Below are 57,671 nucleotides of genomic sequence, written 5' to 3' on the forward strand. Positions count from 1 at the left end.
TTATTATCTGAATTCCCGTAGTGCCAAACATCAAGTCCGGCCAGTCTTCCCTTATTTCACTCGGTCAAAGAACGGGATCTCCTGCTTGATCTGTCGCTACATTTCGTTTACATAGACAAAATGCGAACTAGATCACGGAAATCATCATGAGCCCCACCACTTACCGCTGGCTGTTTATCGCCGTCATTGCCCTGGTCGCCTGGCGTCAGCTCCCGCTCTCCACCGAGCAGGAGCTGGCGGCGGCCAACCGCGCCTGGCGGGTGGGTCACTTCGAGCAGGCGACCGGTATCTGGCAGCCGCTGGCCGAGCAGGGCCAGCCCAGGGCGCAGGCCCTGATGGGATGGAGCCATGAGCTAGGGCAGGGGAGCGAGCAGGATCTGGTGCAGGCCATCCGCCTCTATCGCCAGTCCGCCGAGGCGGGAGATGCATTTGGCCAGTACCGGCTGGCGGAGCTCTATCTGCGCGGGGTAGGGGTGCCACGGGATCTGCGTATCGCCTTTCACTGGATGGAGCGGGCGGCCCGCAACGGGGACGTGCCCGCCATGCTCAAGGTGGGGGTGCTCCATCTGATGGGGGCCAACGGTCGGGTCGACATGGCCGAGGCCAAGCAGTGGCTCTATCAGGCCTCACAAAAAGGTAACAAGTTGGCGTTGACGGTATTGCAGGAGTTGGCGCTGGCCGAAGAGGGTCGCAGCGCCTTCGATTTCAATGGCCAGTCACTGCTGGGGGAGGGTTAACCCCTCAGCGGCTGGCGGTGATCTTGCCCGGTGTCACGTCGGTGACATAGAGGGTGCTGCGATCGGCGCTGTGCACTATGCTGCATACCTCGCGCTTGCTGCCATCGCTCAGGATCACCAACTCCCCGAGATGGACGGGGCAGTGTGTCGTCAACAGGTGATCCGGGTGGATAATCTTCTCCGCATGCTCCGGAAACGAAATGTCATAGGTGTACATCATGTTCTCCTTGTTCAGGCAGACGCCTCACTGGAACCCTAGCACACAGAGGGCGAGGTGGGACCCACATCGCATGTGCATCGTTCCGGTGCCTCTGTTGACGCCTCTCCTCGCTTCCACTTTCCATGGTATACAAAATCGGCAAGGCAACTTGTCTGAGTCGTGACGTCTGATACAATCCTCCGCTGTACCTGTCCATTGATGGCCTTGCACACCCAAGAGGGTGTGTACCACTTCTGCGTACCAACCGTATTGTGAACGGTGAAACTCAGGGGTGAACTGCTTGAAATGAAAGGTTTTCTCCAACCTGCATGTGCCCTTTGGTAGGGGGCACCACTGTATAAGGAAACACCGAATGCCAATCATTACTCTGCCTGACGGCAGCCAACGTCAATTTCCCCACGCCGTTTCCGTCATGGACGTCGCCGCTGACATAGGTCCGGGCCTCGCCAAGGCGTGCATTGCCGGCCGTGTGAACGGTGAACTGGTGGATGCTTGCGAGCTGATCGAAGCCGATGCCTCCCTGGCCATCATCACCGCCAAAGACGAAGACGGTCTGGACATCCTGCGCCACTCCTGTGCTCACCTGTTGGGTCATGCCATCAAGCAACTCTGGCCCCAGACCAAGATGGCCATCGGTCCTGTCATCGACAATGGTTTCTACTACGACGTTGATCTCGACCGCACCCTGACCGATGAAGATCTGGCTGCTCTGGAAGAGCGCATGCTGGCGCTGGCCGCCAAGGATTACGACGTCGTCAAGAAGAAGGTCTCCTGGCAGGAGGCGCGCGACGTGTTCGAGGCCCGCGGCGAGACCTACAAGGTCGAGATCCTGGATCAGAACATCGCCCGTGATGATCAGCCCGGTCTGTATCATCACGAAGAGTACGTCGACATGTGCCGCGGCCCTCACGTGCCGAACATGCGTCACTGCCACCACTTCAAGTTGCAGAAGATGTCTGGCGCCTACTGGCGTGGCGACTCCAACAACAAGATGCTGCAGCGCATCTACGGTACCGCCTGGGCCGACAAGAAGCAGCTCAAGGCCTACCTGCAGCGTCTCGAGGAGGCCGCCAAGCGCGACCACCGCAAGATTGGCAAGCAGCTCGACCTGTACCACATGCAGGAAGAAGCCCCCGGCATGGTGTTCTGGCACAACGATGGCTGGACCATCTTCCGCGAGCTGGAAACCTTCATCCGCGGCAAGCTCAAGGAGTACGATTATCAGGAGGTGAAAGGCCCCTTCATGATGGATCGCGTGCTGTGGGAGCGTTCCGGTCACTGGGAAAAATATGCCCAGGCCATGTTCACCACCCAGTCCGAGAATCGCGAGTACGCCATCAAGCCGATGAACTGCCCGGGTCACGTGCAGATCTTCAACCAGGGCCTGAAGTCCTATCGGGACCTGCCTCTGCGCATGGCCGAGTTCGGCTCCTGCCACCGCAACGAGCCCTCAGGCTCCCTGCACGGTCTGATGCGGGTGCGCGGCTTCACTCAGGATGACGCCCACATCTTCTGTACCGAAGATCAGATCATGGAAGAGGTCTCGGCCTGTATTCGTATGGTCTATGACGTCTACGGCACCTTTGGCTTCGAAAACATCGTGGTCAAGCTATCCACCCGTCCCGAGCAGCGCATTGGTTCCGATGAAGCCTGGGATCGCGCGGAAGCCGCCCTGGCGGAAGCCCTGGTGCTCAACGGCCTGAAGTACGATCTGCAGCCGGGGGAGGGTGCTTTCTACGGTCCCAAGATCGAATTCACCCTGCACGATTGTCTTGATCGTGCCTGGCAGTGTGGTACCGTGCAGCTCGATTTTGCCTTGCCGGGCCGTCTTGGCGCTACTTATGTGGGCGAAGACAACGAACGTCACGTACCCGTGATGATCCACCGGGCCATCCTCGGGTCCCTCGAGCGTTTCATCGGTATCCTGACCGAAGAGTACGCCGGACTGTTCCCGACCTGGCTGGCACCGACTCAGGCCGTGGTCATGAATATCACGGATAATCAGGCCGATTATGCGGTGAAAGTTGCCAAGGCATTGAATGATGCGGGCCTTCGCGCAAAAGCGGACTTGAGAAATGAGAAGATTGGCTTTAAAATCCGCGAGCATACTTTGAAGCGAGTGCCTTTCATGCTGGTCTGCGGTGATAAAGAAGTAGAAGCCGGCAAGATTGCACTACGGACTCGTAAAGGGGCTGACCTGGGTTCTTATCCTGTTGAAGAGCTGATAGCTCTGTTAACCCAGGAAGTTCAGACCCGCGGACAAAAGAAAGTGGAGGAATAAGCTATAAAAGGCGGAAAAAAACTGGGCAAGCAACCGCAAGCCCGCGCTCACCGGATCAATGAAGAGATCCGTCTGAAAGAAGTTCGTCTGACTGGTTTGGACGGTGAAGCCATTGGTATCACCACCATCCAGGATGCCCTGAACTTGGCCCTTGAAGCCGGAGTGGATCTGGTCGAGATCAGTCCTAACGCTGAGCCGCCCGTTTGCCGAATCATGGATTACGGCAAATTCCTCTACGAAAAGAGCAAGACCACCAAAGAACAGAAGAAAAAGCAGAAAGTCGTCCAGGTAAAGGAAATCAAATTCCGTCCTGGCACTGACGAAGGCGACTATCAGGTAAAACTACGCAACCTGGTTCGCTTTCTGGAAGACGGGGACAAGGCGAAGGTCACCCTGCGCTTCCGTGGTCGTGAAATGGCCCACCAGGATCTTGGTATCAAGGTTCTGGAGCGAGTCAAGAACGATCTGGAAGAGTTGGCCGTAGTCGAGTCGTTCCCGAAAGTCGAAGGCCGTCAAGCTGTGATGGTCCTCGCACCCAAGAAGAAATCTTAAGGCCCACAAGAAATTGACTCATGGGCTCGCCCCATGAGTCGGTTCGCCTTGCGATTTTGTTGTCACTCACAATGCGGAGTATGAAATGCCGAAGATGAAAACCAACCGGGGTGCTGCAAAGCGCTTCAAGAAGACTGGCTCAGGTCGCTTCAAGTGCAAGCACAACCACCTGCGTCACATCCTGACCAAGAAGAGCAGTAAGCGTAAGCGTAAGCTGGGGCCGAAGTTCATGGTTTCTGCTGCCGACCACAAACGTGTTGTCGCTTGTCTGCCGTACGCATAAGGGGGATGTGAAAAATGCCAAGAGTTAAACGTGGTGTGACTGCTCGCGCTCGTCACAAGAAAGTAATGAAAGCCGCCAAGGGTTACTACGGCGCCCGTTCCCGTGTCTACCGCGTAGCGGTACAAGCGGTAACCAAAGCTGGTCAGTATGCCTACCGTGACCGTCGCCAGAAGAAGCGTCAGTTCCGTCAGCTGTGGATTGCGCGTATCAACGCTGCAGCCCGTCAGAACGGTCTGTCCTACAGCCGTCTGATCGACGGTCTGAAGAAAGCTTCTATCGAGATCGATCGCAAGATCCTGTCCGATATCGCCGTTCACGACAAGCTGGCTTTCACCGCCCTGGTTGAAAAGGCCAAAGCAGCTCTGGTTTAATCCGGTTCTGTTATGAAAGATAAAAGGAGGCTAAGGCCTCCTTTTTTGTTGCCCGTTTTTTACTTTCGACCCTGTTTGCCACACAGCGCATCAGCTGTGGTTGCTGACGTGAAAATGTCTGATATGCCAACAAACTGCTACAGGTATTCAATATTTTAAGCGAGTGAGAAGAACGACTTGAGACTCACTTGATATAACAAAATGATTTATAGGGAGAAAAGCCCGCCGTAACTATGGTCAGCGAAGGGGCTTTTTTTGTATTATTCCCCTCTTGACCTTATTTAGCCTACAGGCTCCTGTTTCGGGAGTGGTGACGAGGAAGACATGCAACAGCTTGAAGAAGTAGTCGGCCAGGCCAAGGCCGAAATTGAGGGCGTAAGCGACATCGCCGCCCTCGACGAAATCCGGGTCAAATATCTGGGTAAAAAGGGCTTTTTCACCGAGCAGATGAAGGGCCTGGGCGCCCTTTCGCCTGAGGAGCGTCCCGCCGCAGGCGCGGTGATCAACCAGGCCAAGCAGCAGGTTCAGGATGCCCTGAACGCGCGTCGTGACGCCCTCGAAGTTGCCGTGCTGAACCAGAAGCTGGCCGCCGAGACCATCGACATCAGCCTGCCGGGTCGTCGCATCGAGAACGGTGGCCTGCACCCGGTGACCCGCACCATTGAACGCATCGAGCGCCTGTTTGGCGAGATGGGTTTCAAGGTCGAGCGCGGTCCCGAGATTGAAGATGGCTTCCACAACTTCGATGCGCTGAACATTCCGGCTCATCATCCGGCGCGTACCGATCACGATACCTTCTACTTCAATCCTGATCTGATGCTGCGTACCCACACCTCCGGTGTGCAGATCCGCACCATGCAGCAGCAACAGCCGCCGATCCGCATCATAGCGCCGGGCCGTGTCTATCGTAACGACTACGACATGACCCACACCCCGATGTTCCACCAGGTCGAAGGCCTGCTGGTCGACGAGCATGCCAGCTTTACCGAGCTGAAGGGCATCCTGCACGACTTCCTGCGCAACTACTTCGAGGAAGACCTGACCATTCGCTTCCGTCCTTCCTACTTCCCGTTCACCGAGCCGAGCGCCGAAGTAGACGTGATGGGCAAGAACGGCAAGTGGCTGGAAGTGTTGGGCTGCGGCATGGTGCACCCGAACGTGCTGCGTTCGGTCGGTATCGATCCGGAAAAATACTCCGGCTTTGCCTTCGGCATGGGCGTTGAGCGCCTGACCATGCTGCGTTACGGGGTCAACGACCTGCGTGCCTTCTTCGAAAACGACCTGCGCTTCCTCAAGCAGTTCAAGTAAGGGCGAGAGAACATGAAATTCAGTAAATCCTGGGTGATGGAGTGGGTCCGCACCGAGTTGAGTGACAACGCGCTGGCCGAGCAGATCACCATGGCCGGTCTTGAAGTGGACGCCATGGAAGCGGTGGCTGGCCAGTTCAACAATGTGGTCGTGGGTGAAGTGGTCGAGTGTGCCCAGCATCCGGACGCCGACAAGCTGCGGGTGACCAAGGTCAACGTGGGCGAAGCTGAGCTGCTGGACATCGTCTGCGGTGCGCCGAACTGCCGCGCCGGCCTGAAAGTGTGTGTGGCCAAGGTCGGGGCGACCCTGCCGGGTGATTTCACCATCAAGAAGGCCAAGCTGCGTGGCCAGCCGTCTCACGGCATGCTCTGCTCCTTCAGCGAGCTGGGTATCGACGTCGAAGCCGATGGCATCATCGAGCTGCCGCTTGATGCGCCCATCGGGACCGATATCCGCGAATACCTCGCGCTCAACGACGTCAGCATCGACGTGGATCTGACCCCGAACCGTGCCGATTGCCTCGGTATCGCGGGGCTCGCCCGTGAAATCGGCGTGCTCAACAGCGTTGACGTGGTCGAGCCGACCTGGGCGCCGGCTGTTGCCACTATTGATGCGACCTTCCCGATCCGGGTTGAAGCAACCGCCGATTGCCCCCGTTATCTGGGCCGCGTCATCAAGGGGCTGAACCTGCAAGCCATGAGCCCGCTCTGGATGCAAGAGAAGCTGCGTCGTGGCGGTATCCGCTCCATCGATGCTATCGTCGACATCACCAACTACCTGCTGCTGGAATACGGTCAGCCGATGCACGCCTTCGATCTGGCTCGGCTTGACGGGGAACTGGTGGTACGTCGCGCCCGTAGCGATGAGCCGATGACTCTGCTCGATGGCAACGAAGTGAAGCTCAAAGAGACCACCCTGGTGATTGCCGATGCCAAAGGCCCTGCCTGCATGGCCGGCATCTTCGGCGGCGATCGCACCGGTGTGTCCGAGACCACCACCGACATCCTGCTGGAGTGTGCCTTCTTCGCGCCGCTCTCCATCACAGGCCGTGCCCGTGCCTACGGTCTGCACACCGACTCCTCCCACCGCTTCGAGCGCGGGGTGGATCCCGAGTTGCAGGCCAAGGTGATGGACCGTGCTACCCGTCTGCTGCTGGATATCTGCGGTGGTGAAGCGGGTCCTGTCATCGAGGTCAAATCCGATGCCCATCTGCCCAAGGCTGCCCCCATCAAGCTGCGTCGCGCCAAGCTCGACAAGGTGATCGGCATCAGCGTGGCGGATGCGCAGGTGGTCGAGATCCTGACCCGTCTCGGCATGCAGGTCACAGTGGATGCTGACGGTTGGACCGCGCTGGCGCCCTCCTGGCGTTTCGACATTGCCATCGAGGAAGACCTCATCGAGGAAGTGGCCCGCATCTACGGCTATAACAACATCCCGAACCTGAAACCGGCGGCCTCTCTGGCCATGGTTGAGCAGGCAGAAGGGCAGGTGACCTTGAAGCGGGTGCGCGACCTGCTGGTCGATCGCGGTTTCCAGGAAGCGATCACCTACAGCTTCGTGGATCCCAAGGCTCAGCAGACCCTGTTCCCCCAGAGCGACGCCATCGTGCTGCCGAACCCCATCTCGGTCGAGATGTCCGCCATGCGCGTGTCTCTGTTCCCGGGTCTGGTGCAGGCTGTGGTCTACAACCAGAACCGTCAGCAGGGCCGTGTGCGTCTGTTCGAGCAGGGCCTGCGTTTCATCAAAGACGCGAACGCCGAAAACGGCATCCGTCAGGAGCCCATGCTGGCCGGCATCATCACCGGCAACCAGAGCGACGAGCACTGGGACGTCAAGAGCCGTGGCAGCGACTTCTTTGATTTGAAAGGGGATCTGGAAGCGGTATTGGATCTCACCGCCGAAGGGGCCACCTTCAGCTTCGAGCGTACCGAGCACAGCGCCCTGCACCCGGGTCAGAGTGCCGCTATTCTGCGCAATGGCGCCGTCATCGGCCATATCGGCGTGATCCACCCGAGCCTCGAGAAGAAGCTGGGACTCAAGAGCCGCGCCGTGATGTTCGAGCTGGAGCTGGACAAGCTGACCCCTGCCAAGGTGCCGGTTGCAGCCGAAGTATCCCGCTTCCCGGCCAACCGTCGTGATATCGCCGTGGTGGTAGATCGTCAAGTTCTGGCAGGCGACGTACTGGCAGTAATTAAAAAAGTTGGCGGAAATCAGTTAGTTGGAATAAACTTGTTCGACGTATACCAGGGTGCTGGTATGGCAGAGGACAAGAAGAGCCTGGCCATCAGTCTAGTGTTGCAAGACACCCAGCGCACCCTGGAGGAGAAAGAGATTGCCGAGACCGTAGACAATGTCGTGCGGGCCCTTGGTGAAGAGTTGAATGCATCCTTGAGGGATTGATCTATGGCGCTTACCAAAGCCGACATTGCAGAGCACCTGTTCACCCAGCTCGGGATGAGCAAGCGTGAAGCCAAAGACATGGTGGAAGCCTTCTTTGAGGAAATCAGACAGGCGCTCGAGCGCGGTGAACAAGTCAAAATTTCAGGCTTCGGTAACTTTGATCTTCGTGAGAAGAACCAGCGTCCTGGACGTAACCCAAAGACGGGTGAGGATATTCCCATCAGCGCCCGTCGTGTGGTGACCTTCCGGCCTGGCCAGAAGCTCAAGGCCAGGGTAGAAAATGTTGAACCCAACGAGTAAAAGAAAGCCAGGCAAATGCCTGGCTTTTGCGTTTCTATGATAAAGACCCTATTTCTGCTCGGTGCGCTGCTGGCCCTGCCGCTGCGTGCCGCCATGCTCCCCCTGTCAGCCGAGACCCAGGCGTATGTCGATACGCTCACCGAGCTGACTTTTTGTTACCCGGTCCTGCAGCGTCCTCCCTATCTGGAGGAGCAGGGGGGGTTGCTCATCGATCAGATGAAACGACTGGCCCTGCAACTGCCGGTGCCGCTGCGCTTCGAAAAATTGCCAAACTGGACTGCAACTCTGCAGGGCTTGCAGCACGGACAGTGTGATCTCATCCCCCATGTGGGACCTGCCAGGGAGACCCTGCCCGGTACGGCCTTGAGCCGTGCCATGCTGGAGGCGGAGTCCGCCATCCTTTATCGAGGGGAGCTCGAGCAGGCGACCTTCCTGGTCTCGCCCATCTGGCAGGCAGAAGAGACCCTGCAGCGGCTCTATCCCCACTCCTCCCAGTTGCGCCTGACGGATGCGGAGAACTGGTATGGGGCTCTGGTGGCGGGCAGAGGCAGCGCCTACCTCGGCGACTATCTGCAACTGCGCTATCTGATGCGCGAGTTCCCGGATGAGGGGCTGCGCCTGCGGCGGTTGCGCAGCGACGATCTGGTGATCAGCTACCGGCTGATGATGGGCGACAGGCCGCAATTGCACGAGCTGATAGACACGGCGATCCGCTTCCTGCCACCGGGTAACCTCTACCGGGATCTGGGGCGCTATCTGCCCCAGAGCGAGCAGGACATCAATCCCTTGCACTTCACCGACAAGGAGCAGGCCTGGCTGGTTGGTCGCGCGCGCACCATCAAGCTGGTGGCGGATCCCGGCTTCATGCCCTATAGCGGCGTCAATCAGCAGGGTGAGCTCGTCGGCTGGAGCGGCGATGTGCTGCGGGAAGTGAGCCGCCAGACGGGGCTGAATTTCGAGCTCATCCCCGTGACAAGCAAGGAGGAGGCGCTGGCCAGGTTGCGCAGCGGGGAGGCCGCCATGATGGCCGGTCTGCTGGAGTCTCCGACCCTGCACGAGGAGTTCGAGTTCACCCGTGCGGTGGCAACCAGTCGCTATGCACTGGTCAGCCGCAAGCGGGGGGCTTATAACGCCCTTGCCGAGGTCAAGGGCAAGGTGGTCGTGCCTCGTATGCTCTACGACACCAGCCTGCTGGCCCGGTTTGGGCAACACGACTGGGCGGTGACCGACAACCTGCAGCAAGGGTTGGCTGCGGTGCAGAGCGGTGAGGCCGATGCCATGCTTGCCGAGCTCTATCAACTGCAATATCCGCTGCGCAACAACCAGCTGAGTGAGCTGAGCATCACGGAGCTGCCGGAGGTGTTTGGCCTCGGCTTTGCCATCAGGCGGGATCAGCCAAGGCTCGCCGGGGTGCTGGAGCAGAGCCTGATGACGATTAACGACAGGCAGGTGAGCGAGCTGGTACAACGTTGGCGGCGCCTCGTCCTGAACCAGCAAGAGGGGGTCAGTTACGGATTCTGGCTTGGCTCTGTCCTGTTGGCGCTCTTGATCAGCGCGGCAGTGATCTGGTCAGTCTGGCGCTCCCGTCAGCAGCTGGCCCAGGAGGCGCGCGAGCGTCATAAGGCCGAGCAGGCGTTGGCGCTGGAGAGCAAGTTCAGGGAGTCCCTGTTCCAGGCGTTGCCCGTGCCTGTGTTTTTGCGCAATGACAAGGGGGAGGTGATCAAGCGCAACAAGCGGGCCAAACGGATGGAGGCGCGTTACGCCACCGATCTCGTCCTGCCGTCTCCCCAGTTGCAAGGGGCTGAAGGGGAGATCGCCTTGCGGGATCAGGTTTACTCCTATGCCCAGATCCCGCTGCGCCTGGGACCCCAGGCGCCCGCCGGGGATCTCATCGCCCTGTCCGACATCAGCGCCCTGCGCGAGCGCACCCGTTTGCTGCGTCAGGCGGAGCGACGCCTGCGGGCCCTTACCAATACGGTGCCCGGAGTGGTGCTGCAGTTCACCCTGCTCGGAGGGGCCATCACCCGGGTGGAGTTTGTCAGTCGCGGCAGCCATGAGCTGCTGGGGCTGGCCAGTCAGCAGATCCGCCTCAATCCCAACGAGGCGCTCACCCGCATCTCGCACCAGGACAGGCGGGAGATGCGGGCTCCCATGCTGGCCATGTTGCAGGCCGGGCGCCCTTTCTCCCACCTGCTGTGCTACCAGCATCCCGGCAAGGGCACGCGCTGGCTGCAGTTCTCCGGCAGAGGGCGCCGGCAGGGGGAGGGGTGGCGTGTCTTTGGGGTAGTGCAGGATGTGACCAACCGGGTCGAGCAGGAGCACTCCCTGCAACTTTCCCACGAGCAGGCCCAGCAGGCTGTGCTCGCCAAGGGACGCTTCCTCGCTGCCGTGAGCCACGAGATCCGCACCCCCATGAACGCCATCCTGGGTCTGCTGGAATGGCTGGATCAGACCGAGCTCTCTGCGGAGCAGGCCTCGGTGCTGGCGCACGTCAGGCAGGCGGGCAACGAATTGCTGGGGCTGCTCAACGACGTGCTCGACTTCAGCCGCAACGAGAGTCGCCAGCTGCGGCTCTCCCTGCAGCCGACCGATCTGGTGGAGCTGTGCGAGCATGTGGCGGCGGTGCACTGGTCCAAGGCGCGTTCCAAACGCCTGCAACTGCGTCTCAACCTGGACCCGACGCTGCCCGCCCTGATGGCGCTGGATCCTCACCGGGTGCAGCAGGTGCTGCACAACCTGCTCTCCAACGCCATCAAGTTCAGCGAGCGGGGCGAGGTGGTGCTGTGGGCCCGCCGGCACGGGGAGTGGATCTGGTGCGGGGTAGATGACGAGGGGCCCGGCATCAGTGCCGAGTTGTTGCCTCGGCTGTTCCTGCCCTTCGAGCAGGGGGAGGAATTGGGACAGCTCAGGGCCCAGGGTACTGGTCTCGGGCTGGCCATCTGTCGTCAGTTGATGGAGCAGATGGGAGGGAACATCCGGTTCGAGCCGGTGGCCACCGGCGGCAGCCGCTTCATTTGCGCCTGGCCACTCAGGCAGGTGCAGGAGAAGGCGCCCTGGCAGCCACGGTTCAAACAGATTTCTCTGCAGCTCCCCCCCGAGGCGCTGGCATACATGCGGGCCTGGCTCGCCGAGTTTGGCGTGACCGAGGAGGCGATGGCGCCCGTTCTTGCCGTCACCCTGGATGAGCAGGGGTTGAGTGCCTGGTCCTGGCAGGGAGAGCCCTGGATCCCGGGCTCTGTGGTGAGCCTGCTGCAACCCAGGTTGGCTCAGGGGGGCGGGGAGGTCGCGGATCTGCCGGGAGCCGGTATGCGTGTCCTCTTGGTGGAAGATCACGAGGTGAACCGGGTGTTGATCAGCATGCAGCTGAGTCAGCTGGGAGCCCGGGTACTGAGCGCCGCCAATGGCCGTCTGGCGCTGGACATCCTGCAATCGGAATCGGTGGATCTGGTGCTGACCGACCTGCAGATGCCGGTGATGGACGGTGCCGAGCTGTGCCGGCAGTTGCGGGCTTCGGCGCGCTGGCAGCAGTTGCCCGTCTATGTGATCACCGCCGATCTCAGCGAGCAGGCGGCCCAACGTCTGGCCGATTGTGGTTGCCAGGGCCATCTGGACAAACCCGTCCTGTTGAAGGAGCTGGCCATCTTGCTGCGCACCGTCTCGGGTCGCAGCAGTGGGCCTCTGGCGGAGGACGCGGCTGTCAATGCCACGCCCATGACGACCCTGCTCAATCCGGCACTCATCAACCTCTACCTGGTGTCGGCTCGCCAGGATCTGGCTGATATTGAGGGGTGCGTCACGACAGGGGATGAAGGTGCCCTCAATACGGCTTTACACAAGATGAAGGGGGCCGCCAAAATGGTGGGGGCCGCCGCCTTGGTTCAGGTGATCGAACGCTGGCAGCGAGCCCCCGGGCAACCCCTGGTGGAAGAATTGAAGCAGGCCGTGGAAGAAGTCTGCCGGCAACTGGGCGAGAGAGCATGAGATGATCATCACAGATGAAGAGTTATTGGCGTTGCTGGAGTCTGACGTCAGCCAGGAACCCGTATTTCACCCCGTCAGCGTCTATGCCCTGGACGCTGTCTCACACCGGGCGGCAAAGGAGGCGGGCTTGCCGGCCTATGCCAGCCTGCACCGTACTCGACCCGACGCGAGCTGGCAGTGGGAGGGGTTGTTCGCCGCCGGGGCCATCGCTCTGTTCGATCCCGCCTCCCATGCGGGAACCGACTATCTGCCGCGGCTGCAGACTCCAGGGGTGGGGATCTATCGCCTGTCGGATCCCTGGCTTGAGGGGGTGGAGGCTCGGGAGCAGGGGTGGCGGGATTGGCTCGCCCAGCTCCAGATCCTGCTGCTCGAGGATCATCCCTTCCAGGGAGCCTGCATCCAGCAGGAGATCCAGGCGCTGGGACTACCCTGCCACTGGGTGCAGGACGGCGAGGGTTGCCTGCAGGTGCTGGAAGAGGGGGACGTGGGACTGCTGGTCTGCGATCTCAGTCTGGCGGAGCAGGATGCCATCAGTCTCTTGATGAACCACCCCCAGTACCGTCGTTTGCCCATCATATTGCTGTCCGCCCACGATCAGACCCTGATTGACGGGGCCAGACGCCTGCTGCACGACGCCGGCTTCAACGTGCTGGCCGCGCTGGCCAAACCGCTGCAGAGCGACGATCTGCTGCGTCTGCTCAAGACGCTCTATCTGGGGCCGCAGCGTCAACGCAGACTGGGTGGCTTGAAGCGTACCATTCGCAGCTGGCAGGGAGAGGCGCGGGGTCAGCTTGGTTTGCTGGCGGATGCGGCCTCTTGCCCTCTGCCGGTCTGGCTGGCCGTGAGCAGCCTGCCCCCGCACTGGGAGCCCCTCAAGGCATGGCTGGAGCAGCATGGCCGGCAGGCGAGCGAGCTGACCCTGGTCATCCACCGGCGGGATCACCTGCTGAGCCAGGCGGATCGCTTCGCCCTGGTGTTGCAGGCGAGTCTGGCGGGGGCCAGGCTCGCCCTGCTGCTCGACAGTGCCCAACATCTGCCTTTCGATCAACTGGAGCGATTGCCGCTCCAGAGCCTGCTGCTGGGGCAGCATCTGTTGCCGGAGCTGGAGGCCATAGCCGCGGACTCCCTGCTGGCCCGTTTCATCCAGCGGGCCCGCGAACTGGGCATGGCCCTCTATCTCGACGATCCCTTCAACCTGCAGGATGCCGCCCAGTGGCAGGATCGCGGCATGGCGGGGCGCTGGTAGCCCGTGCCGCGCTATCTTTGCTGGCCTCCCGATGAGGCGCGCCTGCACCGGGCACTGGCGGGTTGGGTGCATCCCGGCTCACGGGCATCCTTGCCCTTGATGATGGACGTGGGCGGCATCCCCTGCCGGTTGCAGGAGCTGGCAGGGGCCGATCCCGAACGCTTGAAGGCGGCCTATGAGGCGCTGAGCGAACAGAGTGTCTACCTGCGTTTCATGCGCGCCAAACAGCCAGTCACCGCCGAGCAGCTCGCCTTCTTTCTCGATTATCCCAGAGCGCCCCAGATAGGGCTGCTGCTCACCGACGAACAGGGGCGGCCGCTGGCCATGGCCCAGTCCATCCGACGGCGCCTGCATCCCGACAGGGCGGAGTTCTCCTGCATTGTTGCGGATCATTTTCAGCATCGGGGCGCCGGGCGCCGCCTCTTGCTGGCGCTGGCCCTGCTGGCGCGCGGGGAGGGGATCCGCGAGTGGACCGCCGAGGTGCTCGGACAGAATCGTCCCATGCTGGCCCTGCTGAAGGGGTTGGGGCTCCCGCTCACCCTGGTGACGGGCCGGGAGATGGTGTTTGTCCGGCTGGACTTGAGCGTCCTCGATACCCTGATGCCCCGGCATGCATAAGACCAAGGGCGAATGTGCCGGGCCGACCTGCTGTGCTAAGGTCAGCCTGTCACCCGTTGGAGGAAATCAACCATGGTGCAGTCAGCCAAACATATCGTGATCCTCACCGGCGCCGGCATCTCGGCCGAATCCGGCATCAAGACCTTTCGGGCTTGCGACGGCCTGTGGGAGGAGCACAGGGTGGAAGACGTGGCCACCCCGGAGGGCTACGCCCGGGATCCTGAGCTGGTACAACGCTTTTACAACGCACGGCGCCATCAGTTGCAACGAGTCGAGATCCACCCCAATCCCGCCCATTATGCCCTCGCACGCCTCGAGCGCCTGCTGCCGGGTCGCGTGACCCTGGTCACCCAGAACATCGACAACCTGCACGAGAGCGCCGGCAGCAAGCACCTCATTCACATGCACGGAGAGCTGCTCAAGGCCCGTTGCCCGGTTTCCGGGCAGGTGATCGAGTGGCGCGGGGAGCTCCATCAGGAGGAGCTCTGCTCCTGCTGCCAGTTGCCCCAGCCGTTGCGGCCTCATGTGGTCTGGTTTGGCGAAATGCCGCTCGGACTGGATCGCATCTACTCGGCGCTGGCGCAATGCGATCTCTTCATCTCCATCGGCACCTCGGGAGCCGTCTATCCAGCGGCAGGGTTTGTGCACGAGGCGGGCCTCAACGGTGCTCACACGGTCGAGCTCAACCTGGAGCCGAGCGAGGTTGGCAGCCAGTTTGACGAGAAGCGCTATGGCCCTGCCTCCCTACTGGTGCCGGCTTTCGTGGACGAATTGTTGCAAAGCTGCGGCATACACCAGCCCAAACAGATCGACGGTCATAACTGGATGGAGATGCGTGGACCATAGCCTATTGAGTCACAACATAGTTGCATTGGCTCAATGAAGCCGCCACACTGACCCGTAAAATAGAGGATGCAGCTGGCGCAAGGTATATGGACATTTTCAAGCGTGGGACCGTTTTTCTTCTGCTGGTGCTGACAACGTTCAGCACTCAGGCCACCGCTTCCTCACCTCTGTTGCTGCTGATCCTGCCAGACAAGCGGGAGATCCCTCTGGATGAGGCGACACTGGCCGCCTTGCCGCAGACAGAGTTCGAGACGGCGACCCCCTGGACCGTCGGGGTTCACCGTTATCGTGGCCCGACCCTGAAGGCGATGCTGATGGCTCAGGGGCTCAAGGATGTCACTCAAGTCCGGGTGACCGGCCTCAATGACTATCAACAACAGTTCAATCTTGCCCGGTTTGCCCAGGTGCCGCTGACTCTGGTGCGCTATCAGGATGACAAGCCGTTGACCCGTCGCAACAAGGGGCCAGTCTGGCTGCTGATGCCCTTCTCGGAATATCCTGAACTCGATGTCTCCTCCATCCACAGCTACATGGTGTGGCAACTGGTGCGCATCGAGGTCATCCCGTGACTCGTCGACAGCGCCACAATCTGCTGCTCGCGGCCATCTCTCTGCTGTTTCTCTTCTCTTCCGTCTGGGGGCTGTTGCTGCAGAATCGGCACGAGCAACTGGTCGATATGTTCTATCGCAACACCCACTGGAACATCAGCCAGGTCATGCTGGAATCCCAGCGTTTCCTTTACGATTTGCGCCTCTATCGGGCGGGAGCCCTCGAGATGGAGACCCTGAGCCTGGATTACGATCTGCTGTGGAATCGGCTGGATGTGTTTCTGGTCAGCAGCGAAACTGCCGATGCGCGCACTCGTCATGGATTGGGAAGCGTGTTGGCCAGGTTGTTTGAGGAGGTCAAGGCACTCGAACCCCAGATGCAGGCCGGTAAGCTGCAAGAGGGCGAGGCCCTTGTCCGTTCGCAGGCCCGGATTGCAGCACTGACCCGCCAGGTGGAGCAGATAGGGGATCATATTCTCTCCGGGCAGGAGCGGGAAGCCTCGCTCAATCAACTGCGCCAGAGCCTGTTCTGGATCCAGATCTGGCAATTGATCCTGCTGGTGATGGGAGGCGTGCTGGTGTTTGCCCTGATCCGCACCAATCTGCAGAATCGCCGCCTCTCCCTGCTCGACCCCATGACCCGGCTTGGCAATCGCCGCGCCTTGCAGGGACAGCTCAGACAATCCCTGCAGCGCAATCATGCCCAGGCCCTGGTGGTGCTGGATCTGAAACGGTTCAAGCAGGTCAATGATCTGCTCGGTTACCAGGTCGGCGATCGCCTGCTGCAGGCGGTCTCCGCCCGGCTGCGGCAAGCCTATCCCGGTCGGGCTTACCGGCTGGGGGGGGACGAATTTGCGGTGGTCCTGGCCGGCGAGCAGCCCGGCCTCGAATCCCAGATGGACGCCATGGTGAGCCTGTTGCAGTTCGAGTTCGTGACCCGGGAGAGCAGCTTCGATCTTGCCTGTCGTTTCGGGGTAGCCAGGGCTATGGAAGGGGAGGACGCGGATCAGCTGCTGGAGCAGGCCATACTGGCACTGAATCAGGCCAAGCGGGACAATGCGACCCTGATCTGGTTCCAGCCAGCGATGAAGGCCTCTCTGAGCATGAGTCAGCGTCAGCTGCATCAGTTGCGGGAGTGGTTGGCAGGGACGGCACCCTCGCCGCTGGAGACGATATCACAGACCCTGGAGGATGAGCGGGGGCAGCGGGTGCTGAACATCAGCCTGCGCTGGCGGGTGGGACAGCAGGGGTGCGACATGGACTGGATGCAGGAGCGCGGTGTGCTGGGACAAGTGGTGGCCCGATTGCTGACGGACGCCGAGCACCAGCAGCCGTTGCTGCTGGTGCTCCATCAGCAGTCTCAGCTGGCTCATGTCCTGGCCTACCTGCCCCCCTTGGAAGAGAAAGTGCTCATCCTGGCGCTGCCGACCCTGACGGAGGATGCCGCCCTGCTGGAAAAAGTCAGCCAGCGCGGCTGCGTACTGGCATTGCGTGAGCTGGGCAGTCGCGCCCCCGCACTGTTGCGCGCGGGCTGGCCGGTGCGCTACTGGCTGCCCGACCCCTCGGATCACGATGTCTTGTTGCAGCCCCTGGCGCGGCAATTGGGGCTGTTGCGTCTGGGTCGCCCGGCAGAAGAGCAAGAAGGGGAGACGAGGAGACAGCGGGAGCCCTGTTGACTCGGTGGCGATGAAGGAAAACGACAAGGGCGGCCCGAGGCCGCCCTTGTCGTTTTGAGCAAATCACTGCGGGTGGAGGGCCGCGGGGGGCGGGAAGGGGGCGCAGGAGTCTCTGATCACCAGATCTGGGTCCACGGTGATCATGCGATTATCTATCCGTTCACCGTTGATCCGCGCCAGCAAGCGGGTGACGGCGAGGCGACCCAGCTCCTCTTTCGGTTGATTGACCGTGGTCAGCGGGGGGGACATAAACTCGGCCAGTGCCACGTTGTCATACCCGACGAGGGAGAGATCCCGCGGTATGACGAGCCCGGCTCGATGGGCGGCACTGATGACCCCCATGGCCATCATGTCATTGCAGACGAAGAGGGCGGTGGGGCGTGCAGGCAGGGCAAGCAGGCGGGTCATGGCGGCAAAGCCGCTGGCGCAGTCGAAATCTCCCTCCTGGATCCAGGCCGGATTGATGGCCCGTCCGGCCTCCTGCATGGCCTGCTCGAAGCCAGCCAGGCGCTGGTTGGCTGGGGCGCGGCGGTGGGGGCCGGTGATGCAGCCGATGTCGGTATGACCGAGTGAAAGGAGATGGCGGGTGGCGAGATAGCCGCCGCGATGGGAGTTGTCGGCGATGAGATCCACCTCCTTGCTCTCCATGCCCCAGTCCATCACCACCACCGGCAGGCTCTTGAGCCAGTCGAGCTGGTTGAACACCTCCTGCTGTCCTTCGCTGCACATGATGAGCAGACCGTCGACCCGTTTGCGCAACATCATTTTCAGGTAGGAGAGGGCCGTCTCGGCCTGCCCCTCGGTGTTGCCCAGCATCAGGTTGTAGCCCTGCTCGAAGCAGTAGCGCTCCACCCCGCGCACCACCTCGGCGAAGAAGGGGTTGCTGGAGGTGGTGACCAGCATGCCGATGCTGTTGGTCTCCTTCACCTTGAGGCTGCGGGCCACCAGGCTGGGGGCGTAGTTGAGATCGCGCATGGCACTGAAGACCCGCTCCCGGGTCTCCTCGGCCACGAAACGGGTCTCGTTGATGACGTGAGAGACGGTGGTGGTGGAGACGCCCGCTCGCGCCGCCACCTCCTTGATATTGGCCATCAGTGCCCCTGCGCCGCTTGCGCCAGCAGGAAGGTGTCGACCTCCTGCTTGCTCGGAATGGAGCTTTGGGCGCCGAACCGGGTGACAGAAAGCGCCGCCGCGCCGTGAGCGAAGCGCACCGCGTCATGGAAGTCAGCGCCGGCCAGCTCGGCCGCCAGCAGGGCGCCGTTGAAGGTATCTCCAGCGGCCGTGGTGTCCACCGCCTCGACCCGAAAGCCCGGAATGAGCGCCTGCTGTCGGCCGTTGCTGCAATAAACGCCCTGAGAGCCCAGGGTGATCATCACCTCCCCAATGCCCATCTGGTGGAAGCGGGCGGCCGCCTGTGCCGCACTCGCCTCGTCACTCACCTTGACCCCGGTCAGCAGCTCGGCTTCGGTCTGGTTGGGGGTGATGAGATCCACCAGCGCCAACAGCTCGGCCGAGAGCGGCCGGGCGGGCGCCGGATTGAGCACCACCCGGGTGCCGTGGGTGCGGGCCAGACGGGCAGCCTCGAAGACGCTCTCCAGCGGTACTTCCAGTTGCAGCAGCAGGGTGTGGGCGTCCGCAATCAAGGCTTCGTGGCATTTCACCACGGCAGGAGTGAGGGCGCCGTTGGCCTCGGCGGAGATGCCGATGCTGTTCTCCCCCTCGTCGCTCACATAGATGATGGCGATGCCGGTGGGGAGGTGCTCGTCCTGCGCCACTGCGCTCACGTCGATGCCATCGTTGGCGAAGCCCGCCTTCATCTGGCGGCCGATGGCGTCGTCGCCGATGCGGGCGATAAAGGAGACGGCAGCACCGAGGCGAGCGGCGGCCACCGCCTGATTGGCCCCCTTGCCGCCGGGCACCACCTGATAGCTGTGACCGGTCAGGGTTTCACCCGGGCGAGGAAAGTGGGGAACGCGCAGCACATGGTCTGCATTGACACTGCCCAGAACGACGAGACGATTCATGTTGACTACTCCTGATGCATCTTGGCTTGGACGCTCGGGTTGGAGCACCCAGGCCGGGAGGCATGGTAAGAGAGCGGGGGAGGCGAGCCTCCCCCGTCATGCTTACTTGCTGACGATTTGCAGCGGTACCGGGATGGACTGCTCCACCGGCTGGCCCTTGAGCACCTTGTCGGCGGTTTCCACGCCGATGGCACCGATCAGCGCCGGCTGCTGGGCCACGGTGGCGGCCAGTTTACCCTTGGCCACGGCGGCCTTGCCATCATCGGTGCCATCGAAGCCGACGATCATCACCTCTTTGCCGGCGGCTTGCACGGCGCGGATGGCACCCAGCGCCATCTCGTCGTTCTGGGCGAACACCGCCTGTACGGTCGGGTGGGCCGCCAGCAGGTTCTCCATGACGTTCAGACCCTTGGTGCGATCGAAGTCGGCGGGCTGGGATGCCAGCACCTGCAACTTGTTGGCGGCCACGGCCAGGGCGAAGCCCTCGCCACGGTCACGGGCGGCAGAGGTGCCGGCGATCCCTTCGAGCTGGATCACCTTGGTGCCGGCACCCAGCTTCTCGGTGATGAAGTCACCGGCCAGCTTGCCACCGGCCACGTTGTCGGAGGCGATGTGGGCCTTGACCTCCCCCTGGGCCGCGCCGCGGTCCAGGGTCAGCACCGGGATGTTGGCCTTGTTGGCCAGGCGGATGGCGTTGCCCACCGCTTCTGAGTCGGTCGGGTTGATCAGGATGGCGTTGACCTTGCGCACGGTGAGATCTTCCACGTTGGAGAGCTCCTTGGCCGGGTCATTCTGGGAGTCCAGCACCACCAGCTCGTAACCAAGCTCCTTGGCCTTGGCTTCGGCACCCTCCTTCATGGTGACGAAGAAGGGGTTGTTGAGGGTGGAGACCACCATGGCCAGCGTCTGATCGGCGGCCTGGGCGGTACCCAGCACGGACATGATGGCGGCAGCGAGCAGGGTATTGAGCTTTTTCATCATTTCATTCCTTGTGTGTGCTTACTTGCTTTTGTTATCGATCATCACGGCGAGCAAAATGACGCTGGCCTTGGCGATCATCTGGTAATAGGAGGATACGTCGAGCAGGTTGAGGGCGTTGTTGAGGAAGCCGATGATCAAGGCACCGATCAGGGTACCCATGATGCGGCCCTTGCCGCCCATCAGACTGGTGCCACCCAGCACCACGGCGGCGATGGCATCCAGCTCGTAACCCATGCCGGCAGTCGGCTGGGCCGAGGAGAGGCGGGAGGTGACGATGAGCCCCGCCAGCGCCGACAACATGCCGCACAAACCATAGACCGCGAGCTTGACCCTGGCCACGTTGATGCCGGAGAGGCGGGTGGCCGATTCGTTGCCGCCGAGGGCATAGATGTAGCGACCGAGGCGGGTGTGGTTGAGCAGGTACCAGGCCAGCAGGAAGACGATGGCCATCAGCCAGATGGGCACCGGCAGGCCGAACAGGTAACCGGTCCCCAGCCAGGCGAAGTGATCGGCGCCGTCACTGAAACCGGTGGAGATGGGACGCCCCTCGGTGTAAACCATGGTCACGCCGCGCAGGGCGGTCATGGTGACCAGGGTGGCGATGAAGGCCTGCACCTTGCCCTTGGCGATGATGAGGCCGCTGACGCCGCCGAGCAGGGCACCGGCCCCCAGGGTGAGGGGTACTACCAGCCAGATGGGCAGCTCCATGGCCACCATGGTGGCGGCCAGGGCGCCGCACAGGGCCAGCACAGAGCCGACCGACAGGTCGATGCCGGCGGTGAGGATGACCAGCGTCATGCCGACCGCCATGATGGCGTTGACCGAGGTCTGGCGCAGGATGTTGAGCAGGTTGTCGGCGGTGAAGAAGTTGGGACTCAGGAAGGAGACCACGCCTATCAGCACCAGCAGCGCCACCAGGGATTTGTTCTCGATCCACCAGGCCTTGCTCATGACGCCACGGCGGGGAAGGGTTTGGGTTGTCATTGTGCTGCCTCTTGCTCTGCTTGCCACTGTTTGCCGACTGCCGCCGCCATCAGTTTCTCCTGATTGGCCTCGCGGGTGTTGAACTCTGCGCTGATGCGCCCTTCGTGCATCACCAGGATGCGATCACTCATGCCGAGCACTTCCGGCATCTCGGAGGAGACCAGGATGATGCTCATCCCCTCCTTCTTGAACTGGTTGATGAGCTGATAGATCTCCTTCTTGGCGCCCACGTCGACGCCACGGGTCGGCTCGTCGAGGATCAGCACCTTGGGCCTTGTCAGCAGCCCCTTGGCGATGGCCACCTTCTGCTGGTTGCCGCCGGAGAGGAGTTTGATGAGCTGATCCTGACTCGGTGTCTTGATGTTGAACAGCCGCACATAGTCGCCCACCGCCTGGCGCTCGGCCTGGCCGTCAATCTTGCCGTGGCTGATGAACTCGCCGAGGGCGCAGAGGCTCATGTTTTCGCGCACCGAGAGCTCCAGCACCAGGCCATCCCCCTTGCGATCCTCGGAGATGTAGGCGATGCCGGCGGCCAGACCGTCGGCGGGGGTGCGTGGCACCAGCACCTTGCCATCGACTTCGACCGCGCCACTGCTGATGGGGCTGGCGCCGTAGATGAGCTTCATCAGCTCGGTGCGCCCGGACCCCATCAGGCCACTGAAGCCCAGAATTTCCCCCTGGCGCAGGGAGAAACTCACCCCGTGCACGCCGGGGCCGGCCAGATCCTTCACTTGCAGGCTGACGGGGCCGAGCTCGCGGGCGAGGCGCGGGTATTGCTCCTCCAGCCGGCGACCCACCATCATCTCGATGATCCTGTCTTCGTCGAGCTCGCTCACCGCCTGCTCGCCTATCCATTTGCCATCGCGCAGCACGGTGACCCGGTCGCAGATCTGGAAGATCTCTTTCAGGCGGTGGGAGATGTAGACGATGCCGCAACCCTGCTCGCGCAGCTCGCGGATGACCACGAACAGCTGCTCTGTCTCGGTGTCGGTCAGCGCGTCGGTGGGCTCGTCCATGATGATGACGCTGGCATCGAATGACAGCGCCTTGGCGATCTCCACCATCTGCTGCTCGCCGATGGAGAGATCCCCGAGCCGGGTGTCCGGCCCGTGCTTGACGCCGAGGCGGGCCAGGAGGGTGCTGGCCCGCTCGCGCAGTTGCTTGTGGTCAATGCTGCCAAAGCGGGTGCGCGGCTCGCGGCCGAGGAAGATATTGGCGGCAATCGACAACTCCGGCAGCAGGTTCAGCTCCTGGTGGATGATGCTGATCCCCTGATCCTGGGAGTCGCGCGGTCCCTTGAAGTGGACCGGTTGGCCACGATAGCTGACGCTGCCGGCATCGGCCTGGTAGATGCCGGTCAGTACCTTCATCAGGGTGGACTTGCCAGCGCCATTCTCGCCGAGCAAGGCCATCACCTGACCCGGGTAGACCCGCAGACCCGCTTCGTCGAGAGCGCGCACCCCGGGGAAGGTCTTGACGATCCCGGTGAGCTCAAGAATGGGCGAGGGGGGCGTGTTAACGCTCCCGGTGAGCCCAACAAGGGGGGAGAGGGGGGAGGTTGTGCTCATTTGCAGCTTCCTTGAAGAGGCTTAAAACGCCACACCGGCGCAGAGAATAATATTGGCGTAGGGGGTGACCTCGCCGCTGCGCACGATGGCCTTGCTCTGGTGGGAGCGGGCTTTGAACGCCTCGTGCAGGCAATATTCTACGGCGATGGGTTTGCCCTGGGCCAGGGCGTGAGCCTCGATCTGCGCAACCAGCGCCTGATGGGCATCCGGGCTGATCAATTTTATTTCGCTCGCCATGATCACCTTCTCCACCACCAGATCGGTGAGCAGAGCGCTCAGCACGGTGTCCAGGCTGGGAGTGCCCGCCATCAGTGCCAGATCGATGCGCTCAGGCCCCGCCGCAATGGGCAGGCCTGCATCGCAGACGGTGATTTCGTCGGTGTGACCCATTCGTGCCACCAGAGCACTCAGGGGAGCATTGAGCAGCTTGCCTCGTTTCATACAACACCTCGGCGGCCTGTGACCGCATCGTCAATATTTATCTGGGCAACCGGTTACGCAACCGGTTGCGTCGTTGAGGTGAAAGATAGGCGCTAACCGTTAACGGGTCTAGGAACAGATGACGAAAATGTGAAAACGATCTCAATGAAGTGGCTGACAGCAGGAAAACGGGTGCCAGAAGAGCACCCGTACAACCAGAGGAGGGGATCAGAGAATCAGGGCCTCCTGCACGGCGGGGCGTGCCAGCATGCGTCGGGTATGGGCCGCCACCTTGGGAAACTCGTCGATGGCGACCCCGTCGCTCGCGAGCCAGCTGGCCACCACGAACAGGTAGATATCGGCCAGGCTGAAACGTTCCCCCAATACCCAGGGACCGGCCAGATAGTGGTGCTCTATCTCGGCGAAACCGTCGCGCATGTTTTGCGGCATCCTGGCCTTCATGGCAGCGATGGCGTGTTCGTCATCCGCCCAGCGGCTACCGCGACGGCCATGGGCATGGGCGACGTGCACCGTCGAGGCGAGGAAGCTATGCACCTCCTGCATTCTGGCCAGCAGGAAGGGGTCATCCAGGGGCGCCAGCCCGGCATCCGGGAAGCGCTGGGCCACGTACAGCAGCAAGGCCGGGGTTTCGGTCAGTACGCCGCACTCGGTCACCAGGGCCGGCACCCGCCCCTTGGGGTTGATGGCAAGATAGGCGGGGGTGCGTTGCTCCCCGGCGGCGAGATCGAGGCGCTTGATCCGGTGCGGGGCACCGGCTTCCACCAGGGCGATACGCACCGCCATGGCACAGGTACCGGGGGCGAGATAGAGCGTCAGTTCGGACATTGCAGCTTTCCTTGTGTAGGTTATCCGGGATGGACTGCGCGAGAGTGCGAGTCTGTCGAGTCTTGGTCATCCATCCTACGCCCATGCCGGGCCAGGGCCAAGCCAGGCGACCGGGGGGCTGACAGCGGGCAGGGCGAGCGCACCCATGTCAGTGAAATCAATGGCTTTCTGAACGGAAGATAACAGGAAAAACGACTACGCATGCCCGGTCAAACCGCTATAATGTGCCACCTTGGAACAGTCGTTTTTGAATGTTGGATAGTCAATTGAGTAATAGAATGCGGATCGGTGGAACCCTCGAACAGTCCCTCAGCCAGGGATACCGTCTGGACCTGCAAGGGGTGTTGAAAGAGGCCTGGCAACAGACTCGCCGCACCGGTTTCGGTCTGGCGCTGGCCATCGCCGGGGTCATGGCAATCTGGATCCTGCTGAGCAACACCCTGCTGGCCCCCTATGTCAGCCAGGAAGGGGGTGACATGGACATGGCCCTGATATTGAGCCTGCTCATCACCGTCATCATGTCCCCCATGACCTCTTCCCTCGACATGCTGGGACTGCAGCAGTCGGTGGGCGTGCGGGCCCGCCCTAACCAGGTGTTCGACTTCTTCCGTCACTTTCTGCGTCTGGGCTCCCTGAGCCTGCTCGGCAGCCTCATCACCAGCCTGTTTGGTCCCCTGTTCGAGCTGCTGGGGCTGCCGGTAATGCTGGCTTTTGTTCCTTCTGCCCTGGTGGGCATGGGGCTGGTGTTCACCGTGCCCCTGGTGCTGGAGCGCGGCCTGTCGCCGGCCCAGGCCATCCTGGTCTCCCTCAAGTTGTTCGCCCGTGGCTGGCCCAGCATAGTGCTGCTGCATGGCGTCATGCTGGCGCTGTTCTTCCTGGCCCTCATTCCCATGGGCATAGGCCTCATCTGGGTGGCCCCCCTCTATTTCAACCTCAAGGGGATCCTCTATCGGGATCTGTGCGGGGTTGCCGTGGAGGTGACCGAAGTGGCGGACAATGCCGCCTCCGGGCAGGGGCCCGATCATTTCAACGCGTGATGCAAAAGGATGGCATATGAAGCTGGTTCGACATGGCATGGCGGCAAGTCTGCTGATAGTGCCGGCGCTGTGCGTGGCGGCGCCCTCGCTGGATCTGCAATACAGCACCTTCTACAGCCAGATGAAGACCTTTGCCAAGGGCGAGTTTGGTGATGCCAGGCTGGGGTTTTATCTGACCGATCCGCAAAGTGGCCAGCGCTGCGGGCTCGTCTCGGCAAGGGTCTCGACCCTGGATCGGGATGTTGCCGCCGAGGTGACTATCGACAGCGAGCTGCGTCTGCCCTATGACGACGATCTCAATCTCGACAAGGCGACCGTGGTGGTGACGCTGACCGAACCACATGCCACCTGTGACATGTCGGTGCAGGTGATGGCCGATGCGCCCCCAGCGTCGGATAGCCAGGGGTTCAGGGTGAGCGAGGTGGTGACACGCCAGCAGGAGATGCAGTCGCTGCTGGACAAGCTGGCAGGCATGGTGGGCAAGTACTTCCTGCCGGAGATGGCGGGGGTGCGGGTGACCCTGGTGCAGCCGAGCGGCACCGCCTACCTCATCGATGGAGCCCGTCAGCAACCACTCCCCTGGCAGGATGGCCAGCTGCTGCTTCGCAATGAGCAACTCGCCGATTTCGCGGCGGGCAGGTTGCAGCTTGCGGGAGAGATACTGCGACTGACCCCCTGGTTGCACAAGGGCTGAAAAAGCCGGGTGAAAGACAGATAAAGAAAAGGAGCGCATGGCGCTCCTTTTTCGTGGTGGCTGGCAGGGCGCTCAGCGCACCTCGATCACATCCAGCACGTCCATCTCGTCGATGTTGAGCAGGGGCGCGGTCGGCAGCTCGGGGGGATCGAATGCCTTGTCGCCGCCGTCGATGATGCCGGAGTCGCGGTTGATGCTCTTGAAGTCAAACAGCTTGTGATCGAGCAGGTGGCTCGGGATCACGTCCTGAATGGCGGTGAACATGGTCTCTATCCGGCCGGGGAATCGGCGATCCCAGTCCTGCATCATCTGCTTGATGGCCTTGCGCTGCAGGTTCTCCTGCGAGCCGCACAGGTTACACGGGATGATGGGGAAGGCCTTGACCTCCGCATAGCGCACCAGATCCTTCTCCTTGCAGTAGGCCAGGGGGCGGATCACCACGTTCTTGCCATCGTCGCTCACCAGCTTGGGGGGCATGGACTTGAGCTTGCCGCCGTAGAACATGTTGAGGAACAGGGTCTCGAGGATGTCATCCCTGTGGTGGCCGAGGGCAATCTTGGTGCAACCCAGCTCTTGGGCGGTGCGGTAGAGAATGCCGCGGCGCAGGCGGGAGCAGAGGGCGCAGGTGGTCTTGCCTTCCGGCACCTTGTCCTTGACGATGGAGTAGGTGTCTTCCTCGACGATCTTGAAGTCGACGCCGAGGGTGGCCAGGTATTCCGGCAGCACGTGTTCGGGGAAGCCGGGTTGCTTCTGATCCAGGTTGACGGCCACGAGATCGAAATGGATGGGGGCGCTGGCCTTCAGGCTCATCAGGATGTCGAGCATGGCGAAGCTGTCTTTGCCGCCAGACAGGCACACCATGATCTTGTCACCCTCTTCAATCATGTTGAAGTCGGCGATGGCCTGACCCACGTTGCGCCGCAGGCGTTTCTGCAGCTTGTTGAAACTGTATTTCTCTTTGGCGTTAAGCTCTTCTAGCATGGCCTCAAACCCGGGACAAAAATAAGCGGCTTATTATAGCCATGTCCCGGGGGAGGGCAAGAAACGCTTATGCAGGATGACGCTTGTCATCCACCGGGCAGCTGTAATCGTCCGGTTTGAGGATCAGGATGTCGCAGTCGAGCCGATCGACCACATGCTCTGCCGTGTTGCCGAGCAGGGCGGCGGAGAGGCCGGTACGGCCGACGCAACCCATGATCATCAAAGTGGCCTTGAGCTCGTCCGCCATGTCAGGCAGCACCTCCTCCGGTAATCCTTCCGCCACCTTGGTCCACATGTGATTGATGCCGAAGTGATCGGCATGTTCTCGCAGCAGATCTTCGTGATGCTTGCGGATGGCATCGTTGTAAGCGTTGGGATCGAACTCGGGCAGCTCGATGGCCACATTCACCGGTGTGCCGGGGTAGGTGTTGACCAGATAGAGGTTGGATCCAAGCAGATCGGCGATGGCGACGCCTTCGCGGGTGATGCGCTCATTGAGGACTTTCTGCTCCAGGTCATCGCTCGAGCAGTTGATGGCGGCGATGATGTTGCCGCCCCGCTGCCAGTGACCCTCTTTGACCAGCAGGACGGGACAGGGGCACTTGCGCAGCAGGTGCCAGTCGGTCGGGGTGAAGATGAAGGTTTGCAGGAAGGAATGCTTGTGGGTCGCCTTGACCACCAGATCGTGGCGATGCTCCAGCACTTCCTGGATAACACACTCGAAGGGACGATTGTGCCACAACACCTTGATCTCGCACTCCAGGCCTCTGGCGCGATAGGGTTGGAGTATCTCGTCCAGCCACTCCCGACGCTGGGCAATGACGCCGTGGCGCATCTCTTCCCGCTCATCCACCGACAGCATGGCTGTCATCTCGTACGAGAAATCGTAAATCGTCAGGAGCAGGGTCAGCTGGGCACCCTCGTCCAGCTCGGCGACCTTGACCGCGCGCTCGAGCGCGATCTGGCGCTCCTCCTCCGGGTTGATCACCACCAGAATATTTCGGTACTTGACCATGTTCTCCTCCTTGGCAAAAACGCCAATGATGGCAACTCTTTAGCCATTACAGCTTAGCCCAAGGGGGGAGACGGGAAGGTGTGCCGGATCAAATTTCAGGGTGAACCGATCCGGCAATACAGTGGGAAAGGGCGTGATCAGCCGCAGGGAGGGCGAGTGGCACCGGCCATGACGCCGAGGGCCACGTGATCCAGCACGGTAATGTATTTGCCCTTGACACTGATGAGGCCGGACTTCTGGAAACGACCGAGCAGACGGCTGATGGTCTCGACGGTGAGGCCGAGATAGTTGCCGATGTCGCCACGGGTCATGGAGAGACGGAACTCCTTGGCGGAGAAGCCGCGCTCGGAGAAACGTACCGACAGGTTGTGCAGGAAGGCGGCGAGGCGCTCTTCCGCATTCTTCTTGGAGAGCAGCAAGATCATCTCCTGATCCCCCATGATCTCGTTGCTCATCAGTCGCATGATCTGCTGGCGAAGCTTGGGCATCTTGCCGGAGAGATCGTCGAGTACATCGAACGGGATCTCGCACACCATGGCGGTTTCCAACGCCTGGGCGAAGGAGGGGTGCGCCTGCTTGTGGATGGCATCGAAACCGACCAGATCCCCTGCAAGGTGGAAGGCGGTGATCTGCTCATCGCCCTGCTCGGTGATGGTGTATGACTTGATGGTCCCGGAGCGGATGGCGTAGAGCGATTTCAGTTCATCGCCAGCCTTGAACAGTTCCTCACCCTTCTGGAACGGCTTCTTGCGCTCGATGATGCTGTCCAACTGATCGAGCTCACTGTCGTTCAGGGTGAAGGGGATGCAGAGCTGGCTGATGCTGCAATCCTGGCAATGAATTGCACAGCCACCGCTCTGAACACGTCTGCCAGGTTTCTTGTCCGGGATCATAGGCTCATATGAATAATTGATTTATATCAAACAAGTTTACCACCAACTCATCCGTTTTGGATAGGGTTTCAAAAGGACGCCAGCCCGATCCAGAGGGTATGCAGCCCATAGGCAATGAGCAGCAAGGCTCCACCCAGACGCAGGCTGCGCAGGGTCAGCCAGTAACGCAATTTGTCTGCCAGCCCGCCCAGGGCAAACAGGGTCGGCAGGGTCCCAAAACCAAAACTCAGCATGATGAGCGCCCCGTCGCCAGCGGAGCCCGCTGCCGCGCTCCAGGTCAGCATGGAGTAGACTAGGCCGCAGGGCAGCCAGCCCCACACCATGCCAAAGGGGAGCGCCTGCCAGGCCGACGTAAAGGGAATGAACTTGCCCGCCAGCGGCTTGATGAAGGGCCACATCTTGGCGCCGAGCCGCTCCAGCAGCAGGATCCCTTGCCACCAACCCGCCAGATAGAGGCCGAGGGCTATCATCAGCAGGGCTGCAATGAGGCGCAAGCCGGCGATGGCATGCTTGCCGGCCCCGAGCTCGCTGGTGGTGGCCAGTAGCCCGCCTACCAGAGCGCCAGCCAGCACATAACTCAGGATCCGGCCCAGGTTGTAGTTGAGCAGGTAGCCAAGGCGCCCCCAGAAGTGCTGTTTCTCGGCGGGGATGGCCATGGAGAGGGCGGCAGAGACGCCACCGCACATGGCGATGCAGTGGCCTGAACCTGCCAGCCCCACCAGCAGGGCCCCCATCAGGTCAAGGCTGCTGGTCATCGCGCGGCTTATCCTTGCTCTTGGTGGCGGGTTGCTCCTCGTCAAACAGTATGTTGGAGCCCTGGCGGTCGAGATCCTCGAACTGCTCCGAGCGAATGGCCCAGAAGAAGACGGCCCCCGCGATGATGACGAACAGGATGGCGATGGGGATGAGGACAAAAATGATGTTCATGGAAACTACCTTGACATTTATCCGTGGCAATCGACCCCCATGGTAACCCTGTTCGGGCAGGGGGCCAGCCGCTATCAGTGAGAAATGTGGCCTGAATCGGAGGCAGGCCACATGTTCAGCGTTTTCCCTGCTTGCTCATCGATTGAGACGCATCGAGTTGGTGACGACTATGAGGGAGCTCAGGGACATGCCTGCCGCTGCCAGATAGGGGGGCAGCCAGCCGCTTGCCGCGAGTGGCAACACCAGCAGGTTGTAACCGATGGACCAGGCAAAGTTCTCCTGGATGATCCGGCGGGTGCGCAGCGCCAGGGTGCGCGCCGTCAGCAGGCGGGAGAGGTCATCGGCCAGCAGGATGGCGTCGGCGCTGTTCTTGGCCAGATCCGTGCCGCCTGCCATGGCGAAGGAGGCATGGGCACCGGCCAGCACGGGGGCGTCGTTGATGCCGTCGCCCACCATGATGCTGATATCCCCAGCCGTTTCCCGCGCCTTGAGGTACGCGAGCTTGCCATCTGGGGTGACCCCTTTCACCAGCTCATCGACCCCGAGTTCACGGGCAACAGTGTCGGCCTGAGGGGAGCTGTCGCCGGTGAGAATGGTGGTTTGCAGGCCGGCCGCCTTGAAGGCCTGGATCAAGGCCCCTGCATCCGCACGCACGGTATCGGCCAGGGTGAAGCGGGCCAGCGGCCTAGTCTCGTCGGCCAGATAGATGGCCAGCCCCTGAGCGGCATTCTGTTTGTCACTCAGCCCGAGCCAGCGGGCACTACCGATGCGGTAATGTTTGCCTGCGATCCTGCCCTCGATGCCGTGGCCGATGACGGGCGTCACCCCGCTGGCTGCCAGCAGCACGGCATCGTCTGCTCCTTTGCTGCGAAACGCGCGGGCTATGGGGTGTTCGGAGTAGGCTTCCAGCGCGCGGGCGATGGCCAGGCACTCGTCTTCGCCAAGCTCCGCCAGGGGCTGGACGCCCACCAGGCTGATATTGCCGGTGGTCAGGGTACCTGTCTTGTCCATCACGATCCGGTTGGCCCGGGTCAGCACATCCAGCACGTGGCCGCGGCGCAGCAGGATGCCGCTGCGGGTCAGGTGGGCGGTGGCTGAGGTGAGCGCCGTCGGGGTCGCCAGTGACAGGGCGCAGGGGCAGGTGGCCACCAGCACTGACAGGGTGACCCAGAAGGCCCGCTCCGGGGCATGGAAGTGCCAGAAGGTCCAGACCGCGGCGGCGATGAGCAGCAGCACCAGGATGAAATGGCGGGAGAGCACATCCGCCAGCTGGGCGATGGCGGGTTTGTCATCCAGCGCGCTGTCCTGCAACCGCATGATCTGGGCGAGGCGCGACTCTTCGATGGGGTGGTTGACCCGGATCTCCAGCGGCGCATCCGTGCTGATGGTGCCGGCGAAGACGGGATCTCCTGCCTGCTTGAGCAGGGGCAGTTGCTCGCCGGTCAGCATGGCTTCGTTGAGGCTGGCCTGCCCCAGGGTGATGATGCCGTCTGCGGGCAGGGTGGCACCGGCCAGCACCCGGACCCTGTCCCCCACCCGCAGTGTCTTGGCGGGCACCTCGTGTTCGCCATCTGCATCGATGCGGGTGGCCATGATGGGCACCAGCCGTGCCAGGTTGGAGCTGGACTCGGACGCCTTGCGCCTGGCCCTCAGCTCGAGCAGGCGCCCCAGCAGCAGGAAGAAAACGAACATGGTGATGGAGTCGTAATAGACCTCACCCGTGTTGAAGACGGTGGCCCAGATGGAGGCGACGAAGGCACCGATGAGGGCCAGCGACACAGAGACATCCATGGAGAGGTGGCCCTGTTTCAGGCTGCGCCAGGCGCCCACGTAAAATGGCTGGGCCGAGTAGATCATGATGGGGGTGGAGAGCAGCAGGCTTATCCACTTGAAGTAGATCATGAACTCCTCTTCCACGCTGATGAAGAAATCCATGTAGAGCGCCACGGCGCACATCATCACCTGCATGGAGCCAAGACCAGCCAGCGCCATGCGGAACATGTAGCTGCGCACCTCGCGGGCGTAGAGGGCTTCCTGGCTGTGGGTCTGGAAGGGGTAGGCGCGGTAGCCTATCTTGGCGAACCCCTTGAGGATGTCGCTTAACGAGAGCCTGTCCGGATCCCACTTGATGCGGGCGCGGTGGGTGGTGGTATTGACGTTGACATAATGCAGGCCCGCGAGCCCCATCAGGTGGCGCTCGATGAGCCAGGCGCAGGCGGCGCAGGTCAGCCCTTCCACGCTGAGCTGGATTTCCCGCAGCGTGCCCGTCTCGGTGACGAACTCCTGCTGCACTTCGGCCAGATCGTAGTGGGTGAGGGCCGCCAGCTCGCTCGGCACCAATTCCCCCTTGATGCCGGGGGCGGTGCGGTGCTCGTAGTAACTGGCAAGGCCGCATTCGAGAATGGTCTGTGCCACGGCCTGGCAACCAGGACAGCACATGGGTTGTACTATCCCCTTGATCTCCAGGGTAAAGTCACTGCCAGTGGGAACCGGTTCACCACAGTGAAAACAGCCGGTCATGGTCATTATCCCTCTTGGAAGCTGCCCGCGTGGGCGAGAAAAGGGAGGACGCCGTCATGCCTGGATGAACGCTGCCGCTCATTCCGGGTTCAGCGTCCCCTGGGATCGAGTTCCACCGGGGCCTTGGTCGGCAACTGCGCCGTCTCTTGCAGGCGCCACTCGTGGTTGAAGGCATCGACCCGGATGTGCCACTTGCCGGTGAGGGGCTTGTCCAGCATCAGGCGATAGACTCCCTTGCCATCGGCAGTGAGCAGATGATCGCTGTCCAGACCGGCCAGGGTCGGGTGGAACAGGGAGAGGTGCAGCGCCTGACCGGCGGGGATCTCACCCGACAGGGGCTTCAGGGTCAGCTCCTTGTCGCTGACCGAGAGCTCGACGCGGATGCCGAGGGCCTCGGCGCGATCGAACTTGCTGAGATCCTGATTAATCTCCTTGCCCTGCTTGTAATAGTCTTCCGCCACCAGGTTGACCCCATCCTTGCTGGCGATGATGGCGGTGGCGATGCTGCCTACCACGGCGGCGCAGGGGAGGGCGATGATGAACCAGGGCCAGAATTGGCGATACCAAGGTTGAGTCATGGTGCTACCGAAACAAATGGTTAACGAAATGGAGGGATTCTAGCCAACACAAGATAACAAAAAGCCTCGAAGAGTCGAGGCTTTTTGCTGCGTAATCACGTGCTTATCACATGTTACTGCTTATTTTACTGCGCCTGGTGGGACAAACTATAGACATAGGACGCCAGCAGGTGGACCTTGTCTTCTCCCAGGATATCCTTCCAGGCTGGCATCACGCCGTGACGCCCATGGGTGATGGTCTGCTCGACCACCTGACGGGAGCCGCCATACAACCAGGTGTTGTTGGTGAGATCCGGCGCGCCGAAGGCGATGCCGCCCTTGGCATCCGGGCCGTGACAGGCGGCGCACATGGCGAAACGGGCTTCCCCCTTCTTGGCTTCCACCAGATCCACCTTGCGACCGGAGAGGCTCAGCACGTAGGAGGCCACTTCCTTGACCCCGTCCTGACCCAGGATCTCGCCCCAGGCGGCCATGATCCCCTGACGACCGCCCATGATGGTGGTCTTGATCTGATCCGGCGCTCCGCCCCACTGCCATTCGCTGTCGGTCAGGTTCGGGAAACCGCGACCACCGCGGGCATCGGAGCCGTGGCACTGGGAGCAGTTCTGCAGGAACAGACGCTGACCCACTTTCAGGGCTTCCGGGTCCTTGGCGATCTCGGTGATCTCCTTGTAGTTCTTGCCGTCGGCCTGGTAGGTCAGCTCACGGAACTTGGCGCCATAGACCTCGTCGGCCTTGGCCAGTTCCCGATCATACTCCACCGCGCGCCCTTCGTCCTTGGCAGAGGCAGCCGCCGCCTTGGATTCGGCCAGGGAGCGAACGTCCTGGTTGGAGCTCTGCCAGCCCAGCAGACCCTTGAAGTTGCCCAGACCCGGGAAGGCGAGCAGGTAGATGAGACCGGTGACGATGAAGAAGAGGAACATATAGGACCACCACTTCGGCAGGGGATTGTTGATCTCCTCTATGCCGTCGAAGGTGTGCCCCATGGGCTTGCCCTCTTCGGTCCCCATCTTGTCCTTCATGCACCACATCAGCAGCAGGAAGCAGCCGAGTATGGTGCCCAGACTTATGACGGTCACAAAAATGCTAAACAAAGTGCTCATTATTGCTTCGCTCCTGCGTTCTTGTTATCAGCACTGGGTTGCTCGTCATCGGCAAAGACCAGGTTGGCAGCCTCATCGAAGGAGGCCTTGCGGCGTTTGCTGTATGCCCAGACGATGATGCCGATCATGATGATCATCAGCAGCAGGGTGTACAGGCCGCGAAATGTGCCGTAATCCATATCCCGACTCCTTATTTCAGGGCATGACCCAGTGATTGCAGATAGGCCACCAGGGCATCCAACTCGGTCTTGCCCTTGACTGCCTCAGACGCACCCTCGATGTCGGCATCGGTATAGGGCACCCCGAAGTGATCCCGGAACAGCGCCAGCTTCTTGCCGGTCAGCTCACCGGTCAGGACGTTGGTCTCGAGCCAGGGGAAGGCGGGCATGTTGGATTCCGGTACCACGTCGCGCGGGTTGATGAGGTGGGCGCGATGCCAGTCGTCGGAGTAGCGGCCGCCGACCCGGGCCAGATCCGGACCGGTACGCTTGGAGCCCCACAGGAAGGGGTGCTCCCACACGCTCTCACCGGCGACCGAGTAGTGGCCATAGCGCTCGGTCTCGGCACGGAACGGGCGGATCATCTGGCTGTGGCAGACGGTGCAGCCCTCGCGGATGTAGATGTCGCGTCCTTCCATCTGCAGGGCGGTGTAGGCCTTGAGGCCCTCCACCGGCTCGTTGGTCTGCTTCTGGAAGAACAGTGGCGTGATCTCGACCAGGCCCCCCAGGCTGATGGCAAAGATGATGCCTATCACCAGCATGGGGACGCTCTTTTCAAAAATTTCGTGACGGTTATTGTTGCTCATGCTTTAAACCCCTTCAGATCAGGCTGGCTGTGCGACGGGTTCCAGGGAACCCTTGGGCGCAGTGACGGTGCGATAGGCGTTGTAAGCCATCAGCAGCATGCCGGTGACGAAGAAGCAGCCACCCAGGAAGCGCACGAAGTAGAAGGGATAGGAAGCTTGCAGCGCCTCCACGAAGCTGTAGGTCAGGGTGCCGTCATCATTGACCGCACGCCACATCAGACCCTGCATCACCCCAGAAATCCACATGGAGACGATGTAGAGCACTGTGCCCACGGTCGCCAGCCAGAAGTGGACGTTGATCAGGCGGATGCTGTACATGCGGCCCTGATCGAACAGGTTCGGGATCAAGTGATACACGGCGCCGATGGATACCATGGCAACCCAGCCCAGGGCACCGGAGTGGACGTGACCTATGGTCCAGTCTGTGTAGTGGGAGAGGGCGTTGACCGTCTTGATCGCCATCATGGGGCCTTCGAAGGTGGACATGCCGTAGAACGACAGGGACACGATCAGGAAGCGCAGGATGGGGTCATAGCGCAGCTTGTGCCAGGCACCGGACAGGGTCATGATGCCGTTGATCATGCCGCCCCAGGAGGGGACGAACAGGATGAGGGACATCACCATGCCCAGGGACTGGGCCCAGTCAGGCAGCGCGGTGTAGTGCAGATGGTGCGGACCGGCCCAGATATAGAGGGAGATCAGCGCCCAGAAGTGCACGATGGAGAGGCGGTAGGAGTAGACCGGACGCCCCGCCTGCTTGGGCACGAAATAGTACATCATCCCCAGGAAGCCGGCGGTGAGCAGGAAGCCGACCGCGTTGTGGCCATACCACCACTGCACCATGGCATCCATGGCGCCGGAGTACATGGAGTAGGACTTCATGCCGGAGAGTGGCACTTCCATGTTGTTGACGATATGCAGCACGGCCACCGTGATGATGAAGGCACCGAAGAACCAGTTCGCCACATAGATGTGGGAGGTGGTGCGCTTGACCAGGGTGCCGAAGAAGACAATGGCATAGCTCACCCAGACCACGGCGATGGCGATGTCGATGGGCCATTCCAGCTCGGCATACTCCTTGGAGGTGGTGTATCCCAGTGGCAGGCTGATGGCGGCGGCGAGGATGATCGCCTGCCAGCCCCAGAACACGAAGGAGGCGAGCGGGCCGCCAAACAGTCTTGCCTGGCAGGTGCGCTGTACCACGTAGAAGGAGGTGGCCATCAGGGCACTGCAACCAAACGCAAAGATGACCGCGTTGGTATGCAGGGGACGCAGGCGACTGTAGGTCAGCCAGGGGGTATCAAAGTTGAGGGCAGGCCAGATCAACTGGGCTGCGATCAGTACACCAACCGACATACCGACAATTCCCCAGACAATCGTCATGACGGTGAACTGGCGCACAACGGTGTAGTTGTACTCAGGGTGGTTTGTTGTATGGCTCATCGTTGTATTCCGCTTCCGATGCTGTTGTTTGTTTTTCGCCCGGTAATCGGGGCCATTTTCACCCCTGATTTGCAAAATCCTCTCGTTAACATCTGTTAATAAAAGGAAAAGCAAAAGGTGGTTAAATGAAAATTCATTGAGAATGATACTGAACTGACCGGTAAAATAACAGTACAAACAGTGATATATTTGGCTCCAGCGGGTCTGGTGCCCGCCAGTTTTTACCTTGCGCAAGATCACGAAAATCGCATTTTTAAAGTACCTTACAGGGCTGTTTTTTCATGAAAGAGAGACTCACTTCACGCAAAATCGTGCACTTGACGATCGTTTTGGCCATTTTGCTCTCCCTGATGGCCTATCGGACCTGGTTTTCGGGCCCGCCGAGCGGGGAGGCGAAGGCAACAAATGATCAGATTTGTGATCTGTCCCACAGCAGTTGTTCCCTTCTCGTCGGCGATCAGCCCCTGACGGCCAGCGTAGACGGCTTGCCGATCCGCCCTGAACATGACTTTGTGCTGCGTCTTCAGGGAGGTTCTCCCGCCATCACCCCCATCAAAGCCTGGCTGGAGGGCAGAACCATGTTCATGGGACGCATTCCCGTGCAATTCGAGGCGAAGGAGGGAGGCTGGCAGGGGGCCGCTCAGGTGGGGAGTTGCACCACTGAGACCATGGAGTGGCTGCTCAATATCGAGTGGAGCAATGGCCAGCGCCAGCAACTGACACTGGGAATTTCCCCCTGACAGGAGGCTGACATTTGTGGCCCAGGAGGGGGGATAAGTGAAATTTGATTTGAATTTTTCAGGCAGGTCGGTACCTTGCATTCATTATCAAGGAGTGAAGTTCATTTAATCATGATTGAAAAACAAGCATTTTATCGCACCCTCAACCAACAGGCACAGGCGCTGCTGGAGGGTGAACCCGACCTGATTGCCAACCTGGCGAACCTGTCTGCCCTGCTCAATCAGGAGCTGGCTGACATCAACTGGGTCGGTTTTTATCTGTTGCAAGGGGAAACCCTGGTGCTCGGCCCCTTCCAGGGCAAGCCGGCCTGCGTGCGCATTCCGGTGGGCCGCGGCGTCTGCGGCACGGCGGTGTCCGAGGGCAAGACCCAGCTGGTGGACGACGTACACCAGTTCACGGGTCACATCGCCTGCGACGGCGCCAGCAATTCGGAAATCGTGATTCCGCTGCGTCGCGGTGGTGAGATCATCGGGGTGCTGGACGTGGATAGTCCAATTTTTAACCGTTTCGACCAGGAGGACCGGATTGGCCTCGAAGAAACGGTGCAAATTTTGGAAAGCATGCTCTAAGTCATTGCTAGATGGTTCGCAAAAGGTCCCAAGCTCTCTATAATAGGGCCTTTGTTGTGTTCGGGCATGCCCGTGCGTCTATATGAAAGCCAAGGTTATACATGGAAAACACTGAAAAGCTGAAGAACAGTAAAGAGATCGTTGCCTACCTGGTCGAGAAATTCCCGGCCTGCTTCATCGCTGAAGGAGAGGCCAAGCCACTCAAGATTGGCATCTTCCAGGATCTGGCCGCGCGTCTTGCTGATGACGAGAGAGTCTCCAAGACCATGCTGCGCTCTGCTCTGCGTCAATACACCTCCAGCTGGCGTTACCTGCATGGCCTCAAGGCTGGCCAGGCCCGTGTCGATCTGGATGGCAATCCCGGTGAGCTGCTGACCGAAGAGCACATCGAGCATGCCAAACAGGCGCTCAAGGAGAGCAAAGAGCGTGTCTTTGCCAGCCGCCGCACCAACACCAAGGAGAAGGAAGACAAGCCCAAGCAGCCGCGCCGCAACGCGCCGCGCAAGGCCGATGCGCCCCGCTCCGACAAGCCCAAGTCTGCTGCCCCCAAGGCCGCACCTGTAGCCGATGCTCCCCTGGTCAAAGTGGATGCCGCCACCCTGAAAGTGGATCAAGGCGTGCGCGTCGTGCTGGGCAAATCTCCCGTGCCTGCGACCATCAAGGAAGTGACCAAGGATGACGTACAGGTTCAATTGCAGACCGGCATGATGTTGCGGGTCAAGTTCGAGCATCTGGTTCTCTAAGGAGACGAATGTTGAAGCATGGCGTGATTCGTTTTTCCCTCGTTGCCTGTAGCCTGGCGCTCGCCGGGCTCGCACAGGCCATCGAGCCGGTGCTCAAGGAAAGTGATTTGCCTGTGTTGGCTCAGGAGAGCCAACATGCTACGGCCAGCAAGCGAATTGCCAATCTGTTTACCCGCTCTCATTACAAACAGTTCAAGCTGGACGATGCCTTTTCCTCCGTGATTTTTGACAAATATCTGGAGAATCTGGACTACAGCCGCAACCTGTTTCTGGCCTCTGACATCAGCCGTTTTGAAAAGTACCGTACCGGTTTTGACACCGACCTCGAGAGAGGGCGTCTGGCTCCGGCCTACGAGATGTTCAACCTGAGTCAGCAGCGGCGTTACGAGCGGTTCGAATACGCCCTCAAACTGCTCGACACTCCCCTGGATTTCACCCAGCCCGACAATTACATCTTCGATCGGGAAGGGGCTCCCTGGCCCAAAGACGAGGCTGAGCTCGACGAGCTGTGGCGTCAGCGGGTCAAGTTTGATGCCCTGAGTCTCAAGCTCAGCGGCAAGGAGTGGCCCGAGATCAAGGAGCTGCTTGGCAAGCGTTACAACAATGCCATCAAGCGGATGTCCCAGACCGAGAGCGAGGATGTGTTCCAGCTCTTCATGAACTCCTTCGCCCGTGCCATCGAGCCCCACACCAGCTACCTCTCGCCGCGCAGCGCCGATCGCTTCAACACCGAGATGAACCTCTCGCTGGAAGGTATTGGGGCCGTGCTGCAGGCGGAAGATGACTTCACCGTCATCCGCTCCCTGGTGCCCGGCGGCCCGGCAGCCAAGTCCAACCACCTCAAGCCCGATGACAAGATCACCGGGGTGGGGCAGGACGACGGCAAGATTGTCGATGTGATCGGCTGGCGTCTCGATGATGTGGTCGAACTCATCAAGGGCCCGAAAGGCAGCAAGGTGAAGCTGGAGATCCAGCGCGGCAAGGGCGCGACCGCCAAGACCGAGCTGGTTGAGCTGACCCGTGACAAGGTGCGTCTGGAAGACAGGGCCGCCAAGTCCAAGGTGATCACCGCCGAAGGCAAGAAGATAGGGGTGCTCGAGGTCCCGAGCTTCTACGTCAATCTCCATGACGACGTCATCAAGGAGCTCTCCAGTCTCAACAAGCAGAAGATCGATGGTCTCATTGTCGATCTGCGTGGCAACGGCGGCGGTGCCCTGACCGAAGCCTCGGCCTTGAGTGGTTTGTTCTTCGCCAGCGGTCCCGTGGTGCAAATTCGTGATCATATGGGCCGTATCACGGTCAATGGTGACGACGACGGCAACGTCTACTACGGCGGCCCCATGTCGGTGATGATTGACCGTTACAGCGCCTCGGCCTCCGAGATCTTCGCCGCCGCCATGCAGGATTACGGCCGCGCCCTGATCCTCGGTGAGAACTCGTTCGGCAAGGGCACGGTGCAGCAGCATCGCAGCCTCGCCAAGGTCTACGACTTCTACGAGCAGCCGCTGGGTCATGTGCAGTACACCATCGCCAAGTTCTACCGGATCGATGGTGGCAGCACCCAGAACAAGGGGGTGGCACCGGACATCGGCTTCCCGACCGCGGTTTCGCCGGACGAGACCGGGGAGAGCCGGGAGTTCAACGCCTTGCCCTGGGACAAGATAGCTTCGGCCAGTTACGACAAGCTGGGGGACTTCTCCAGTCTGCTGCCCAGGTTGAAGTCGGCTCACGATGCGCGGATCGCCAAGGATCCTGAATTTGCCTACGTGCTGCAGGACATCAAGGAGTATCAGGCGGATCAGGACAAGAAGTCGGTCTCCCTGAACGAAGCCGAGCGACTGGCGGATCAGGCCAAGCAGGACGAGAAGGCGCTGGCGCGAGCCAACGAGCGACTGACCCGTCTTGGCAAGCCAACGGTGAAGAGCCTGGATGAACTGCCGACCGATTTCGAGGCCCCTGACGAGTATCAGATTGAAGCCGCGAACATCACGGCGGATCTGGCGAGGCTCAGCAAGGGCTGAGAATCCAGGGTACATCAGCATGAATACAAGGGCGACTTCGGTCGCCCTCTCTTTTGGCGGAATGCAAACTATTTGACCCTGCCGAATCGTTGTGACAGCCTCTGACACGTCAATAACAAAGCGTGGAAGCACACAATAATGACCGATCACTCCCAGGCCATGACGGCCAAGTATCGCCAGGATTACCGGGCGCCCCTCTACTGGATCGACAGCATCGATCTCGATTTTCAACTGCAGGAGCCCCTGACCCGGGTCACCGCCATCTCCCGCCTGCGCCGCAACGGCGAGCACAACGAGCCGCTGGTGCTGGATGGGGAAGGATTGGTCTTGCACAGCGTCAGCGTGGACGGTGTCCCCTTCACCCAGTTCGAGCAGGGGGAGAGCAGTCTGACCCTGTTCAACCTGCCTGCCGAATGTGTGCTGACCATAGTCACGGATCTGGATCCCGCCGCCAACACGGCGCTGGAAGGGCTCTACAAGTCCGGCGATGCCTACTGCACCCAGTGTGAGGCAGAGGGCTTTCGCCGCATAACCTATTACCTGGACAGGCCCGACATCCTGGCCCGCTACAGCACCCGCATCAGCGCCGACAAGACCAAATACCCCTACCTGCTCTCCAACGGAAACAAGGTCGATAGCGGCGAACTGGAAGGTGGTCGCCACTTTGTGCAGTGGCAGGATCCCTTCCCCAAGCCGAGCTACCTGTTTGCCCTGGTGGTCGGTGATTTCGACGTGGAGCGGGGTAGCTACACCACCCAAAGCGGCCGCAAGGTGGCTCTGGAGATCTTCGTCGACAAGGGGAACCTCGATCGCGCCGGTTTCGCCATGGAGAGCCTGATCAACGCCATGCGCTGGGACGAGCAGCGTTTCGGCCTCGAGTATGACCTCGACATCTACATGATCGTGGCGGTGGACTTCTTCAACATGGGCGCCATGGAGAACAAGGGGCTGAACATCTTCAACTCCAAGTTCGTGCTGGCCAACCCGGCGACCGCCACCGACAGCGACTACCACGGCATCGAGCGGGTGATCGCCCACGAATACTTCCACAACTGGACCGGCAACCGCGTCACCTGCCGCGACTGGTTCCAGCTCAGTCTCAAAGAGGGGCTGACGGTGTTCCGGGATCAGGAGTTCTCCTCGGATCTTGGCTCACGCGGCGTCAACCGCATCAACAACGTGCGTACCGTGCGCGGGCCGCAGTTCGCCGAAGATGCCGGCCCCATGGCTCACCCCATTCGCCCGGATGTGGTGATCGAGATGAACAACTTCTACACCCTGACCGTCTACGAGAAGGGGTCGGAAGTGATCCGCATGATGCACACCCTGCTGGGTGAAGCTGCCTTCCAGGCCGGTATGCGTCTCTACTTCGAGCGTCACGACGGCTCGGCCGCCACCTGCGATGATTTCGTGCAGGCGATGGAGGATGCTTCCGGCGTTGACCTCGGCCGTTTCCGCCGTTGGTACAGCCAGTCCGGCACCCCCGAGCTGACCGTCACCGACGAGTACGATGCCGAAAGCGGCGTTTATCGCCTGCACGTGCGCCAGCACACGCCGCCGACCCAGGATCAGCCGCAGAAGCTGCCACTGCACATTCCCCTCGACATCGAACTCTATGACGAGCAGGGTGCCGTCATTGCGCTGCAGTATCAGGGCAAGGCCATCGGCAGCGTGCTCGATGTGCTGGAAGAAGAGCAGACCTTCGAATTCTATCAGGTGCCGGTCAAGCCGGTTCCCTCCCTGCTGCGGGACTTCTCCGCGCCGGTCAAGCTGTACTATGACTACAGCGATGAAGCGCTCGCATTCCTGATGCGCTTTGCCCGCAACGAGTTTGCCCGCTGGGATGCCGCCCAGATGCTGATCAACAAGGCGGTCATCGAAGGGGTGGCGCGGGTGCAGCAGGGGCAGGGGGTCGAGCTCTCCTCAACCCTGCTGGCGGCCTTCGTCGCCATTCTGGACGAGGCCGAGCTGGACTCGGCTCTCAAGGCGGAGATCCTGGCGCTGCCCGGTGAAGCGACCCTGGCCGAACTGTTCGAGGTGGCCGACATCGATGCCATCCATCGGGTGCGGGATGCCATCCACAGCCAGCTCGCCGAGGCCTTCGGCGCGCGCCTGGCCACCACCTATGAGCGCCTGCGGCTGACGGGGTATAGGGTGATCCATGGAGACACCGCCAAACGTGCCCTCAAGGGGGTGGTACTCGGCTATCTGGCGGCGCTGGATGCAGAGCATGCCGATGCGCTGGTGCGTGAGCAGTATGCAACCGCCGACAACATGACCGACACCCTGGCGGCGCTGCAGGTGGCCAACGGCTATCTGCTGCCATGCCGTGCCGCACTGCTGGCCGATTTTGAGGGCAAGTGGGCCCATGACGGCCTGGTACTGGACAACTGGCTGCGGCTGGTGGGCAGCAAGCCTGCCGCCGACGTGCTGGATGAGGTGAAACAGGCGATGAGCCACCCCACCTTCAGCATCCGCAACCCGAACCGGCTGCGGGCGCTCATCGGCAGCTTCGCCATGAACAACCAGGTGCAGTTCCACGCGGTGGATGGCAGCGGCTATCGCTTCCTGACAGATCTCTTGATCGCGCTCAACGAGGTCAATCCCCAGGTGGCGTCCCGCCTCATCACCCCGCTCATTCAGTTCAAGCGACTGGATGAAGGGCGCAAGACGCTTATCCGTGCCGAGCTGACCCGTCTGGCCAACCTCGAGGGGCTGGCGCGGGATCTGTTCGAGAAGGTAAGCAAGGCACTGGCGCAGTAAGGGTGCAGGTCACGGGCAGGGGAGCCAGGCTCTCCTGCCCGTTTTTCATCAAGAGGAGGGGGAATGAGGCAGTACACCTTTCGGCTGGCCCTCAGCCGTGACGAGATCATGCTGATGTACCAGGGCCAGGCCAGACGCCTGGTGGTGCGCACCGAGCAGGGGTTGACCATAGAGTTGGGCCTGGAAAAGATCCGCTCCTTCGTCAGCGTCAACGGGGTCCACGGCTACTTTCGGCTGGTCACCCAGGAAGATCACCGCTTTGTTCGCCTAGAGAGGCTCTCCTGAGTGCCGCTCACTCTCTAAGAGAGCGGTGTCCTTCTTGGATCATTCCGTAGGTTTCTGCCTCGAAAGGGTCGCTTGCCGTAGTCGAACCACTCGTGTGAGCGTCCTATAGAGGGGAATACGCCTGCTTGCGACGCCAAATACAGGACGATGAGCGCCTGTTTAGCCCGAAACGCATAAATTAACAAAACATGAACACAATTCCGGGTAAATATCTGCTTTAAGTCACTATCTATCCGGTTAATCGACTGACAGCCAGTGCGATTTTCTAAATTTTAGCGACTTGGCAAAATTTATCACAACCCAAGCCGTGATCTGTCCCTTGTTTTTAACATCCCGTTATCACCTTTGCTCGCCTTCCTTGATCCAACTCATTACACTTCGCAGCAACTCTGTACCGGCGCACATCCTGGGTGGATGTCGCCGTGTCTGTGATGTCGTCCGATAAGGAAACTAGCAATGGCATTGAAAGACGCCCCTACCTCAGTTCTGCTCGAAAACGTTCTCAGCCTGATCCATCAGAAATTGCCCAAGAACAGCGCCTCCCTGGTCGAATGCTTCGTCGCCAAGTTCTACGGCAACATGGCGAGCACCGACCTGCACGATCGCAATGACAGCGATCTCTACGGGGCGGCGCTGAGCCTGTGGAATGCGCTCAACCAGCGCACCAGCACAGAGCCCTATATCCGGGTCTACAACCCCGAGCTGACTCGCCACGGATGGCAGTCTCCCCATACCATCGTCGAGATCATCCTGCAGGACTCCCCGTTCCTGGTGGATTCCATCCGCATGGCCCTCAAGCGTCGGGGCATCACGGCCCACATGATGTTGCACCAGCCGCTGCACCTCATTCGCGGCAGCGAAGGCAAGATAGGCGCCATCCTGGATCTCGACAATACGGCTTCCCAGACCTCGGTCGAGACCGCCTTCCTCATCGAGATCGATCATCTTACGGATGAGGAACAGATGGATGCCCTGACCGCCGAGCTCAACTCGGTGGCGAGGGAAGTGGCCCTGGCGGTCGGGGATTGGCAACCCATGCTGGGTCGCCTGAACGAGATCATCGAGGAGTTGCCCAAGCGCAAGAACCCGGTCAGCCAGGCCGAGGTGGACTCCTGCGTCGCCTTCCTCAAATGGGTGGCTGCCCACAACTTCACCCTGATGGGCTATCGCCGTTATGACGTGAAAGCGGTGGAGGGGGATCACGAGATCCTGCCCCAGCCGGAATCCAGCCTGGGCCTGATGAAGAACTCCATCAAGGACGAAGGCCAGCGCCTGGGCAGCATGCCCGCCAGCGCCCGTCACGCGGCCCTGAGCTCTGACTTGCTGATCCTCACCAAGTCCAACGCCAAGTCCCGGGTACACCGTCCGGCCTATGTGGATTACATCGGCATCAAGCGCTTCGACGAACACGGCAAGGTGGTGGGGGAAGATCGCTTCATCGGTCTCTACGCCTCCTCCATCTACAACACCAGCGCCACCCAGATCCCCCTCATCAGCCACCGCCTCGAGCGCATCATGGCCGCCTCCGGTCACGAGAAGGGCTCCCACGCCTACAAGGCGTTGCTCAACGTGCTGGAGACCTATCCGCGCGACGAGCTTATTCAGGCCCGTGAAGAGGAGCTGCTGGCCACAGGTCTTGGCGTGCTGGAGATGCAAGAGCGTGACATGCTGCGCCTGTTCGTACGCCGCGATGTGTACGGCCGCTTCTTCTCCTGCATGGTCTATGTCACCAAGGAGCGCTACAACACGGCGCTACGGGTCAAGACCCAGCAAATTTTGCAGAAGTATTTTGGCAGCAGCTTTGATGTGGAGTTCAACGTCTACTTCACCGAAGGCGTGCTGGCACGGACCCACTACATAGTGCGGGTCAACAACAACAACGTGGATGTGGATGTGAACGAAGTACAGAACAACCTGATTGAAGCGGCCCGCAGCTGGGACGACCGCCTGGACTCCGTGCTGCTCTCCCATTATGGGGAAGCCCGAGGCAACGAACTGCGCCGCCGTTTCAGCACTGCCTTCCCTCGTGCTTACAAGGAAGACGTGCTGCCGGGCTCTGCCGTGGCCGACATCATGGCCCTCGATAGCCTGAGTGAAGCCGAGCCGCTGGGCATGCTGTTCTACCGTGCCCAGGAAGAAGAGAACGATCGCCGGGTGCGTCTCAAGCTGTTCCACCGCACCGAACCCATCCACCTCTCCGACGTCTTGCCCATGCTGGAAAACATGGGGCTGCGCGTCATCGGTGAGACGCCCTATCAGGTGCGCACCCCGAGTGGCGAGATCTTCTGGATCCTCGACTTCTCCATGCTGCTGCGCGGCGAGCAGCCATTCGATCTGGCCCAGAGCCAGCAGCGCTTCCAGCAGGCCTTCGCTGCCATCTGGAACAAGACCCTGGAAGATGACGGTTTCAACCGCCTGGTGCTGGGGGCCGGCCTCACCGGTCGCCAGGTCTCTGTGCTGCGCGCCTATGCGAAATACATGCGCCAGACCGGCGTCTCCTTCAGCCAGTCCTATATAGAGGAGACCCTGACCCGTTATCCCGACATCGCAGAGCTGCTGTTCACCCTGTTCGATCTGCGACTCAATCCTGCGATCAAGCAGGACGCCAAGGCGCCATCGCAAGATGCCAAGGCATTAGCCAAGCTGCACGAGCAGCTCGCCGCCAAGCTGGATCAGGTGGCGAACCTGGACGACGATCGCATCATCCGCCGCTACATGGAGATGATCGACGCCACCCTGCGCACCAACTACTACCAGCCGGATCAGGAGGGTCAACCCAAGCCCTACATCTCCTTCAAGCTGGCCCCCTCCAGCATCACCGACATGCCGCTGCCGCTGCCGAAATTCGAGATCTTCGTTTACTCGCCGCGAGTGGAAGGGGTGCATCTGCGCTGGGGCAAGGTGGCCCGTGGCGGCCTGCGCTGGTCCGATCGCAAGGAAGATTTCCGCACCGAGGTGCTGGGGCTGGTCAAGGCGCAGCAGGTGAAGAACACCGTCATCGTGCCGGTCGGCGCCAAGGGCGGTTTCTATTGCAAGCAGATGCCGGTGGGCGCGCCCCGCGCCGTCATCCAGGAAGAGGGGAAGGCCTGCTACCGCCTGTTCATCCGCGGCCTGCTTGATGTCACCGACAACATCATCAAGGGGGAGGTGATCCCGCCCAAATCCGTGGTGCGTCACGACGAGGATGACTACTACCTGGTCGTGGCCGCCGACAAGGGCACCGCCACCTTCTCCGACATCGCCAACGAGATAAGCCAGGAGTATGGCCACTGGCTCGGTGATGCCTTCGCCTCCGGCGGCTCGGTCGGTTATGACCACAAGAAGATGGGCATCACGGCGCGCGGCGCCTGGGAGTCGGTCAAGCGTCACTTCCGGGAGATCGGCGTCAACTGCCAGACCACCGACTTCACCTGCGTGGGGATAGGTGACATGGCCGGCGACGTGTTCGGCAATGGCATGCTGCTCTCCGAGCACACCCAGCTGGTGGGCGCCTTTAACCACATGCACATCTTCATCGACCCGACCCCCGATGCGGCCAGGAGCTTCGTCGAGCGGCAGCGGCTGTTCGAGCTGCCGGGTTCGAGCTGGGATGACTACAACCGGGAGCTCATCTCGGCAGGGGGCGGCATCTTCCTGCGCTCCGCCAAGTCCATCAAGCTGAGCCCGCAGATTCAGACCCTGCTCGGCACCGACAAGGCCAGCATGGCCCCGAACGAGCTGATCAAGGCGCTGCTCTGCCTCAACGTGGACCTGCTCTGGAACGGCGGCATCGGCACCTATGTGAAGAGCGCCCGCGAGAGCGACGCCGACGTGGGGGATCGCAGCAACGACGTGCTGCGGGTCAATGGCCGTGACCTGCGAGCCCGCATCGTGGGCGAGGGCGGCAACCTCGGCTTCACCCAGCTTGGCCGGGTGGAGTACGCCAGCCAGGGCGGTCACATCAACACCGACTTTACCGACAACGTGGGCGGGGTGGATTGCTCCGACAACGAGGTCAACATCAAGATACTGCTGAACCAGCTGGTGGCCGCCGGCGACATGACCCTCAAGCAGCGCAACCAGATGCTGTACGAGATGACCGACGACGTGGCCCAGATTGTCATCACCAACGCCTATCGCCAGTCCCAGTCCATCTCGGTCACGGCGTTCCGTGGCGCCGAGCAGTTGAAAGAGCAGCAACGCTTCATTCAGGGGCTGGAGCGCGAAGGCAAGCTGGACCGTGCGCTGGAGTTCCTCCCTTCCGACGAGGAGCTCTCCGAGCGGATGGCGGCAGGGCAGGGGCTGACCCGTCCCGAGCTGGCGGTGCTGGTGGCTTACGGCAAGATGGTGCTCAAAGAGCAGCTCAACTGCCCGGAAGTGACCGAGGAGCCCTTCCTCGCCAACATGCTGGTCACCAGCTTCCCGGCCCAGTTGCAGCAGCAGTTCGGTGCCGAGCTGGCTCAGCACCCGCTGCGCGGTGAAATCATCGCGACCCGGGTGGCCAACATGCTGGTCAACGACATGGGGCTCAACTTCGCCAGTCGGATGAAGGACGAGACCGGTGCCTCGGTAGCCGAAGTGGCTTGCTGCTTCGCCATGGCCCGGGAGGTGTTCGGTCTGGGTACCCTGTGGCGCGACATCGAAGGCTGTGACAACCTGGTGAGTGCCGAGACCCAGCTCGAGCTGATGTTCTACAGCCGCCGCATCGTGCGCCGCGCCACTCGCTGGTTCCTGCGCGCCCGCAACCGCAGCTGGAGCATCGGCGAGAACATCGCCTTCTTCCGCCCGGCCTTCGAGACCCTGGGGGAGCACCTCTACGAGGTGATGGACGAGAGCGAAGTGGCCGAACATCGCCAGGCCGTCGCCGCACTGGTGGCCAAACAGGTGCCGGAAGCCATCGCCCGTCAGGTGGCCCACATGAGCAGCCTGTTCTCCAGCCTGGATCTGGCGCAGATTGCCGCGGAGCACAAGACCGACATCCTGCGCGCCGCCAACGTTTATTACCGCCTCGGCGCCAAGCTCGATCTGCACTGGTTCCTCGAGCAGATCAACCATCAACCGGTGGGCAACCACTGGCAGGCGATGGCCCGGGCCTCCTTCCGCGAGGATCTGGACTGGCAGCAACGCAGCCTCACCTCAGTGGTACTGGAAGGGTGCAAAGAGCAGGGAGAATGCGCTACCATACTGGCCGACTGGATTTCGGAGCATGAGCAACTCTTGTCCCGTTGGACCCACATGTTGGCCGACTTCAAGACCACGAGCACTCACGAGTTCGCCAAGTTCTCGGTGGCCTTGCGAGAGTTGAACCTGCTCCAGTTGAATTGCCGAACCTCGGCATAACCCCAAAAGCCCCGGCCAGTTGCCGGGGCTTTTTTAAGGAGCAAACATGCTGTACCCCCTCGCCAGGCATTTTCTGTTCAAACTCAATCCCGAACAGGCACACGATCTCTCCATCAAGTATTTGCCCCGCCTTCTCGGTACACCGCTCGATTGTTTCTTCCGTCATTCACTGCCCCAACGCCCCGTCACTGTCATGGGGCTTAATTTTGCCAATCCGGTGGGACTGGCGGCCGGTCTCGATAAAGACGGGGAGTGTATCGACGCATTTGGTGCCATGGGGTTCGGTTTTATTGAAGTAGGCACTGTGACCCCCAAGCCCCAGAGCGGAAATGACAAGCCGCGGTTGTTCCGGGTAATTCCGGCGGAAGGGATCATCAACCGGATGGGATTCAACAACAAGGGTGTCGATCATCTTGTGGCCAAGGTGAAAGAGGCCAAATATCAGGGGGTGATCGGCATCAATATCGGCAAGAACAAGGACACCCCCATCGAGCAGGGCAAGGACGATTATCTGATCTGCATGGACAAGGTTTATGATCATGCCGGTTATATTGCCGTCAATATCTCTTCCCCCAACACCCCGGGGCTGCGTTCGCTGCAATATGGAGAGGCGCTGGATGAATTGCTGGCTGCCCTCAAGGTGCGCCAGCAGGAGCTAGCCGCGCAATATAAGAAGTACGTGCCGCTAGCCGTTAAAATTGCCCCCGACCTCAGCCTGGATGAAATTAATCAGGTTGCCGCCTCCTTGATCAAAAACGGGATCGATGGCGTCATCGCCACCAATACCACCCTGGAGCGCGACATGATTTATGACATGCCCCATGCCGGTGAAGCAGGGGGTCTTAGTGGTCGTCCGCTCCAGCACAAGAGCACAGAGGTGATCCGCATGCTGGCCAAGGCCCTCAATGGGGCTCTGCCGATCATAGGGGTGGGCGGTATTGACAGCGCCATGGCCGCCCGGGAGAAATTAGCGGCGGGTGCCAGTCTGGTCCAGATTTACAGCGGCTTTATTTATAAGGGCCCGAGTCTGGTCAAAGAGATCGTTACCCATATTTAAAAGATAACCGGTTGCCCTTATTTAAAGTTGCTCAAATTCTCGACATGGAATAAAGTCGAGGAACGGCTTAAGTAAGGGCAACTCCATGTGTATCCAACCCAATGACAATTGGCAGTGGCATTATGATGCTCAAGATGATCGTCTGATGCTGGATTTATCCGATCGCATGATATTCGCCACCGAATATAAGGGGCGACAGCTCGTTCCCAGCTCCTTCACGACCCAGCCTTTTTGCGTGGACGATGCCGCCCTCTATTATCAGCTGATGGACAAGGCCGCCGAACTCGATTGGAGTGTTCCCCATCAGGTTCAGCTGGTACTCAATGCCATCGCCGTCAGCCGCTTTTATAAACCCCTGATGCCACAAAGCTGGTTCTTTCATGAACAGCAGACTCACTTTATTCCGGATATGGGCTCCCTGGTGTGGATGGAGACTCCCCATGGCAGGGGAGAGTTCATGGTCATCGAGGCCGGCGATCAGGCGAGCGTCTGCCTGAACCTGACCGAGAAACTGGTACTGACCGCCAGCAAGATCCTGCCAAGGTTCGCGGTGATCAAGGTGATGAATAACCGGATGCAGACCAGGACTCGTGCCCAGGCACAATATCGACAGGTTAGCTGATACTGCCTCTGCTCGTTATTTTTGGTTGATATTCATACGCTCCCGAAATAACCGACGCTGGTTATTTATCGCTCGTCTCTCCCATGCCGTTGCGGCACCTTCCTTGAGTCAATTCGTCGCCGTTTGGCGCACGCCCTTCTGCGCTGGATATTGAGTTGCATCGTCTTGCCCGCGCCTCTGTGCTGGCGACAAGAGCAAGAACGGGGGGAATTGCGCCGGCCAGCCCCTTTATATTCGCGCGAACCCCAAGGTTCGGATGCCGAGTGCGGGCCGATAAGGTATAATGCGGCACTATTTTTATGGCATCCCCGTGAGCGTGATGAAAGAATTTTTTGCAACCTGCCCCAAGGGGCTGGAAAACCTGCTGGCCGTCGAGCTGACCACCCTGGGCGCGGAGCAGGTCCGTGAGACCGTGGCCGGCGTCCACTTCAAAGGCGAACTGGCCATCGGCTACAAGGCCTGTCTGTGGAGCCGTTTTGCCTCCCGCATCGTGCTGGTGCTCTCCGAATTCCAGATGAACGACGATCTGGATCTCTATCTCGGCGCCCACACCATTCCCTGGGAAGAGCACTTCCCCGGCACTGCCACCATCGCCGTGGACTTCACCGGTACCAACCCGGCCATTCGCAACACCCAGTACGGCGCGCTCAAGATCAAGGATGCCATCGTTGATCGCTTCACCAAGCGCGGCCATGTGCGCCCGGACGTCGACAAGAAGTCGCCGGACATCCGCATCATGGCGCACCTGGGCAAGGGCAAGGCCAACATCACGCTGGACCTGTCCGGCCCTGCGCTGCACCAGCGCTTCTACCGTCAGGGCACAGGCGAAGCGCCGCTCAAAGAGAACCTAGCCTGCGCCATGATCGCCCGCAGCGGCTGGACCGGCGAGCCCATGATGGACCCCATGTGCGGCTCAGGTACCCTGCTCATCGAAGCGGCCTTCATCGCCGCCGACATGGCGCCGGCGCTGCGCCGCGAGCGCTTCGGTTTCGATCGCTGGCTGCAGCATGACAGCGAACTGTGGCAGAGCCTGATGATGGAGGCGCAAGTGCGCGCCAAGCGCGGCATGCAGCGCTGCGAGGTGAAGCTGTTCGGTTGTGATGCCGACCCCCGCGTGCTGATGAAGGCGCGTGACAACGCCAAGGCGGCCGGTGTGGCCCACCTCATCACCTTCAAGCAGGCCGACGTGACCGCGCTGGAAAACCCGCTGCCGATGCCTGCTGTGGAAGGGGAGGCCCGCGAGATCGGCATGCTGATCTCCAACCCGCCTTATGGCGAGCGTCTTGGCGAGTTCCCGGCCCTGCTGGAGGTGCATCAGGCCCTGGGTGATGCCCTGCGCCGCAGCTTCCAGGGCTGGAAGGTCACCATTCTGTCTGCTTCCCCTGAGCTCTTGAGCTGCTTGCGCCTGCGGGCCGACAAGCAATATCGCCTGTTCAACGGCGCGCTGGAATGCCAGCTGCGCAACTACCAGATTGCGCTCGACTCCGTGGCCTCCCAGAAAGAGGTGGCCCAGGACTTTGCAAACCGCCTGCGCAAGAACCTGAAGACGCTCGAGAAGTGGGCCAGCAAGGAGGGGATCGACTGCTATCGCCTCTATGACGCCGACTTGCCGGAATACAACGCCGCCATCGACCGCTATCGGGACTACCTGGTGGTGCAAGAGTACGCCGCGCCCAAGGACATCCCCGCCCAGAAGACCCGTCAGCGTCTGCTCGACATGGTGCAGGCCGCCATCAAGGTGACCGGCATGGACGGCGAGAAGGTGATCCTGAAGGTGCGTGAGCGTCAGGAAGGCAAGCAGCAGTACCAGAAGCTCTCCGAAGAGCAGCACCGGATGGAGGTGCAGGAGTACGGCGCCCGTCTGTGGGTCAACCTCTACGACTACCTGGATACCGGCCTCTTCCTCGATCACCGTCAGACCCGTCGCATGCTGGGTCAGATGGCTAGCGGCAAGCGCTTCCTGAACCTGTTCGCCTACACCGGCAGTGCCACCGTGCACGCGGGCCTTGGCGGGGCGAGCGAAACCACCACGGTCGACATGTCCCACACCTACCTCAACTGGGCGCAGGACAACATGCGTCTCAACTCGCTGGTGGGCCGTCAGCACAAGTTCGTCCAGGCCGATTGCCTGAAGTGGCTCTCCGAGGCCGAGGATCAGTACGATCTCATCTTTATCGATCCGCCCACCTTCTCCAACTCCAAGCGGATGGACGAGAGCTTCGACGTGCAGCGGGATCACCTGCTGCTGATGCAGCACCTCAAGCGCCTGCTGGCGGCGGACGGCACCCTGGTGTTCTCCAACAACAAGCGCCACTTCAAGATGGATCTGGCCGGTCTCGAGGCCGCTGGCCTCAAGGCCCAGAACATCACAGGCAAGACCCGGCCGAAGGATTTTGAGCGCAACCAGCATATCCACAACTGCTGGATCATCACCCACGCCGAGACGCAGGCCTGATGCTGACCCTGTTTCACACCGACGGCTGCCACCTGTGCGAACAGGCCTGGGCGCTGGTGGAGGAGGCTGGCCTTGCCGCCAGTACTCGCCAGTGCGACATCCTGGAGGACGAGCAGTGGCTTGCGGCCTACCGGGTGCGCATCCCGGTGCTGCGGGATGACGCCGGCCGCGAACTGGGCTGGCCCTTCACCCTGGCACAGCTCAAGGGCTGGCTTGCCCGTCAGGGGTGAGACTGATTTGACGATGAAACGGGGGCAGAGTCTGCCGCCCGTTTTTTCATAAGTAACAAGGAACAAACATGGCACTTTTGACATTGCACGGCGCTTGTCTGTCGTTCAGTGATTTCCCGCTGCTCGACAACGCCGAGCTGACCATAGAGCGCGGCGAGCGCCTCTGTCTGGTGGGCCGCAACGGGGCGGGCAAGTCCACCCTGATGAAGGTCATCGCGGGCGAGCTGTCTCTGGATGACGGCCGTCTGGTGTTGCAGCAGGACTTGAAGGTGACCCGTCTCGAGCAGGATCCGCCCGCCTCGAGCGAGCTGACCGTGTTCGACTATGCCGCTGAAGGGCTGGCCGGGGTGGGGGAGCTGCTCAAGCAGTACCACCACATCTCCCTGGAACTGGGTCACGATCCCTCCGATGCCAACATCCGCAAGATGAGCGAATTGCAGGAGCAGCTTGATTATCAGAACGGCTGGCAACTTGAGACCCGCATCAATCAGGTGTTGACCCTGCTGGGGCTGGATCCCGACGTGACGCTCGACAGCCTCTCCGGTGGCTGGTTGCGCAAGGTGGCCCTGGCCCGTGCGCTCGCCTGCGACCCCGATCTGCTGCTGCTGGACGAACCGACCAACCATCTGGACATCGACGCCATCAACTGGTTGGAAGAGTTCCTCAAGGATTTTCGCGGCGCCATCGTCTTCATCTCCCACGATAGGGAGTTCATTCACAAGCTGGCGACCCGGATCATCGATCTCGATCGGGGCGCCATCACCTCCTGGCCCGGCAATTACGATCAGTACCTGCAAGGGAAGGAGGAGTGGCTGCGGGTCGAGGAGCTGAAAAACGCCGAGTTCGACCGCAAGCTTGCCCAGGAAGAGGTGTGGGTGCGTCAGGGCATCAAGGCCCGCCGCACCCGCAACGAAGGGCGGGTGCGCGCCCTTGAGGCGATGCGCATGGAGCGCAGCCAGCGTCGTGAGCTGCAGGGCAAGGCCAAGCTGCAGATGGACGACGTCAACCGCTCCGGCAAGCTGGTATTCGAGACCGAAGGGCTGGGGCTGGACTTTGGCGATCGCACCCTGTTCCAGGGGCTGGATCTGCAAGTGCTGCGAGGCGACAAGATTGCCCTGGTCGGCCCCAACGGCTGCGGCAAATCCACCCTCATCAAGCTCTTGCTGGGTCAGCTCGAGCCGAGCCGCGGGCGGGTCAAGGGCGGCACCAATCTGGAAGTGGCCTATTTCGATCAGTACCGCGAGCAGCTCGATCCCGAGCAGACAGTGGTGGACAACGTGGGGGAGGGCAAGCAGGAAGTGATGGTGCGCGGCCGCTCCCGCCACATTCTGGGCTACCTGCAGGACTTCCTGTTTGAACCCAAACGGGCGCGGACCCCGGTCAAGGCCTTGTCAGGGGGCGAGAAAAACCGTCTACTGTTGGCCAAGTTGTTCCTCAAACCCAGTAACTTGTTGATTCTGGATGAACCAACCAACGACCTGGATGTCGAAACGCTGGAACTTTTGGAAGAACTGCTGACCGATTATCCCGGTACCCTGCTGCTGGTCAGCCACGATCGTCGCTTCATCGACAATACCGTGACCGGCTGCTGGTTGTTTGAAGGAGACGGGCGGATCAGCGATTATGTGGGCGGCTATGCAGACATGATGGCCACCCGCGCCCTGCAGAGTCAGCAACAGGCGGCCAAGGCAGCTGCGGCCAAAGTGGCAGAGCCTGTCGCGTTGGCGGCTGAGTCGGCGAAAAAAACACGCAAACTCTCTTACAAGTTGCAACTGGAGCTGGATAATCTGCCAGCCCGGCTGGAGCTGCTGGAAACGGAACTCGATGCCCTGCAGGCGGAGATCAACCATCCCGGGTTCTTCTCCCTGCCAGCGGAGCAGACCCAGTCCAAACTCGATGCATTGCATGCGGCAGAGTCCGCATTGGAACACGCCTTCTCCCGTTGGGAGGAGTTGGAAGCGTTGAAACATCAAGACTAAGGAAGTAGATGAAAAAGCAATTATCCATGCTGGCCATCCTGGTCGGCGCCAGCCTCAACGCGCAGGCGGCACAAAGCTCCTTCTTCACCATTGTCGATGACGAAGTCAAAGGATATGCCAGCGGGATCAGTGCCGATGGCAGCGGACTCATCGGGATCAACACCAAGAACAACATGGCCGAGTACTTCTCGACCGTGCGCTCTGCCGACTTCCTGGTCGATCGTTTCCGCTTTGAGCAGGGCTGTTTCCTCTCAAGCTCCGTCTGTGACTCCTTCTGGAATGACAACCCCGGGTTTGCCTACCAGTGGCGCCGCGATTTCCTCGATGGTGTCGATCAGCGCAGCGGCGTCGGTTATGTCGTCAGCAGTGAGACAGATGGTCTGGTGACGGCACTGGGTGAGACACCGGACACCCAGGTGGGCTACAAGATGAATGGCAAATTGCGCACCGCCTTTGCGGTCGCGGGGGATGGCAACACAGTTGAGCTGAAAGATGCCGCCAGCACCCACAGCCTGAGTGTCCCGACCAGCATCAAGAAACTGGACAACGGTCAGTACCTGGTGACCGGCACGGCCGCCAGCGGCAAGTACCGCCACAACGTGGGCGGTGACTTCTATAACTGGTGTTTCGCAGGCAATGACGACGAATACGGCGACTTCCGTTACTGTCCCGGGGTCGATACCCAGGCCAGCTTCTGGCTGCTCAATGGCTCAGGTGGCTTCAACAAGCTGATGCAGGCCAGTACCTATGGCCGTCAACGCGACGAAGTGCTGCAGACGGCCTCTGCTTTCGGTGCTGCGACGTTCAATGGCACCCTGTACGGCGTGGGCTACAGCTCCACCGGTGAAGTGGGTTCGGGGGATCTTGACGGCCGCAACCTGGCCAGTTACTGGACCCTGGATCTCGATGCCGGCACCGTGGGTACCACCAAGATAATCCCGCTGCCCGATGGCGAGCCGGGCAAGGATGACAGTGTGCTGCAAAATAGCTGGGCGGTGTCTGTCAACGAGAATGGTTATGTGATCGGCAACCAGCGTTACAGCATCAACAAGGGTCAGAACCGTCCGACCGAGATGTTCCTGTTCAATCTGAACAATCCGAGTTCGGCGGCAACCATACCCTTGCAGGACAAGCCGCTCTCCGGCTCCGGCTCCGAGGGCGCGGCCATCAACGATCACAACATGGTGGTCGGCTGGCGTGACTCCCGTCATCAGACCCAGCCTGTGGCCAACGGCACCAACCGCATGCAGGAAGCCTTCCTGCTCAATGCGGCCTCCCCGAACAACAACTGGTACCTGAACGACCTGATCTGTGGTCTGGATGATGCCGGCGCCAAGCAGTGTGCCCAGAATGGCAAGTATTACCATATCGCTTACGCCAGCGGTATCAGCAGCGATGGCACCATAGCCGCCACCGCCTATCGCTATAACAGCGAGAGCGATCTGAACCTGCGTACCAACGCGACCGTGGTCGCTGTCAAGTTGACGCCGACCGTGGCGGACTATCAGGGCAACACACCGGCCAACTATGTGGTCAACAATGCGCCGGTCAACAACCAGACCGGTCAGGATGGTGAAGATGGCGGTGGTGGCAGCCTGTTCTGGTTGACGCTGCTGGCCTTGCCCTTCGCCTGGCTGCGCCGTTACCAGCGATAAAAAGTGTGTCATCAAAAATTAATGCAGTTCAGTATCTTGTGTCACAACGTCTGAATAGCATGGAATTTTTTGTTTGACCCTGCTTCCCCCCTGGGGTAAAGATGAAAGCGACCGGTGAAAACTTGGTCGCTTTTTTGTTCCACGAAGAGGGTCGTAGATGATGAAGAGACAGAAACGGGACCGTCTGGAAAGAGCTCGCGCTCGTGGTTATCAGGCTGGCGTAGTCGGCAAACAGAAAGAAGCGTGTCCGTATCAATGCCTGGATGCCAGAGGGCACTGGCTTGGTGGTTGGCGCGACGCCATGGAGGGGCGAGGCTCAGGCCTCTTCATGAAGTAACCGAGACTTCATCACTCATTACAAAAGGAAAGGGGCCATGGCGGCCCCTTTACATTGTCACTCTCTGACAGGGTCAGAGCAGATCAGAATGCGGTGGTGTCTTTGAACAGGCCCACTTTCAGGTCGGTCGCGCTGTAGATGGGACGACCATCCACCTCGACCACGCCGTCGGCAATGCCCATCACCAGCTTGCGGTTGATGACGCGCTTGAAGGTGATCTTGTAGGTCACTTTCTTGGCGGTCGGCAGGATCTGGCCGGTGAATTTCACCTCGCCAACGCCCAGAGCGCGTCCCTTGCCCGGACCGCCTTTCCAGCCCAGGAAGAAACCGACCAGCTGCCACATGGCATCGAGCCCCAGACAGCCCGGCATGACGGGGTCGCCAGGGAAATGGCAATCGAAGAACCAGAGATCCGGGGTGATATCGAGTTCGGCCAGGATTTCGCCTTTGCCGTGTTCACCACCGTTGTCATTGATCTTGACGATGCGATCCATCATCAGCATGTTGGGGGCGGGCAGTTGGCTGTTACCCTCACCAAATAATTCGCCACGGCTGCAGGCAAGCAGCTCTTCACGGGTAAACGACTCTTTACCTTGTTCACACAGGGAGAGGTGGGTATTAGTGGTGTCGTTATCTAGGGTCACGCTGTTTATCCTTCATATGGGTCAAAGCCGGGCCAATTTAGCTTACAGTTGTTCGCTAAACAACT

General features: G+C 60.8%; 50 protein-coding genes. 30 read left to right on the forward strand and 20 right to left on the reverse strand.

Annotation, left to right across the window (positions count from 1 at the left end; all coding sequences use genetic code 11):
• Window positions 1-146 precede the first annotated feature (146 nt).
• The gene (locus BN1127_RS01450) at window positions 147-737 is read left to right on the forward strand and encodes a tetratricopeptide repeat protein (protein WP_042648224.1); all 591 of its coding nucleotides are present in this window, start codon (window positions 147-149) and stop codon (window positions 735-737) included.
• 4 nt (window positions 738-741) lie between these two features.
• On the opposite strand, the gene BN1127_RS01455 is transcribed toward BN1127_RS01450, so the two are convergent.
• A complete protein-coding gene (locus tag BN1127_RS01455; protein WP_041205815.1) occupies window positions 742-954 on the reverse strand; it encodes a hypothetical protein in 213 nt (70 codons plus the stop codon).
• Window positions 955-1,309: 355 nt separating this feature from the next.
• Here BN1127_RS01455 and thrS point away from each other — a divergent pair, with 355 nt between their 5' ends.
• From thrS to BN1127_RS01520, 13 genes are all read left to right on the forward strand, one after another.
• Entirely contained in the window at window positions 1,310-3,238 is a 1,929-nt protein-coding gene (thrS, locus tag BN1127_RS01460) for a threonine--tRNA ligase (protein ID WP_042648225.1), read from the forward strand.
• A gap of 21 nt (window positions 3,239-3,259) precedes the next feature.
• Entirely contained in the window at window positions 3,260-3,790 is a 531-nt protein-coding gene (gene infC, locus BN1127_RS01465; protein WP_205597183.1) for a translation initiation factor IF-3, read from the forward strand.
• Window positions 3,791-3,875: 85 nt separating this feature from the next.
• Window positions 3,876-4,073, forward strand: a complete 198-nt coding sequence (gene rpmI, locus BN1127_RS01470; RefSeq protein ID WP_005315535.1) for a 50S ribosomal protein L35 — start codon at window positions 3,876-3,878, stop codon at window positions 4,071-4,073.
• Window positions 4,074-4,087: 14 nt separating this feature from the next.
• The gene (gene rplT / locus BN1127_RS01475; protein ID WP_010674800.1) at window positions 4,088-4,444 is read left to right on the forward strand and encodes a 50S ribosomal protein L20; all 357 of its coding nucleotides are present in this window, start codon (window positions 4,088-4,090) and stop codon (window positions 4,442-4,444) included.
• Between the two features lie 324 nt (window positions 4,445-4,768).
• Window positions 4,769-5,752, forward strand: a complete 984-nt coding sequence (pheS, locus tag BN1127_RS01480; RefSeq protein ID WP_042648226.1) for a phenylalanine--tRNA ligase subunit alpha — start codon at window positions 4,769-4,771, stop codon at window positions 5,750-5,752.
• Between the two features lie 12 nt (window positions 5,753-5,764).
• Window positions 5,765-8,152 carry a phenylalanine--tRNA ligase subunit beta gene (gene pheT / locus BN1127_RS01485; protein WP_042648227.1) on the forward strand — a complete coding sequence of 796 codons (2,388 nt, stop codon included), beginning with the start codon at window positions 5,765-5,767 and terminating at the stop codon, window positions 8,150-8,152.
• A gap of 3 nt (window positions 8,153-8,155) precedes the next feature.
• Window positions 8,156-8,452, forward strand: coding sequence for an integration host factor subunit alpha (ihfA, locus tag BN1127_RS01490; protein ID WP_005300715.1), 297 nt, complete (start codon window positions 8,156-8,158; stop codon window positions 8,450-8,452).
• 54 nt (window positions 8,453-8,506) lie between these two features.
• Entirely contained in the window at window positions 8,507-12,433 is a 3,927-nt protein-coding gene (locus BN1127_RS01495; protein WP_042648260.1) for a response regulator, read from the forward strand.
• 1 nt (window position 12,434) lies between these two features.
• Window positions 12,435-13,679, forward strand: coding sequence for a response regulator (locus tag BN1127_RS01500; RefSeq protein WP_042648228.1), 1,245 nt, complete (start codon window positions 12,435-12,437; stop codon window positions 13,677-13,679).
• Window positions 13,680-13,682: 3 nt separating this feature from the next.
• Entirely contained in the window at window positions 13,683-14,297 is a 615-nt protein-coding gene (locus tag BN1127_RS01505) for a GNAT family N-acetyltransferase (RefSeq protein WP_042648229.1), read from the forward strand.
• A gap of 72 nt (window positions 14,298-14,369) precedes the next feature.
• Window positions 14,370-15,143, forward strand: a complete 774-nt coding sequence (gene cobB, locus BN1127_RS01510) for a Sir2 family NAD+-dependent deacetylase (protein WP_042648230.1) — start codon at window positions 14,370-14,372, stop codon at window positions 15,141-15,143.
• 86 nt (window positions 15,144-15,229) lie between these two features.
• Window positions 15,230-15,712 (forward strand): putative pterin-binding protein, encoded by a 483-nt coding sequence (locus BN1127_RS01515; RefSeq protein WP_042648231.1) that lies wholly within the window; start codon window positions 15,230-15,232, stop codon window positions 15,710-15,712.
• Window positions 15,709-17,367, forward strand: a complete 1,659-nt coding sequence (locus BN1127_RS01520; protein WP_042648232.1) for a GGDEF domain-containing protein — start codon at window positions 15,709-15,711, stop codon at window positions 17,365-17,367. Before BN1127_RS01515 ends, BN1127_RS01520 begins: the two co-directional genes overlap by 4 nt.
• A 63-nt stretch (window positions 17,368-17,430) precedes the next feature.
• Here BN1127_RS01520 and BN1127_RS01525 read toward each other — a convergent pair whose 3' ends face one another.
• The 7 genes from BN1127_RS01525 to BN1127_RS01555 form a co-directional block, all read right to left on the reverse strand.
• The gene (locus BN1127_RS01525) at window positions 17,431-18,459 is read right to left on the reverse strand and encodes a substrate-binding domain-containing protein (RefSeq protein ID WP_042648233.1); all 1,029 of its coding nucleotides are present in this window, start codon (window positions 18,457-18,459) and stop codon (window positions 17,431-17,433) included.
• Complete coding sequence (gene rbsK / locus BN1127_RS01530; RefSeq protein ID WP_042648234.1) at window positions 18,459-19,391, reverse strand: ribokinase; 933 nt, start codon at window positions 19,389-19,391, stop codon at window positions 18,459-18,461. The genes BN1127_RS01525 and rbsK overlap by 1 nt, the downstream gene beginning before the upstream one ends.
• Before the next feature lie 102 nt (window positions 19,392-19,493).
• Window positions 19,494-20,369: a ribose ABC transporter substrate-binding protein RbsB gene (rbsB, locus tag BN1127_RS01535; protein ID WP_041205808.1), complete on the reverse strand. Its 876-nt coding sequence runs from the start codon at window positions 20,367-20,369 to the stop codon at window positions 19,494-19,496.
• Window positions 20,370-20,390: 21 nt separating this feature from the next.
• Entirely contained in the window at window positions 20,391-21,356 is a 966-nt protein-coding gene (gene rbsC / locus BN1127_RS01540; RefSeq protein WP_025327024.1) for a ribose ABC transporter permease, read from the reverse strand.
• Complete coding sequence (gene rbsA, locus BN1127_RS01545; RefSeq protein WP_042648235.1) at window positions 21,353-22,924, reverse strand: ribose ABC transporter ATP-binding protein RbsA; 1,572 nt, start codon at window positions 22,922-22,924, stop codon at window positions 21,353-21,355. The genes rbsC and rbsA overlap by 4 nt, the downstream gene beginning before the upstream one ends.
• A 21-nt stretch (window positions 22,925-22,945) precedes the next feature.
• On the reverse strand, window positions 22,946-23,365 hold the full coding sequence (gene rbsD / locus BN1127_RS01550; protein ID WP_042648236.1) for a D-ribose pyranase: 420 nt from the start codon (window positions 23,363-23,365) through the stop codon (window positions 22,946-22,948).
• Between the two features lie 207 nt (window positions 23,366-23,572).
• Entirely contained in the window at window positions 23,573-24,190 is a 618-nt protein-coding gene (locus tag BN1127_RS01555; protein ID WP_042648237.1) for a glutathione S-transferase family protein, read from the reverse strand.
• Between the two features lie 278 nt (window positions 24,191-24,468).
• Between BN1127_RS01555 and BN1127_RS01560 the strand changes: the two genes are divergently transcribed.
• Both BN1127_RS01560 and BN1127_RS01565 read left to right on the forward strand, forming a co-directional pair.
• A complete protein-coding gene (locus tag BN1127_RS01560; protein WP_042648238.1) occupies window positions 24,469-25,227 on the forward strand; it encodes a DUF2189 domain-containing protein in 759 nt (252 codons plus the stop codon).
• Between the two features lie 16 nt (window positions 25,228-25,243).
• Window positions 25,244-25,921, forward strand: a complete 678-nt coding sequence (locus tag BN1127_RS01565) for a DUF2987 domain-containing protein (protein WP_042648239.1) — start codon at window positions 25,244-25,246, stop codon at window positions 25,919-25,921.
• A 72-nt stretch (window positions 25,922-25,993) separates the two neighbouring features.
• On the opposite strand, the gene ttcA is transcribed toward BN1127_RS01565, so the two are convergent.
• The 11 genes from ttcA to ccoN form a co-directional block, all read right to left on the reverse strand.
• Window positions 25,994-26,902 carry a tRNA 2-thiocytidine(32) synthetase TtcA gene (gene ttcA / locus BN1127_RS01570; RefSeq protein WP_042648240.1) on the reverse strand — a complete coding sequence of 303 codons (909 nt, stop codon included), beginning with the start codon at window positions 26,900-26,902 and terminating at the stop codon, window positions 25,994-25,996.
• Window positions 26,903-26,969: 67 nt separating this feature from the next.
• A complete protein-coding gene (uspE, locus tag BN1127_RS01575) occupies window positions 26,970-27,917 on the reverse strand; it encodes a universal stress protein UspE (RefSeq protein WP_042648241.1) in 948 nt (315 codons plus the stop codon).
• Between the two features lie 137 nt (window positions 27,918-28,054).
• Window positions 28,055-28,810 carry an FNR family transcription factor gene (locus BN1127_RS01580; RefSeq protein WP_005329643.1) on the reverse strand — a complete coding sequence of 252 codons (756 nt, stop codon included), beginning with the start codon at window positions 28,808-28,810 and terminating at the stop codon, window positions 28,055-28,057.
• A 68-nt stretch (window positions 28,811-28,878) separates the two neighbouring features.
• Window positions 28,879-29,565 (reverse strand): sulfite exporter TauE/SafE family protein, encoded by a 687-nt coding sequence (locus BN1127_RS01585; RefSeq protein ID WP_041205801.1) that lies wholly within the window; start codon window positions 29,563-29,565, stop codon window positions 28,879-28,881.
• On the reverse strand, window positions 29,549-29,737 hold the full coding sequence (ccoS, locus tag BN1127_RS01590; RefSeq protein WP_005329639.1) for a cbb3-type cytochrome oxidase assembly protein CcoS: 189 nt from the start codon (window positions 29,735-29,737) through the stop codon (window positions 29,549-29,551). Before ccoS ends, BN1127_RS01585 begins: the two co-directional genes overlap by 17 nt.
• A gap of 135 nt (window positions 29,738-29,872) precedes the next feature.
• Window positions 29,873-32,257, reverse strand: a complete 2,385-nt coding sequence (locus tag BN1127_RS01595) for a heavy metal translocating P-type ATPase (protein WP_041206942.1) — start codon at window positions 32,255-32,257, stop codon at window positions 29,873-29,875.
• Between the two features lie 89 nt (window positions 32,258-32,346).
• The gene (locus BN1127_RS01600) at window positions 32,347-32,835 is read right to left on the reverse strand and encodes a FixH family protein (RefSeq protein WP_005329637.1); all 489 of its coding nucleotides are present in this window, start codon (window positions 32,833-32,835) and stop codon (window positions 32,347-32,349) included.
• Window positions 32,836-32,960: 125 nt separating this feature from the next.
• Window positions 32,961-33,938, reverse strand: coding sequence for a cytochrome-c oxidase, cbb3-type subunit III (gene ccoP / locus BN1127_RS01605; RefSeq protein ID WP_042648242.1), 978 nt, complete (start codon window positions 33,936-33,938; stop codon window positions 32,961-32,963).
• Window positions 33,938-34,117, reverse strand: coding sequence for a cbb3-type cytochrome oxidase subunit 3 (locus BN1127_RS01610; protein ID WP_005329633.1), 180 nt, complete (start codon window positions 34,115-34,117; stop codon window positions 33,938-33,940). Before BN1127_RS01610 ends, ccoP begins: the two co-directional genes overlap by 1 nt.
• 11 nt (window positions 34,118-34,128) lie before the next feature.
• Window positions 34,129-34,743 (reverse strand): cytochrome-c oxidase, cbb3-type subunit II, encoded by a 615-nt coding sequence (gene ccoO, locus BN1127_RS01615; protein ID WP_005329630.1) that lies wholly within the window; start codon window positions 34,741-34,743, stop codon window positions 34,129-34,131.
• An 18-nt stretch (window positions 34,744-34,761) separates the two neighbouring features.
• Window positions 34,762-36,186 carry a cytochrome-c oxidase, cbb3-type subunit I gene (gene ccoN, locus BN1127_RS01620; RefSeq protein ID WP_005329626.1) on the reverse strand — a complete coding sequence of 475 codons (1,425 nt, stop codon included), beginning with the start codon at window positions 36,184-36,186 and terminating at the stop codon, window positions 34,762-34,764.
• 281 nt (window positions 36,187-36,467) lie between these two features.
• On the opposite strand from ccoN, the gene BN1127_RS01625 reads away from it, so the two are divergent.
• The 14 genes from BN1127_RS01625 to rmf all read left to right on the forward strand — a co-directional run bounded on the left by BN1127_RS01625 (window position 36,468) and on the right by rmf (window position 56,962).
• Entirely contained in the window at window positions 36,468-36,926 is a 459-nt protein-coding gene (locus tag BN1127_RS01625; RefSeq protein WP_042648243.1) for a hypothetical protein, read from the forward strand.
• Window positions 36,927-37,037: 111 nt separating this feature from the next.
• A complete protein-coding gene (locus BN1127_RS01630) occupies window positions 37,038-37,496 on the forward strand; it encodes a GAF domain-containing protein (RefSeq protein WP_042648244.1) in 459 nt (152 codons plus the stop codon).
• Between the two features lie 101 nt (window positions 37,497-37,597).
• The gene (gene proQ, locus BN1127_RS01635; protein WP_042648245.1) at window positions 37,598-38,239 is read left to right on the forward strand and encodes an RNA chaperone ProQ; all 642 of its coding nucleotides are present in this window, start codon (window positions 37,598-37,600) and stop codon (window positions 38,237-38,239) included.
• 8 nt (window positions 38,240-38,247) lie between these two features.
• Complete coding sequence (prc, locus tag BN1127_RS01640; RefSeq protein ID WP_041205797.1) at window positions 38,248-40,260, forward strand: carboxy terminal-processing peptidase; 2,013 nt, start codon at window positions 38,248-38,250, stop codon at window positions 40,258-40,260.
• 138 nt (window positions 40,261-40,398) lie between these two features.
• Window positions 40,399-43,023, forward strand: a complete 2,625-nt coding sequence (gene pepN / locus BN1127_RS01645; protein WP_042648246.1) for an aminopeptidase N — start codon at window positions 40,399-40,401, stop codon at window positions 43,021-43,023.
• A gap of 63 nt (window positions 43,024-43,086) precedes the next feature.
• Window positions 43,087-43,308 (forward strand): DUF2835 family protein, encoded by a 222-nt coding sequence (locus BN1127_RS01650; RefSeq protein ID WP_005329605.1) that lies wholly within the window; start codon window positions 43,087-43,089, stop codon window positions 43,306-43,308.
• A 456-nt stretch (window positions 43,309-43,764) separates the two neighbouring features.
• Window positions 43,765-48,627, forward strand: a complete 4,863-nt coding sequence (locus tag BN1127_RS01655; RefSeq protein ID WP_042648247.1) for an NAD-glutamate dehydrogenase — start codon at window positions 43,765-43,767, stop codon at window positions 48,625-48,627.
• A 46-nt stretch (window positions 48,628-48,673) separates the two neighbouring features.
• Complete coding sequence (gene pyrD / locus BN1127_RS01660; RefSeq protein WP_042648248.1) at window positions 48,674-49,684, forward strand: quinone-dependent dihydroorotate dehydrogenase; 1,011 nt, start codon at window positions 48,674-48,676, stop codon at window positions 49,682-49,684.
• Between the two features lie 85 nt (window positions 49,685-49,769).
• The gene (locus BN1127_RS01665) at window positions 49,770-50,306 is read left to right on the forward strand and encodes a cell division protein ZapC (RefSeq protein ID WP_042648249.1); all 537 of its coding nucleotides are present in this window, start codon (window positions 49,770-49,772) and stop codon (window positions 50,304-50,306) included.
• 283 nt (window positions 50,307-50,589) lie between these two features.
• Window positions 50,590-52,761, forward strand: a complete 2,172-nt coding sequence (rlmKL, locus tag BN1127_RS01670; protein WP_042648250.1) for a bifunctional 23S rRNA (guanine(2069)-N(7))-methyltransferase RlmK/23S rRNA (guanine(2445)-N(2))-methyltransferase RlmL — start codon at window positions 50,590-50,592, stop codon at window positions 52,759-52,761.
• A complete protein-coding gene (locus tag BN1127_RS01675; protein WP_005329597.1) occupies window positions 52,761-52,991 on the forward strand; it encodes a glutaredoxin family protein in 231 nt (76 codons plus the stop codon). The genes rlmKL and BN1127_RS01675 overlap by 1 nt, the downstream gene beginning before the upstream one ends.
• Before the next feature lie 68 nt (window positions 52,992-53,059).
• Entirely contained in the window at window positions 53,060-54,970 is a 1,911-nt protein-coding gene (gene uup, locus BN1127_RS01680) for an ATP-binding cassette ATPase Uup (protein WP_042648251.1), read from the forward strand.
• An 8-nt stretch (window positions 54,971-54,978) separates the two neighbouring features.
• Window positions 54,979-56,625, forward strand: a complete 1,647-nt coding sequence (locus BN1127_RS01685; RefSeq protein WP_042648252.1) for a DUF3466 family protein — start codon at window positions 54,979-54,981, stop codon at window positions 56,623-56,625.
• A gap of 157 nt (window positions 56,626-56,782) precedes the next feature.
• Window positions 56,783-56,962, forward strand: a complete 180-nt coding sequence (gene rmf / locus BN1127_RS20990; RefSeq protein ID WP_005315693.1) for a ribosome modulation factor — start codon at window positions 56,783-56,785, stop codon at window positions 56,960-56,962.
• A gap of 83 nt (window positions 56,963-57,045) precedes the next feature.
• On the opposite strand, the gene fabA is transcribed toward rmf, so the two are convergent.
• Entirely contained in the window at window positions 57,046-57,606 is a 561-nt protein-coding gene (fabA, locus tag BN1127_RS01690; RefSeq protein ID WP_042648253.1) for a 3-hydroxyacyl-[acyl-carrier-protein] dehydratase FabA, read from the reverse strand.
• Window positions 57,607-57,671 lie beyond the last annotated feature (65 nt).

Origin of the sequence: Aeromonas media (assembly GCF_000819985.1) — a bacterium.
Lineage (GTDB): Bacteria > Pseudomonadota > Gammaproteobacteria > Enterobacterales > Aeromonadaceae > Aeromonas > Aeromonas media.

Bases quoted from the DNA above. Each gene is read 5' to 3' on its own strand.
- proQ (WP_042648245.1), top strand. From the start codon at position 37,598: ATGGAAAACACTGAAAAGCTGAAGAACAGTAAAGAGATCGTTGCCTAC.
- pheS (WP_042648226.1), top strand. From the start codon at position 4,769: ATGCAACAGCTTGAAGAAGTAGTCGGCCAGGCCAAGGCCGAAATTGAG.
- BN1127_RS01630 (WP_042648244.1), top strand. From the start codon at position 37,038: ATGATTGAAAAACAAGCATTTTATCGCACCCTCAACCAACAGGCACAG.
- BN1127_RS01685 (WP_042648252.1), top strand. From the start codon at position 54,979: ATGAAAAAGCAATTATCCATGCTGGCCATCCTGGTCGGCGCCAGCCTC.
- BN1127_RS01610 (WP_005329633.1), bottom strand. From the start codon at position 34,117: ATGGATTACGGCACATTTCGCGGCCTGTACACCCTGCTGCTGATGATC.
- BN1127_RS01515 (WP_042648231.1), top strand. From the start codon at position 15,230: ATGGACATTTTCAAGCGTGGGACCGTTTTTCTTCTGCTGGTGCTGACA.
- ccoO (WP_005329630.1), bottom strand. From the start codon at position 34,743: ATGAGCAACAATAACCGTCACGAAATTTTTGAAAAGAGCGTCCCCATG.
- BN1127_RS01560 (WP_042648238.1), top strand. From the start codon at position 24,469: ATGCGGATCGGTGGAACCCTCGAACAGTCCCTCAGCCAGGGATACCGT.
- BN1127_RS01625 (WP_042648243.1), top strand. From the start codon at position 36,468: ATGAAAGAGAGACTCACTTCACGCAAAATCGTGCACTTGACGATCGTT.
- BN1127_RS01580 (WP_005329643.1), bottom strand. From the start codon at position 28,810: ATGATCCCGGACAAGAAACCTGGCAGACGTGTTCAGAGCGGTGGCTGT.
- ccoS (WP_005329639.1), bottom strand. From the start codon at position 29,737: ATGAACATCATTTTTGTCCTCATCCCCATCGCCATCCTGTTCGTCATC.
- pheT (WP_042648227.1), top strand. From the start codon at position 5,765: ATGAAATTCAGTAAATCCTGGGTGATGGAGTGGGTCCGCACCGAGTTG.
- BN1127_RS01655 (WP_042648247.1), top strand. From the start codon at position 43,765: ATGGCATTGAAAGACGCCCCTACCTCAGTTCTGCTCGAAAACGTTCTC.
- BN1127_RS01525 (WP_042648233.1), bottom strand. From the start codon at position 18,459: ATGGCCAATATCAAGGAGGTGGCGGCGCGAGCGGGCGTCTCCACCACC.
- rbsK (WP_042648234.1), bottom strand. From the start codon at position 19,391: ATGAATCGTCTCGTCGTTCTGGGCAGTGTCAATGCAGACCATGTGCTG.
- BN1127_RS01675 (WP_005329597.1), top strand. From the start codon at position 52,761: ATGCTGACCCTGTTTCACACCGACGGCTGCCACCTGTGCGAACAGGCC.
- BN1127_RS01565 (WP_042648239.1), top strand. From the start codon at position 25,244: ATGAAGCTGGTTCGACATGGCATGGCGGCAAGTCTGCTGATAGTGCCG.
- rmf (WP_005315693.1), top strand. From the start codon at position 56,783: ATGATGAAGAGACAGAAACGGGACCGTCTGGAAAGAGCTCGCGCTCGT.
- rpmI (WP_005315535.1), top strand. From the start codon at position 3,876: ATGCCGAAGATGAAAACCAACCGGGGTGCTGCAAAGCGCTTCAAGAAG.
- cobB (WP_042648230.1), top strand. From the start codon at position 14,370: ATGGTGCAGTCAGCCAAACATATCGTGATCCTCACCGGCGCCGGCATC.
- rbsA (WP_042648235.1), bottom strand. From the start codon at position 22,924: ATGAGCACAACCTCCCCCCTCTCCCCCCTTGTTGGGCTCACCGGGAGC.
- rlmKL (WP_042648250.1), top strand. From the start codon at position 50,590: ATGCGGCACTATTTTTATGGCATCCCCGTGAGCGTGATGAAAGAATTT.
- BN1127_RS01500 (WP_042648228.1), top strand. From the start codon at position 12,435: ATGATCATCACAGATGAAGAGTTATTGGCGTTGCTGGAGTCTGACGTC.
- BN1127_RS01595 (WP_041206942.1), bottom strand. From the start codon at position 32,257: ATGACCGGCTGTTTTCACTGTGGTGAACCGGTTCCCACTGGCAGTGAC.
- pepN (WP_042648246.1), top strand. From the start codon at position 40,399: ATGACCGATCACTCCCAGGCCATGACGGCCAAGTATCGCCAGGATTAC.
- prc (WP_041205797.1), top strand. From the start codon at position 38,248: ATGTTGAAGCATGGCGTGATTCGTTTTTCCCTCGTTGCCTGTAGCCTG.
- pyrD (WP_042648248.1), top strand. From the start codon at position 48,674: ATGCTGTACCCCCTCGCCAGGCATTTTCTGTTCAAACTCAATCCCGAA.
- BN1127_RS01450 (WP_042648224.1), top strand. From the start codon at position 147: ATGAGCCCCACCACTTACCGCTGGCTGTTTATCGCCGTCATTGCCCTG.
- BN1127_RS01665 (WP_042648249.1), top strand. From the start codon at position 49,770: ATGTGTATCCAACCCAATGACAATTGGCAGTGGCATTATGATGCTCAA.
- uup (WP_042648251.1), top strand. From the start codon at position 53,060: ATGGCACTTTTGACATTGCACGGCGCTTGTCTGTCGTTCAGTGATTTC.
- rplT (WP_010674800.1), top strand. From the start codon at position 4,088: ATGCCAAGAGTTAAACGTGGTGTGACTGCTCGCGCTCGTCACAAGAAA.
- ttcA (WP_042648240.1), bottom strand. From the start codon at position 26,902: ATGCTAGAAGAGCTTAACGCCAAAGAGAAATACAGTTTCAACAAGCTG.
- BN1127_RS01650 (WP_005329605.1), top strand. From the start codon at position 43,087: ATGAGGCAGTACACCTTTCGGCTGGCCCTCAGCCGTGACGAGATCATG.
- uspE (WP_042648241.1), bottom strand. From the start codon at position 27,917: ATGGTCAAGTACCGAAATATTCTGGTGGTGATCAACCCGGAGGAGGAG.
- BN1127_RS01600 (WP_005329637.1), bottom strand. From the start codon at position 32,835: ATGACTCAACCTTGGTATCGCCAATTCTGGCCCTGGTTCATCATCGCC.
- rbsD (WP_042648236.1), bottom strand. From the start codon at position 23,365: ATGAAACGAGGCAAGCTGCTCAATGCTCCCCTGAGTGCTCTGGTGGCA.
- BN1127_RS01455 (WP_041205815.1), bottom strand. From the start codon at position 954: ATGTACACCTATGACATTTCGTTTCCGGAGCATGCGGAGAAGATTATC.
- rbsB (WP_041205808.1), bottom strand. From the start codon at position 20,369: ATGAAAAAGCTCAATACCCTGCTCGCTGCCGCCATCATGTCCGTGCTG.
- BN1127_RS01585 (WP_041205801.1), bottom strand. From the start codon at position 29,565: ATGACCAGCAGCCTTGACCTGATGGGGGCCCTGCTGGTGGGGCTGGCA.
- ihfA (WP_005300715.1), top strand. From the start codon at position 8,156: ATGGCGCTTACCAAAGCCGACATTGCAGAGCACCTGTTCACCCAGCTC.
- ccoP (WP_042648242.1), bottom strand. From the start codon at position 33,938: ATGAGCACTTTGTTTAGCATTTTTGTGACCGTCATAAGTCTGGGCACC.
- thrS (WP_042648225.1), top strand. From the start codon at position 1,310: ATGCCAATCATTACTCTGCCTGACGGCAGCCAACGTCAATTTCCCCAC.
- ccoN (WP_005329626.1), bottom strand. From the start codon at position 36,186: ATGAGCCATACAACAAACCACCCTGAGTACAACTACACCGTTGTGCGC.
- BN1127_RS01555 (WP_042648237.1), bottom strand. From the start codon at position 24,190: ATGTCCGAACTGACGCTCTATCTCGCCCCCGGTACCTGTGCCATGGCG.
- rbsC (WP_025327024.1), bottom strand. From the start codon at position 21,356: ATGACAACCCAAACCCTTCCCCGCCGTGGCGTCATGAGCAAGGCCTGG.